Consider the following 57,671-nt stretch of genomic DNA (forward strand, 5'->3'; position numbering starts at 1 on the left):
TTGGAAAAAAAGAAGAATTTAAGAAAGTGCTAGCAATTTTAAGAAAGAAAAAGCCTGATAGGACAAGGATCCTATGAAATTTGTCGTGTACAGAGAAAACACTCTTAGATTAAGCATATGAATGTTGGTTATTATTGTTGATTATCAAAGTAAATTTAGTGACCAAAAATCAAAGTACCCTACCCCACCTTAAATTACGTCACACAAAATTAAAACTCTATATAACTGTTATATATAGAGTTTATTAACATACCAATTATGTAATTTAGTGTATTTTATGTCGGTGACTCTTGCCAAGGTTGGGGTCGCGAGTTCGAGTCTCGTTTCCCGCTCCAGATTCAAAAAAGCCCTAGTCAAATGATTAGGGCTTTTTTTATGGCTAAAATTTAAATCTGAATCATCCATCCATTTTCATTCAAGTAGCCCGCCAATTTTTTACAAAATTGATCTGATTCGCCAGCAATCTTCTAGAAAATTACCGATTCAAACGTTTACATCTAAATAGCCGTTTCGAGACCCTTAAAATCACTTTTGCATCACCTCAAAGCTCTGGGGTATAGCCACAATACGCACAAAAAAATAATCACCGTTAAAAATAGCCTAACATCTTGATCATAGAAGGTATTGGATGTCCAATTACAAGAATGCGAGTTCAAAGCTTAAATGGCATTTATGAATTTGATGTGTGCCCCAAAAGGTAAAGCCTCAACTGAGCATTAACGATCAATATTAAGCTGGATAGACAATCAATTGCCCCTCTACACAGCCATATAAAAATTACCCCACGCCTGAAAGTTCAGACATGGGGTAGTCATTTACATTAATGAATTATTGTCAACTTAGCGTACAGCAATTTTAGGATTAGAATTGCCCCACATCGTATATACATCTGCAAGCAGCGCACCATTGTATTCTTCTAAATCACTTTGCTTGACGCTTTCATTGCCTTGCTGACCAAACAACACCACTTCATCACTGGCACGAATGTCAGGAAAATCAGTGACATCGACCATGGTGGTATTCATTGACGTCCGCCCGACCACAGGAACTTTATGTCCACGAATCAACACATAGGCTTTATTACTAAAAGCGCGACGATAGCCATCTGAATAGCCCATCGGCAAGTTCGCCAATAAAGAATCACGTTTTAAAGTATAGGTTTGGTCATACCCGACAGTTGTACCTTTTAAATAAGCATTCACTGTTGTCACTTGGGTTTTAAACGTCATCAACTTTTTATATTCCACACGGTCAGGAATACTGTCACCATAAATCACACCACCAGCACGGACCATATCTAAATGTGACTCTGGCACGGTTAAAGTGGCAAATGAATTGGCGGTATGTAAGGTTAGCTCTTCACGTTTGAGTTTGGCTTTTTTAATGAGCCAGTTCGTTTGCTGGTTAAAGACCGCTAAACGTTCCCGTACATATTTTTCATCTTCTACCGCATAATGCGTCATGATGCCGACCAGTTTCAGATTGGGTAATTTGGTCATACGCAGGGCTTGCTGTTTACCTTGCTCGCTGTTTAGCTCTAAACCATTACGATCCATGCCGCCCGCATTTAAACCCAGATGGTAGGCAACTGTAATCCCTTGCTGTTTCGCCCAAGTAGAAATACGCTGCGCTTGCTCATAGTTTCCGAATAATTCTTCCATCTTGAGTGAAGCTGCATTTTGAATTTCCTGATCGGTGGCTGCACGCAATCTTAAAATACGACCTTGATAACCCGATTGGCGCACCATCGCGGCTTCGGCATTACTGGTAATGCCCACACAAGGTACATTTAACTTGATAATGCTCGGCATCAACAACTGAATTCCATGCCCATAAGCATCGGCTTTCATCACAGCACAAATTTGGCTCTTATCCTGCAATTGTTGCTGCAAGGTTTGAATATTTTGTTCAAAGGCTTGCACATTAATTTCAACCCACGCGTTGGCTTGAGGGGCCACAGCCTGTGTTGCTGAAATCTGTGATGTCAACATCGGTGCCGCCATCGCACTGCTCATATTCAGCAGCCCTGCCCCCAACATACACGCCCATAATGTTACTTTTTTCAAGACAAATCCCTCTTCGTCGTTATAAAAAAGAGAGGGTAAATACCCTCTCTCACTCTTCATTAATTATTTTCTGATAGTTCATCATGATCAATGCGACGACCATGCTCTAAAATCCAAGTGCGCTCGCTATCTTGACGTTGACGACGCTTATAAGCAATCCATAAGCCGATAAACCAAAGTGGTGAAACAAACAGTGAAATACGCGTATCATGATCGAGACATAGAATCGCAACCACAAACACCATAAAGGCGATCCCAAACCAGCTCATAAAAATACCCGCAGGCATTTTATAAATAGATTGCGCGTGCAAGTCAGGACGCTTTTTACGATAAGCCAAATACGATGCCAGAATCATACCAAAGGCAAATACAGTCAAAATTGAGGTCAATGCTGTCACAATATTAAATGCAGACATGACATTTGGTGTAACGAACAGAATCAACGTACCGATAAATACACAAATCATAGAACACAACAGTGCTTGTACAGGCACTTTACCTTTAGATAAGGTTTTAAAGCGCTGCGGCGCATCTTTCTCAACCGCCAAACCATACAACATACGGCTGGTGGCGAAGATACCACTGTTTGCAGAAGACATTGCCGAAGTCACGACCACGAAGTTCACCACAGCAGCAGCAGCTGTAAGTCCGACCAATTGGAACATGGCCACAAATGGACTTTTGCCTGGATCAACGTGCTGCCATGAGGTTACGGAAATGATGACCAACAAGGCACCCACATAAAACAATAGAATTCGCCAAGGAATTGAATTAATGGCTTTAGGTAATGATTTTTCTGGGTTTTTGGTTTCTGCAGCAGTTGTACCGACCAACTCAATACCCAAGAAAGCAAACACTGCCATTTGGAAACCCGCCAAGAAACCTGTCACACCATGCGGTAAAAATGCATCAGGATCGGTGATATGTGAGAACGATGCCTTGACTCCATTTGGCGACACGAAGCCCATAACCACCAAGCTCACACCCAAGATTAAAAAAGCAACAATTGCCACAATCTTGATCATGGCAAACCAAAACTCAGTTTCACCAAACATTTTCACCGTAAGTAAGTTTAGTACCGTCAAAACAGTGATCGTGGCCAAAGCAGGCAACCATACGGGTAAATCGGGATACCAGAACTGCATATAACCGCCAATCGCGATAATATCGGCAATCGCAGTAATGATCCAACTGAGCCAGTAGGTCCAGCCCAAAAAGTAGCCTGCCCAAGGACCTAAATAATCCGTAGCAAAATCTACAAATGACTTATAATTGGTGTTGGAAAGCAGTAACTCTCCCATGGCACGCATGACAAAAAACAGGACAAAGCCAACGATCATATAAGTCAAAATGACTGAGGTTCCAGAATTGGCAATGGTTTGCCCCGAACCCATAAATAGACCTGTTCCGATAGCTCCGCCAATCGCAATCATTTGAATATGGCGATTGCTGAGAGAACGATCGAGTTGTTCTTCTGCAGCTGAATCGTAATGATGTCCACCCAGTAAATCACCCTCTAGGGTTTCTTTCGACCTATTGAACTTATTTCCATTCATCATGTTTATTACTCCAATTTACACCTCAAAGAGGTGCAAATACGGGACAGATATAAAATTTTTCCTTATTTAATATCCATCCAAAATTAAGCTAAATATTATCTTTCAATAATATTAATTTTATTATTTAACCGAATTTATAAAATAAAAATAGCGACCAAATAATCACAACACAGATTGCAAAACCTATACCAATTTTATTAATTTAACATTAAAAAATAATAGCTTAATAAAAACATGACGCGAATTTATCCACTGATTATAAGCGAACTCATAATCACTGGACGTAAATATTGCATTAATATTTTTTACAATATCCATATATTCAATTCCATTGAAAATCAATTTAACGATTTAAATTCTATAAATCACCATCATCACATTTAATAAATCGAGACGAATAATCACGAGCGAAGCTCAGTTAATATCAAGCCTGCTCTTAACCCTTTTTTCACTTGAGTATTTGGAAATAAAATCCAGACCTGTTCTGGTGCAATCACATAAGGTTTACCCTGTTGCAGGGCAATCACTGCATCTGATTGGAACATTGAGAAATTGGGCGCAGAATCGGCAAGGTTGAGCTGAAAGTCATCTTCAGTTTTGATAATCGAATCGACAACACGAAAGTTTTTAATTGCTGACTTTTGGCGTGCAGGTAAAGCTTGTTCTGTCACCACCGAACGTAACACTTGATTAATCGCGCTAAATGCCGATAAATCATTTTGACCAAAAGGCTTGGCATGTCCAAGTTCAAGGGTTGAACTCGCTGCCTGAAATCTTGAACTGGTATAGTGCGTGAAGGTGCGACCTGCTGCATTATGGTATACCAAGGCATCCAGTTCTGCAGCACTTAAACACGCCAACATGACCGCATCATAGCCATGAGTTTGATAAGGAAACAAAGCAAAAGTCGGGAGCAAAGACAGACGGATCGCTGTGTGCAAATCATAGTGATAGCGTTTGACTTGTGCAGGGCAAGATTGAAAGAAATCTGCCACCAACTGCTCTAGCTCAGCCACTCGCTTTGCTTCAAAGGTTTCGGAAAATTGCTGATGTGCACCACAAAACATCCGATTCATATCATTTTCAACATAGCGTTGACCTGAACGAATCGCGACAGGGTTGCCCAAAATCAATATTAATTTGACCTTGAGCTGTAACACACCTGCAAAAATATCCTGACTGAGCTGCGCCAATAACTCGATTGGCGCAGTTTCATTGCCATGTACACCCGCAGAAAGCACGATGGCTTTTTCATAAGCCTGCTTTGGAGTAAAAGATAAAACCCCTTCAGCTAACCATTCCCAACGAAAATCATGCTGTTCGCCCTGCGATACAGTTGGGATACGTTGTGCTAAAACATCACCTAGAAAATCTATCATTTGCTTTCCCTGCACGATTACTTAACGTTGGAAGTGATATACCGAACCCAAGCCCAAAATTTGCGTCAATTCATCTAACGCAGTACGGCTTTCAATCAATAATTGTGGATCGGCCAAATCTTGCTGTGCCAACTGATCACGATAGTACTGATCTACCCACGTGTTTAAACGGGTAAACAAGGCATCATTCATAAACAGATTCGGATTAATCGCGTTAAGTTCTGCTTCATTCACGGCAACACGCAAACGTAAACATGCAGGACCGCCACCGTTACGCATACTTTCACGTAAATCGAAAACTTTGATGTCATCAATTGGGGTACCCATTTGAATCATGTCGTTCAAGTAGCTCCATACCGCTTGGTTTTGACGCGATTCTTCAGGCACTACAATGCTCATACCGCCATCGGCACGTGTGAGTAATTGACTATTGAATAAATAGGTATTCACTGCATCTTTCACTGAAACACGCTGATCAGGTACTTCAATGGACACAAACTCTTGACCCAAACGCGCCATTTTTTCACGAATTTCGGCCAAAGCTTCCGTTTGGTTCAAAAAGGCATGTTGATGATGAAACAAGACGTTTTGGTTACTCACCGCAATCACATCGTTGTGGAAGACCCCTTGGTCAATCACATCGGGATGCTGCTGCACAAAAACGGTTTGTTCAGCTTTCAATTGATGTAAACGTGCAACAGCTTCACTCGCCTCACGTGACTGACGCGCAGGATAATGTTTCGGACCAATACCACCGCCGAGGAACTGCTGACCATAAACGAACACTTGTACGCTGGCTTGATCATAAGCACCGCCTAAACGGTTATGGTTCGCCGCGCCTTCATCACCGAACAATGCCACGGGTGGTAGTGCTTCGTGATGCGCAAAGTGGCGCTCATCGTTAAACATGGCTGCCATAACACGCGAGGTCGTTTCATGTTCAATCGAGCGGTGGAATTTGTTGTTCAAGTTTGCCGCTGTAAAATGCACACGACCATCTGCACTGTCTGCCGACGGTGAAACCGTTGCCGCATTGGCTGTCCACATGCACGATGCAGAACTCAAAGCGGATAACAATGCAGGCGAAGTCCGCATCGCTTGTTCAATCACGCTATGGTCATCCCCACAGAAACCCAATTTGCGCAAAGTTGGCACATGTGGGCGTTCTTGCGGAGCAAATACACCTTGCTTTAAGCCCATGTCGGCCAAAGCTTTCATCTTTAACAGACCTTGCTTAGCAGCCAACTTCGGATTCGATAGATTATTACGGTTTTTGGTCGAAGCTTCGTTTCCAAAAGACAATCCTGCATAGTGATGCGTTGGACCGACTAAACCATCAAAATTAATTTCATAGCCTGACATTTCTAAACTCCCTTTTCTGTCGACTTACAGCACAATGCCTGGCGATAATTTTTCAGGTAGGCTTACCTGTTGACTTTCTAGTGATGCCATTGGCCATGCGCAATAATCTGCCGCATAGAAGGCACTGGCACGATGATTCCCTGATGCACCAACACCACCAAATGGCGCGGCACTTGAAGCGCCTGTTAATGGTTTATTCCAGTTCACAATGCCTGCACGCGCTTCAATCAATAAACGCTCGAACAGTTCACGATCTGGTGAAACTAAACCTACTGACAAGCCAAAGCGTGTTGCATTGGCAAGCGCTAAAGCTTCATCAAAATGGTCATAACGATAGATACAACTCAATGGACCAAAATATTCTTCATCTGGCACATTATTGACGTTTGTGACCTCTAAAAGACCTGGGCTTAACAAGCTACTATTTGGATCAGTTTGAGTCACAGGCAATAACACCTCAGCACCCAAATCCACCAAACGTTGTTGCGCTTGTAAAATTTGCTGTGCAGCATGCAATGAAATCACACCACCCATGAATGGTTGTGGCTGTGCATCCCACTGACCCACCACCAAGTTACGGCTCACTTCAACCAAACGTTGAATGAAAGCATCACCTACAGCACCATTTTTGATAATCAAACGGCGCGCACAGGTACAGCGCTGACCTGCGGAAATAAAGGCAGATTGAATGGTTAAATTCACCACTGCATCAATATCAGTAATTTCATCGATAATTAATGCGTTGTTCCCCCCCATTTCTAGAGCGAGAATTTTTTCTGGAGCACCCGCTAATTGTTTATGCAAGTGGTAACCCGTATTGGCACTGCCCGTGAACAGCAAGCCGTCAATCTCATGTGATTGCGCCAAGGCTTCACCAGTACTGCGACCACCTTGTACCAAGTTCAAGACACCCGCAGGTAAACCTGCTTCATGCCACAACTTCACAGTTTCTTCTGCTGTCCACGGCGTGAGTTCACTTGGTTTAAAAACAATGGTGTTGCCCGCGATTAAGGCTGGAACAATGTGACCATTCGGCAAATGACCTGGGAAATTATATGGGCCAAATACAGCCAATACCCCATGTGGACGGTGACGCAAAGAGGCTGCACCATCGGCCATTTCCGTTACGCTTTCGCCTGTACGTTCATGGTAAGCACGAATCGAAATGGCCACTTTAGCAATCATCGATTGAACTTCGGTTAAGGTTTCCCAAATCGGCTTGCTGGTTTCACGGCTAATAACTGTCGCTAACTGTTGTTTATTTTGTTCTAGCAAGCTTGCAAATCGATGAATCACCTCAATACGCTCTGCAAGTGGACGACGTGCCCAAGCAGCAAAGGCAGTACGTGCTGACTGACATGCTTGTTCCACTTGTTCAGCCGTAGCTTCTGCACCTTGCCAAATCACTTCTTGAGAAACTGGATCAAGTTTGTTCCATGCTGCACCCTGCGCTGGAGACCATGTCCCATTAATAAATAAATTCCCTTGTGACATTATTTTTACTCCATCTTGTCTAAAGGCAACATACGAATACTTTGCCCCGCTTGTACGCCAAGCGCATAGGCTTGTTCAGCCGTTAAACTTAAGTTGTCTGCATCCGCAGCATGTTGAATTAAAATTGCGCGATAATCGTGATAACGGTCATTCGCCACCAAATAACGACCTGTCGCTTCTGGCAAACTGCTCACGATTTTCACAGCACAGGTCTGGCTTTCCTTGACTGCACGTAAGTTTTTCACTTCAGCTTCGAGGGTTGGCCCTGCATCAAAAATATCGACATACCCTTGATAACGCAGACCTTCCGACTCTAAAACACGAGAAGCTGGAACGGTCTGAGGATGAACTTGCGCAATCACTTGCTGTGCTGCCAATGGCAATAAATCGGTATACACAGGGAAGCGTGGCATTAATTCCGCAATAAAGACTTTTTGCCCAATACCACTCAAGTAATCCGCCGTGGAGAAATCCATATTGAAAAAGTGATAGCCCAAGGCATCCCAAAATGGTGATCGACCATTTTCATCAGAATAACCACGCATTTCTGCAATCAGGGTATTTTGAAATGCCTGCTGAAATGCTGCGATAAATAGAAAACGGATTTTAGAAAGCAATTTACCATTTTGATCTTTACGGTATTCAGGATCTAAAAACAGCGTACACAGCTCACTACATCCTGTATGGTCATTGCTTAAAAATAGGGTGTTTAAGGCCTTATAAACATTCAGAGCTTGTGAAGCATGAACTTGTTTGCCCACATGAAAGTTATAAAATGGTTCCGTCAAACCCACTGCAACTTCAATCGCACTCACGCCAACCACGCGCTGCAACTGGGTATCTTCTAAAACAAATAAATAACCTTGCTCATTTGGCGCCGCCTGACCTTGTAAGGTCTTTTGTGTGCGGGCAATTCGAGCCAATAAGATGTCTTTATTTTGGGGTAAAGAAGTCAGACCTACGCCCGACTTCCCCGCCAGAATGAAGATATCATCTAAGTCTCGATGCTCTGCATGTCTAACAATCATCATCAGCGGTGACCTATCACGCGCCAACAAAACGTGCGAGCGCACGCTCAAAACGTTGTAAACCTGCTTCAATATCCGCTTCTGGAATAATTAAAGATGGCGTGAAACGCACGACATTTGGACCTGCAACCAAGGCCAAGAGGCCTTCTTCACCAGCAAGGGTGACGATATCTTTAGCTTTACCTGCATATTCTGCTTTGAGTACACAGCCAATCAATAAACCTTGACCGCGAACTTCTTCAAACAAACCAAAACGTTCATTCAAACGCTTCAAACCTTCAGCAAAGATTTGCGCACGAGTACGTACACCATTCAATACTTCAGGGGTGTTGATAAAGCCAAACACTGCATTTGCCACAGCAGATGCCAATGGATTACCGCCATACGTCGTGCCGTGATCTCCCACTGCATACATATTCGCGTATTTATCTGTGGTAATCATGGCACCAATTGGGAAACCACCACCGAGTGCTTTGGCTGTGGTTAAAATGTCTGGCGTCACTTCAGTGTTCATATAGGCATATAGCGCCCCTGTACGACCTACACCTGTTTGCACTTCATCAAAAATTAATACTGCACCGTGTTGATCACACAGCTCACGTAAACCTTTTAAAAATTCAGGATCAGCAGTAATGACCCCACCTTCACCTTGAATCGGTTCAACAATCACTGCGCAAGTGTCGGCATCAATCGCTGCACGGGCTGCGTCCAAATCATTAAATGGCAGATGCTGAATACCTTCTGGTAAAGGAGCAAAATCTTGCGAATATTTCGGTTGACCACCTGCCGAAACGGTAAATAAGGTACGACCGTGGAAGGCATTTTTAAATGCAATAATCTTGTTCTTGCGCGCAGAGCCTGAAAGTAGGCCCACTTTGCGTGCAAGTTTCAAAGCCGCTTCGTTGGCTTCTGCACCAGAGTTACAGAAGAACACTTTATCGGCGAAGGTACTTTCAACCAATTGTTTTGCTAGAGTAAGTACAGGTTCATTGGTATAACCATTACCGATATGCCATAACTTTTGACCTTGTTCGACTAAGGCTTTGACTGCAACTGGATGTGCATGTCCAAGCGCATTCACCGCAATGCCACCTGCAAAATCAATATATTCTTTACCTTGCTGATCCCACAAACGAGAACCTTCGCCACGCACAGGAATAAATTGAGCAGGTGCAAAAACAGGCACCATATACTGATTAAAATCTTGGCGATTCGGTTGGCTGTTCTGGTTCATGGTCTGTTCTTCCTTAATAAATCTGATGTTTTTCTTACTTGAATGTGCCCCGAAGGGCACGAAACTTCCCCTTAACCTGGGAAAATTCCTCGTTCTTTACGTGCTTTCAAAATACGCTCACAAGCCAAAATGTACGCTGCAGTACGCAAGCTACAATCTTTGTCATCTGCTGTATGCCAAACATCTTCAACCGCTTTAATCATGAGCTTATCTAAGCGCTCATTAATTTCTTCTTCGGTCCAGAAGTAACTTGCCATGTCTTGAACCCACTCAAAGTAACTCACGGTTACACCGCCAGCATTACAGAGCACATCTGGAACAATCATGATTTGACGTTGTAAAAGAATATCTTCTGCTTCTGGATAAGTTGGACCGTTCGCACCTTCCAAGACCAATTTCGCAGTCAATTTTTGCGCACGCTCAGGAGTAATCTGACCTTCTAAAGCAGCAGGGATTAAAATATCCATCTCTACTGTCCAGAACGCTTCATCTTCGATTAACGTTGCGTCAGGGAAGCCTGCGACACCTTTATGAATCGCAACGTAGTCTTGCAATTGCTTAACATCAAAACCATCTGCATTGAAAATTGTGCCTGTGTGGTCTTGCACACATACTACTTTTGCATTGGCTTTATGGAATAAATATGCAGCTTCGCTACCCACGTTACCAAAGCCCTGAACTGCAATACGACTGCCTTCAAGTGTTAAGTTAATTTTCTTGGCAACTTCTAAACCTGTCACGAACACACCGCGACCTGTTGCACGTACACGACCTAATGAACCACCCAAATGTACAGGTTTACCCGTCACTACACCTGTGACAGTATGACCCTTAATTGTGGAATAGGTATCCATCATCCAACCCATAATGTCTGCATTAGTACCCACATCTGGCGCTGGAATATCGATTTGTGGGCCAATGATTGGGCTAATTTCAGTGGTAAAACGACGCGTTAAGCGTTCAAGTTCACGTGGTGACAATTTACGCGGGTCTACTCGAATACCGCCTTTTGCACCACCATACGGTAAGTTCAATACCGCAGTTTTAATGGTCATCCATGCTGAGAGGGCCATGACCTCATTCAGTTCTACATCTGGATGGTAACGAATACCGCCCTTACCTGGTCCACGCGACAAATTGTGTTGTACACGGTAACCTTCGAAATGCTGAATAGAACCGTCGTCCATTACAATAGGCACATCAACAATGAGCGCACGCTTTGGACGCTTTAAAGTATTGATAAATGGGATTAAGTCTTCTTCAAGATAAGGGGCTACACGGTTAATCTGAGCAAGGTAGGTTTGCCATGCACCACTATTTTCCATTTCATATGACAAAGACATTATTTTATCCTCTGAGAATTTAATTGAGCTAATCCATTCAAAATAGGAAACACCCCATCTATTGGACACCGCCTCAGCTCGGTGTTGTTCCAACTGGAGTGTTACCTAATACGCATAGTATGAAAAATCAAAACGACTCTAAAAAGTTGTAATTTTGATAAAAATGCAATAAATTTTATCAAAATGATAATCATGGAAATCAAAATGAATGATACTGACAGCCAAATTCTAGGTTTGCTGCGTGACAACGCCCGTATGTCAATTACCGACATTTCCCAAAAAGTGCGCGTTTCCCGAAATACTGTGCAGAAACGAATCGAATATTTAGAATCGAGTGGCATCATTACGGGCTATACCGTTCGCTTAAAACCTGGCAGTGAGAAGAACACCATTCGTGCTTGGATGAATATTATGGTAGAAGGCACCAAAACCAGTGCGGTCGTAAAAGAATTAAGAATCGACCCTTCTGTACATACGCTGCATACCACCAATGGTAAATGGGATTTATTGGTTGAGCTGAAATCGGACAGTTTGGAAAGTTTTGATAAAAACTTAGAGCGTATTCGAACCATTTCGGGCATTTATAATACTGAAACCAGTATTTTGCTTTCGACTTATAAAGCATAAGCAATTCACTTATCGTGATTTTAAGTGAGAAACCCGCATACTCTTAGAAATCAAACCATCCTGATCAATACGGCCTGATTTGACTAAAATGCACAGTTCGACCCCGTTTTCTAGGAAATTTGAGCCGATTTTGACCCCATGAGTTTAATCGATTGCTCATTTTTAAAAGGGACAACTCTTTTAAAGTCTTGCGTGGCTGTGTATAACAATCGACGTACAGAAAAGTAAAAGCATAGGCAAACTATCTAAAAAAGCGTTAGACTATGCCACAATCAAAAATGCAAAGACTTTGGTCATTTGCAGACGAATAGAAAGGTGAAGATTGATGCCGCTCAATACCGTTGAAGAGCTCGTAGCAGATATCCGTGCAGGGAAAATGGTCATCCTGATGGATGATGAAGACCGTGAAAATGAAGGTGACTTGGTCATTGCCGCGACACACGTCCGCCCAGAAGACATTAACTTCATGATTACTCATGCGCGTGGTTTGGTGTGCTTAACTTTAAGCCGTGAGCGTTGCCAGCAATTGAATTTACCATTAATGGTCGATGCCAATGGTGCACAACATGCCACCAACTTCACCTTATCCATTGAAGCAGCCGAAGGGATTACCACAGGTATTTCCGCCGCTGAACGTGCTCATACCATTCAAACAGCGGTTGCGGCACATGCCAAGCCTAGCGATATCGTACAGCCTGGACATATCTTTCCATTGATGGCGCAACCTGGTGGTGTACTGCACCGTGCAGGACATACTGAAGCAGGCTGTGACCTTGCACGCATTGCTGGCCTAGAACCTGCTTCTGTAATTTGTGAAATTATCAAAGAAGACGGCACCATGGCCCGTCGCCCAGATTTAGAAATTTTCGCTGAAAAGCATGGCCTAAAAATGGGAACCATTGCTGACCTCATCCATTACCGCATGACCAATGAACAAACAGTCGAGCGTTTAGGTCAAGAAAGCATCGATACTGAATACGGTACATTTGAACTGTTCCGTTACCGTGAAATTGGCAATCCAGATATTCATTTGGCTTTGGTCAAAGGTGAGCCAAAAGATGGCATCACTACGGTTCGCGTACATGGTTTTAATCCGACACGTGACTTGCTCAAATTGAACAAGCAAGATGGCGAACCGGCGTGGAACTTAGACCGTGCCTTAAAAGAAATTGCACAAAGTGATCGTGGTGTACTGGTTTGGATTGGTCAACGTCATCTACAAGATCTAGGCCCTGCCCTCGACAGCCTAACTGCACCAAAGAAAACCAAATCTAGTGCAGCTTTGTCTCAGCAATATCAAACGATTGGTGTAGGCGCACAAATTTTACGTGATTTAGGCATTGAAAAAATGAAGCTGCTTAGTTCGCCGCTACGTTTCAACGCATTATCAGGTTTTAATCTTGAAGTGGTGGAATATGTCACCGCTCAACAAACATTAACGAAATAATCGAGGTTGCTATGGCGATTCGCCGAATTGAAGGTTTATTACATCTCGCGAGCGAAGGCCGTTACGCGATTTTAGTTGGTCGTTTCAATAGCTTTGTGGTTGAACACTTGCTAGAAGGTGCAATTGATACATTGAAACGTCATGGTGTATCAGAGGATAATATCACTGTTGTTCATGCACCAGGCGCTTGGGAACTTCCAGTGGTTGCAAAAAAACTGGCTGCTTCTGATCGCTTTGATGCCATCATCGCGCTTGGCGCTGTGATTCGTGGTAGTACGCCTCACTTTGACTTTGTTGCAGGTGAATGTGCCAAAGGTTTAGGCGTAGTTGGCTTAGACACGGGTTTACCAGTGATTAACGGTGTATTGACTACGGACAGCATTGAACAAGCGATTGAACGCTCTGGAACAAAAGCAGGTAATAAAGGTAGCGAAGCTGCTCTTACTGCAATTGAAATGGTTAACTTGTTAAAGGCTATTTAAAGCATGTCGCAAACACTTCAAGCCGCTTATGCTGCAAAACGTAAAGCACGTCGTTTTGCTGTACAAGGCATTTATGAATGGCAAATGAGCCGCAACCCAGTGCATGAAATTGAAGCACGTACGCGTGTTGAAAATGCCATGCATAAAGTGGACCTAAGCTATTATCATGAATTGCTGACTCAAGTGGTTGCCAATCATGAAGCTTTGGATGCGCTTCTTATTCCTGTGCTAGATCGCCAAATCGAAGCTCTAGACGGTGTTGAACTTGCAACATTACGTTTAGGCGCTTACGAATTGAAAGAACATCTTGAAATCCCGTATCGCGTGGTTTTAGATGAAGCGATTGAACTTGCCAAACACTTTGGTGGTGCTGACAGTCATAAATACATCAATGGTGTATTAGACCGTTTAGCTAACAGCCTTCGTGCAGCAGAAAAGCAACAAGCACAATAAGACGTGTAGTAAGTAATATGGCTGAGTTTTCTATCATTGAAACCTATTTTAATCGACAGAAGCATACTTCAGTCGACTTAGGGGTCGGAGATGACTCAGCCGTACTTACCCCGCCTCCGCAGCAACAATTGGTGATCTGCACAGACACCTTGATTGCAGGACGACATTTTCCTCTCGATACTCCTCCCCATGCCATTGGCTGGAAATCTGTTGCCGTGAATCTTTCCGATATTGCAGCAATGGGCGCCAAACCGCAGAGTATCTTATTGGCATTGAGCCTACCCCAAATTGATCATGACTGGCTGAAAGACTTTAGTCAGGGACTTTACGATTGTTGCGATCAATTTGGCGTGAGTTTAATTGGTGGTGATACGACCCAAAGCCCTCACCTCACCATTTCCGTCACCGCCCTCGGTTGGGTAGATATGGGGCAAGCGGTAAAACGCTCAGGTGCTCAAGTCGGTGATTACGTTTGTGTCAGCGGTCAGGTCGGTGATGCGGCCTTTGGCCTTCAACATCCAAATCACACCTTAAAGCACCGTTTAGATTATCCAACACCACGTTGCCAACTTGGACAGCAGTTAAAAGGCTTAGCTTCTGCCATGATTGATGTGTCGGATGGGCTGGCACAGGATCTTGGACATATTCTTAAAGCATCACAGGTCGGTGCTCGACTACAATTGGAACAACTCCCGATCAATGTCAGTCTGCAACATTTAACACAAGTACAACAATGGCAATACGCACTCGCAGGTGGTGATGACTACGAGTTATGTTTTACAATAAGCCCGCAAAATTACCAACAACTTTTGCAACAACAATTAGATGTAAAAATTACGGTGATTGGAACTATTACAACATCTACTGGGCTTACATTTGAAAAAGATGGCAAAGATCATCCGCTTCAATTTCAAGGGTATCAACACTTTGCATAAACCTCCAATTCAGTTTAACCAGATGTCTTGGTCGAACCGCTGTATTGTATTTTGCGGTGTCGGTTTTGGCTCTGGTTTATTACCCAAAGCACCAGGCACATTTGGTTCAGCTTTTGCCCTGCTTTTTATTCCATTGTGGTTGAATTTAGGCTTTATCAACTCCATATACGCCATCATCTTCATGTCGCTGATCGGCATCTATATTTGCGGTCAAACCGCCAAAGTGATGGGTGTACATGACGATGGACGCATTGTCTGGGATGAGTTTGCAGGCCAATCCATTACCTTGTTACCGTTGATTTATTTCGGACAAATGAGTGTCTTCTCTGCATTGATTGGTTTTTTGCTGTTTCGCCTGTTTGATGTATGGAAGCCATGGCCCATTCGCGTCATTGACCGCCAAGTCCACGGCGGATTTGGCATTATGCTCGATGACATTATTGCGGGGCTTTGGGCAGCGCTCTGTATTTTTATATACCTCAATATTTCTCTGGCTTAGCGCCAGCTTGTAAGGTGTGTTATGACAACTTCTGTGATTATTCTTGCTGCAGGTAAGGGAACCCGAATGCGTTCCCAGCTCCCCAAAGTGTTACAACCCTTAGCAGGACGCCCCTTACTTGGACATGTGATTGACACAGCAAAGCAACTCCATGCTGAGCACATCATCACCATTTATGGACATGGTGGCGAACAAGTGCAACAGCACTTTAACCATGAACAAATACAATGGGTCGAACAAGCAGAACAACTGGGTACTGGTCATGCTGTTCAAATGACTTTACCTGTACTACCTCAAGATGGCATCTCACTGATTTTGTCTGGTGATGTACCCTGTATTACCCCCGCAACATTACAAAAACTACTTGATGCTTCACGTGGAACAGGGATTGGTCTCGTGACCTTAACCCTTGAGGATGCCACAGGCTATGGTCGCATTGTACGTGAAAATGGGAAAATTCAAGCGATCGTTGAGCATAAAGATGCCAACGAACAGCAACGTCAGATTCGTGAAATCAATACAGGCATCTATTGCGTGAGTAATGCCAAGTTACATCAATGGCTACCACAGCTCACCAACAACAATGCTCAGGGTGAATATTACCTTACCGACATCGTGGCGATGGCACTGGCCGATGGTCTTGAGGTCGCTTCAGTTGAACCTGAGATGAGCTTTGAAGTTGAAGGTGTGAATGACCGTATTCAACTTGCAGCATTAGAACGCCAATTTCAAAACTTCCAAGCTAAACAATTGATGCAACAAGGTGTGCATTTGATTGACCCGAGTCGTTTCGATTTACGTGGCAAGCTTAAAGTTGGCCAAGATGTACGTATTGATATTAACGTGATTATTGAAGGTGATTGCGAACTGGGTGATAGGGTTGAAATTGGTGCAGGTTGTGTGATTAAAAACACCAAAATCGCTGCTGGCACCAAAGTGCAACCGTATAGCATTTTCGATCAAGCCATTGTCGGTGAAGACACCCAAATTGGACCTTTTGCACGTTTACGTCCAGGTGCAAAACTCGCCAATGAAGTCCATATTGGGAATTTTGTTGAAGTGAAAAACTCAAGCATCGGTCTGGGTTCTAAAGCCAATCATTTTACTTATTTAGGCGATGCCGAAATTGGTGAAAATTCAAATATTGGTGCAGGAACCATTACCTGTAATTATGACGGTGCCAACAAATTCAAAACCATTATTGGTGACGCGGCCTTTATTGGCTCGAACAGTTCACTGGTCGCCCCTGTACGCATTGGCCATGGTGCCACTGTCGGGGCAGGTTCGGTAATTACCCGTGATGTTGAAGATCACAACTTAGCCTTTGAACGTTCAAAGCAGATAGTCAAAGAAAACTATCAACGTCCACAAAAATTGAAGAAATAAGAGGATATTCCTATGTGTGGTATTGTCGGTGGCGTTGCAGAACGTAGTATTACCAATATTTTAATTGAAGGTTTAAAGCGACTGGAATATCGTGGCTATGATTCGGCAGGCTTAGCGCTGGTGAGTCAAGATGCTATTTTACGTGAACGTCGTGTCGGTAAAGTTGCCAATCTTGAACAAGCCGTGAATGAATCACTGGTCACAGGTTCACTTGGGATTGCACATACTCGTTGGGCAACCCATGGTAAACCAACCGAAAATAATGCTCATCCACATGTCTCGGGTCATGTTGCCGTCGTACATAACGGGATTATCGAGAACTATCAAGAGCTGAAAGATGATCTTGAAGCCCTGGGTTATGTATTTACCTCGCAAACCGATACTGAGGTTGTCGCGCATCTGGTACATGACGCCTTAAAATCAACCTCTAGCCTGTTAGAAGCTGTACAAAGTGTAGTACCACAGCTTAAAGGTGCATATGCACTGGGAATTATTCACACAGATTATCCTGATGAACTGATTACGGTGCGTGAAGGCTCACCACTTGTGATTGGCGTGGGTATTGGTGAAAACTTTATTAGCTCGGATCAATTGGCTTTATTGCCGATTACCAACCGCTTTATTTACCTTGAAGAAGGTGACATTGCTCGTTTAACGCGTGACAAGATTGAAGTATTTGTAAATGGGCAATTGGTCAATCGTCCAGTGAAAGAACTGGATGCAACGGTCAGCAATGCATCAAAAGGTGAATTCAAGCATTACATGCTGAAAGAAATTTACGAACAACCTGAAGCGTTGCAACAAACCATTTCTCAAGCTTTAGATGGTAATGCTTTGCGTGCTGATTTCTTAAAGCAAGCAGAAGCGGATTTTGCGAACATCCAACAAGTACAAATTCTAGCTTGTGGGACCAGCTACCACGCCGGCATGATTGCCAAATACTGGTTTGAACAACTGATTGATGTACCATGTCAGGTTGAAATTGCCAGCGAATTCCGCTATCGCACTCCTGTCATTGTGAATAACACGCTTTACTTATGTATTTCGCAATCGGGTGAAACTGCGGATACCTTAGCTGCACTGCGTGATACCCAAAAGCGTGCTGTATCAAAGAATATCAATATTGTGACTATGGCAATTTGTAATGTGGCCACTTCATCGATGATTCGTGAAACCAACCACAGTTTATTGACCTTGGCAGGCCCTGAAATTGGCGTAGCATCAACCAAAGCCTTTACCACGCAATTGGCCGCATTGATGTTACTGATTTTAAAAATTGGTCAAATCAAACAAACCATTTCAGAACATCAAATTCAAAGCATTGCAGCAGAGTTATGGCACTTACCTAAGGTTATTTTAGATACTTTGCAAAATAACGCAGCTATTTTGCGACTTTCAGAATTGTTTGTGGAAAAACAACACTGCTTATTCCTTGGTCGTGGCACACATTTCCCGATTGCCTTGGAAGGTGCATTGAAACTGAAGGAAATTTCCTATATTCATGCTGAAGGTTATGCTGCGGGCGAACTCAAACATGGGCCGTTGGCTTTGGTCGATAATGATATGCCTGTGGTTATTCTTGCTCCACAAGATGACATGTTGGATAAACTCAAATCTAACATGGAAGAAGTTCAAGCACGTGGGGGCGAATTGTTTGTCTTTGCGGATGAACATAGTGGCATTCACAATAAAGATCGCCAACACGTAGTGAGTGTACCAAGTATTAGTGCGACTTTAGCACCAATCGTGTATAGCGTCCCTGTACAGCTACTGTCTTATCATGTCGCAGTATTGCGTGGTACTGATGTAGACCAGCCTCGAAACTTGGCCAAGAGTGTTACTGTCGAATAAAAATAAAGGCTCGAATTTCGAGCCTGTATTTAGGTAATAAAGTATCATCCTAGGTAATATAGTTTCATCTTTAGAAATAAAGTATCATCCTATATTGATTAAATAATAATCGCCCGCTATTCTAAATAAATGAAGAATAGCGGGCGATTTGTTATGGTTACAGAGCATCAGCAGAAACGCTGGATCAAAGAAGGACGAGGCCAAGGCTATTTAAAAGATTATAAGCCATGGATCACTGTACGAGATGTTAGTTCAAAAGGTCGTTCTCACCGAGTATTTGGCCATACAACAAAACGCACCCATCATTTATTATCTGATTTAGAACTTGCAATTTTTCTACTTTTAGACTGGAATCCGTTAATTACTGATATCAGAGAGCAATTTCCCTTGCCTCTCAACACTACTCTCGAAATTTCAGAAGAAGCTCAGATCTCTCACCCTAAAGTTAAAGACGCTCTACAAACTATAACTTCAAGTTTTTATGTAAATAGTCAAAGTACAAACCAACCAAGTTTTGTCATCCGAACTAAATACACAAATAGCTTACAGGATGAAAGAATCGTTGAAAAACTAGAACTTGAGCGTAGATATTGGAAAAGTACAGATACACCTTGGTATATCCTTACAGAAAAAGAAATTCCTTCAGTTGTTTTGAATAACATCAAATGGCTTTATCCAGCCATGAGACAATCTAATACTGAAATGTACGACCGCTTAAACGATTATATCCATATATTTACACAATATCCTGAACTTGACTTAATAACTTTAAGTAAAAAAATGGATCAAGCATATAATTTAACGATTGGTACGTCTTTAGCTGAGCTCCGAGAACTGCTTGCACAACGTTATTTCATTTTCGATATAACCAAGGACTATAAAAAGATTAAAGCCTCTGAGATCAAGTTAGGCAATTTTGAAATATGGGAGGAAATTCGCCATGTTTCGAATCAATAGTGTATATAAGTTTCAAGGTAAAGATTACCGACTTCTTAAAATTATTCCTTCTTATATTATCTGGATTGATTTAAATCACCCCAATGCCAATCCCTCTATAATTAAAAAAGAAGAATTGATTACAGCTATAGAAGCCGGCGAAGCAGAAATAATTAAAGATCCTTTCGCTGATATTTCCTTAATTAATGTGACAGAAGGTTCTGTACAGCAAAAAAAACGTGATATGGGAATGAACATTATAGATTTACTCATATCTAATGAACATTTCTATGATCCATCTGTTCGTTTTAGCCTTGTTAAAAGAATTATTGAGCAGCATAAAACAACTCATCAAACTATTTATAGATTAGCACGTCGATACTGGCAACGAGGTCAAACACCAAATGCACTTATTCCTAGTTATAACAATTCTGGTGCTAAAGGTGTTAAACGTATTGCAAAAAATAAAAAACTGGGTAGACCAAGAAAATATAGCGAAGGTGTTGGTGCATTAGTTGATCAGAATATCGAGCGACTCTTCAGAATTAATATCAATAAATATATGTTAACGAAGGATAAACATTCTTTGAGTTATGCCTATCGTAAATTTTCTACGATGTATCATTCATTATTTCCAGATACACCTGATAGCGAAATTCCGACCATCTGGCAGTTTAAATATTTTTATGAACGTGAGTTCCCAAAAGTAGCTCAACTTACTGCTCGAACCAATCCAATTATCTATGCAAAAGACATCAGAGGGCTCCATTCAACTGTCAACACCCAAGTCCTAGGGCCGGGTTCTCGCTATGAAATTGATGCAACCATTGCTGATGTTTATCTTGTCTCAGATTCCGATCGTGCCTGTATTGTTGGACGGCCAACTATTTATCTAGTTGCTGATGTATTTAGTAGAATGGTGGTTGGTTTCTATATTGGCTTTGAAAATGCTTCCTATGTAACCGCAATGCAAGCTTTACAAGTTGCCATGACGGATAAAGTTGAGTTATGCAAACAATATGGTTATGAAATTACACATGATGACTGGCCATGTATTGGATTACCTGATGCTATTTTGGCAGATCGGGGGGAATTATTAGGACATCAGATTGAAGCTTTAGAATATAACTTTTCTATTCGTATCGAAAATACAGCACCTTACCGCGGAGATTTAAAACCAATTGTTGAACGTTATTTCAGAACTGTTCAGGCAAAATTTAAGCCTTTTGCTTCGGGTGTAGTACAACAGGTTAAAGAAAAAAAACGTGGGGGCGCTGACTACCGATTAGATGCAACACTTAACATAACTGAATTTAAGCAGATCATTATTGGTTCAATCCTCACACATAATTTGTCACATCAATTGACAACTTATGATCGTGATATAGATATGCCTAGCGATTTGCCGTTGGTTCCTATTCATTTATGGAATTGGGGAATACAACATCGTGTAGGTCGGTTAAAACAGGTTTCAGAAAAAGCATTACGTATTGCTTTATTACCTAAAGTTAAAGCAACCTTGTCTGATCTTGGGTTGAAAATTTTTGGAGTGTTTTATCACTGTACTGAAATAAATGAACAAGGTTGGATGCATCGCAAAAAAACTATTTCTCGTCCACAATTTTTTCAAGTAGCTTATGACCCAAGTAATGCAGAAATGATTTATGTGTTTTATGAGGAGCATAGTTTAAATTATTGGGAAGCTACACTTTCTCCAAGATCGAGAGAGTTTTTAGGGTGTAGTTTTTGGGAAGTCTGGCAGGTTCAACACGAACAAAAGAAAATAAAAGCGGCTCAAGATCTAAAAACCAATAAATCTCAAGCATATCTTGAAGAACATATTGAATCAATTATTGCTCGGGCAGATGCCAAAAAACCTTCCACATCTAGCAAAAAACAACGTTTGACTGATCTTCGTAAAAATAAACAAGCTGAAAAAGATAGTGAACGATTGAAACAGAGAAACAACAGCCAAAAATCGTCAAAAGGTGCATTGACGGTTTTAGAACAATCTTCAGAAACTCAAAGTAATATTATTCAGATGCCTAAGTCTAGGCAATTTATAGATTTAGAAAATGATGAAGATTACAGACTACGTTTTGGTATTTATCAAGATTTGCTAGATGATCTTGATGATCCTAACGATGAAAGTTGATAGTCACGATATTTAGATAAGATAGGATAAAATTATGACTAATAAAAATTACCAAGCAGTGTATAAAGCAAGCCCTGTTTCTGATTATCAGGGAAATCCTTTTATCGAGGCATTACCCGAAATTTTTGAGGCAAATGATACTATACAAGCCATTAAAGGTACTGTCGAATTCAGATTATCGGATCGGCAACTTCCTAACAATACTCGTGCTCATATTATATCGCAGTTATTAAATAATTTTTTTCACCCTATTAAACGACATTTAACATTAGAACAAAAAATTTCTATTATGCTGAGAAAAGGGTATGTAGGGCGAAATATTACCACAGGGGATTTAAATCGGCATTTACAGAATAGTTTTGAACATATTAGAAGCAATGATTTTAATGCTTCTCGCCATACAGATTTAATATCAACAGCACAAAGTCTGGTTTTTATTGGGTTCTCTGGTAGTGGCAAAACAACCACATTAAATCGTATTCTTAAAAATTACAAACAAAAAATTTACCATCCTGAACATAATTTCACACAACTGGTCTATCTAAAAATTGACTGTCCATATAATGGATCACTCAAATCACTATATTTAAATTTCTTTAGTGCCGTTGATCGTGCTTTAGGAACTAACTATGAACAGCAATACACCCAAAAGCGACATAATGAACAAAAGCTATTGCAACTTATGGGACACATTGCTCATCTTCATGCAATCGGTCTTTTGGTGATTGATGAAATTCAACATCTCATAGCAAACAGATCGAAAAATTCTGATGAAATGTTAAATTTCTTTGTAACTTTAGTGAATGTTTATAGCTTGCCAATTATTATGGTAGGAACGCCAAAAGCCAGTAACATATTTGAACGTGATTTGCGTTCATCACGTAGAGCTGTAGGTTTTGGTTCAATTCATTGGGAACCTATAAAAAATGAACCTGCAATAAAAACCCCGGATGGAAAAGTACGAAAATCAGAGTGGATGACTTTTACAGATGCTCTTTGGAAATATCAATGGTTAAGGAAAAGTGATTCTCTATTGTCCGATGAGTTACGGCAATGTTGGTTTGATCTAACTCAAGGTATTTTAGATATAACTGTTAAGCTTTTTGTCCTTGCACAAATACGGGCAATTGAGTCTGGTTTAGAACGAATCACTGTTAAATTGCTCAAAACTACATATCAAGAAGATTTTAAACCCATTCATCACATTATAGATGCTTTACGTTCAGGTGATGCTCGACGGATTGCACAATATCCTGATTTAATTACACCTGAAATTGACAGACAATTGTTAAAACTTTTTTCTAAAATCGAAGAAAGTGCTGTTGATCAAGGAGATGAGCTTGCTGAATATCAGGGGCATGCAGAATCCATCCGTTTGCATAATCTGTTGCTTGAATTAGGTTATGACACCAATCTTTTAGTACCACTGGTCAAAAAAGTATTTGTTAAGCATCCCGATAAACACTTGACTGAGCTACTACCCATTATTATGGATTGGTTAAATCAGGATGTAGATTCAACAAAAAATTCCTCATTATCCAAACCAAAATTATCAAAAACCAAACTGCTTAAATATGATCAATGGCAAACATTGGATTCGGTTGACTTACGTTTTCAATTTTCACAAAAAGAGAATGATCAAAGCTTTTATGATCATTTAAAAACTCAAACTGATTTGATCTTTGATATATCTAATTGGATAAAACAGGTGAGTTAGTTATGCTAAATTTTCCTATGCCTTATGAACAAGAGTTGATTTACAGTACAGTGGCTCGAGCTGGAGTTCGTTTAGCATTTGAAAGTCCAAAGCAGTTACTTGACGCAGTGTTTCAAAATAGAAAGGTTATTGCTACGGTTGATTTACCCTGTCATCTGAATTCGATTGTTAATCAGTATACTGAGGGACAATTAAGTCTAGAAAATATAATATATAAACACACATTATTTCCTATATATGCACCTTTTGTACCTGAAGCAAGGCGACAACAATGTTTCAAATGGATGGCCAATATTTCACAAGGCTCGGTACATCTTTCTTTGGGAATTAATGCTTCACGAGTCCCTATTATTGATAGACTACGTTACTGCCCACAATGTTTGAAAGAGCAAGCACTTCAAAAAGGCGAATTCTACTGGGTACGATTATGGCAAATACAGGGAGCTTGCTGCCCGCAACACGGTAAGCTTGTAGAATCAACCCTAGATTTAAGATCATTACACAGACATGACTTCATGGTACCTTCAGATATTTTTTGTATTGAATGGAATCAGATACCAGCAACAAGTGATGAACTTTTCATTAGTTCTAAATTAATAGAATTGTTATCTATACCACCTTTTGTATCACCAAGTTATGAACAGTGGACGATGTTCTATAATGAATTAGCCAAGAGGAATAACTGTACTCGCGGGCAAAACCAAATTGCTTTTGATCAAATTTTAGAAAAAATATCGTTACGGTGGTCACAAAAATTTCTTAGTCAATATCATTTGGATGACTTAGCTTCTGAAAGCAGCTGGCTACATAATATTTTCAGAAAGCATCGCAAAAGCTTTAGTTATCTTGAGCATATTCTTGTAATCGAAGCGTTTCTAAATGCTGACTGGTCTTTTGCAGAGATATTCAATCAAGTTAAGTCTTTCAAGAAAGTAATTACTCAACAGAATAGTCGAATAAAATACCAGGATACTAATTTTGAAATAACTAGAGCTGAAAATCGTAAAAAATGGTTAGATTTAGTACAAGACCATGGGGTTAAACCGGCTCGTCACCTGCAGGCAGCTCTTTATGCATGGTTATATCGAAACGATAAAACCTGGCTATTGCAGACGAACCAAAATTTCCATCAGAAGTTTATTCCTCAAGGGACTAAAATTGATTGGCAAAAACGCGATCTTTTTTATGTCCGGCAACTTATCCAGCTCAATAATGCTTTAATTTGGGATTTAGAGGGATCAAGACGCTCCGCAAAATGGTGGTTAAAACAGACTTTAATGTCAAATACATTAGAGAAAAATTTACATAAATTACCTCTGATTCAACTTTTTCTAGAACGATATAGTGAAGATATCAGCTGTTATCAAATCAGGCGCCTAACAAAAGTGTTTATAGATATTAAAATCAATAAACAACCAATTCCTCAGTGGCGTATTCTACGAAAAGCTGGATTAAGTGAAGAACGAATGACATCTGAAACGAAAAAATTTCTAGAATACATCGTTCATGAGTTCTCTAACATTATGCAAAATTAATTTTATTAAATCGCTGGCTTTATAAAATTAAGTTTTGAGATTTCAATAAAATAAGCTTTAATATATGTAGTCATTTTTTGTCAATTCACCAAAGTTTAAAATGGTAAAATCCTGATGATAAAAATTAAAAATTTTCCTGAAAATGCGAGAATTACTTTTTTAGGTTCTATTTTCAAAGATATAAAGAATGAAGAATGGAATATCACTATTGGATTAGAAAATGATGAATATTCAACTAAAGATCAGAGATATTTGCTTAACCATGCTCGTTTTTCTAATATGCCATTATTAGCAAGAAATCGGAGATTCAATCAGAATAAAAAATTCACTCCTTTTAATGAGTCTATTATCACTATTAAAATAGATGACTTGCAAAAATGGGATGTTATAATTAATCAATCAAAGCAGTACCAATTTAGTCATATTGTTAGCGATATTCATGCAACACTAACAGACATCGAAATTGTTTTACCTCAAATAGAACTCGCTAGAGTATTATTCTTGCATACTGCCTATCTATCTCGTGCTGCATTGGATCAAAGGCGTTTTTTTCGGGAATTTGATATCATAAAAGAAGAGAATCAAACTCTGATCAATATTCTTGACTTCTGTAACTTCCCACCATCCCAATATGATAATATTGGGATGCGCCGCTTGCTCGCATGGATATTACTCGATACAGAGGCACGAGCATCCTTTGAAAGCATCTCCAAAAATTTTTTGAGTGAGAAAGTGCAGACAAAATTCCGAGAATTCTGGAACTTTAATTTTATCCCACCATCATTAAAAGGCGCTGAGCTCACATTAAAAGTATATTTTAGTCCAAAGACAAACAAATATTATGTAAATGAAATTCTGGCAATATCAAACTTACCCAGTGAAATTAATCATACTGTCATTTTTTGTAGTCCAAATTTTACTGTAAAAAATACTCAGGTAAGCTCTGAGCGCTCTTCTAGAGGTAGTAAGCACACACGAAATGAAGATCCTATAATTGATGATAAAAAAGAAGCCAATAGTGATAAACAAATAACAATCATTGATTCACCCAAAATTACACTATCACTCTCATCTCCTTTTGAAACGAAAAAAGCAGCAATTAAACATTCTGGTAAAAAGGGTAAATTTAATAACGATGATGTAACTATATTACCGGAACCTAACGTAGGTACAGGTGAATCCACTATTTTTGGAGAAATTGGTCGAGGGGAGTTTGAAAATTGTCAAGATGAAAGTGATGACCTTGAGCTATTCATGAAACGATTTGAAGCATTTAAAGCCATGATTGAGCAATTTACATTACAGCATAATATTCTATCAAAAATTAAATTTACCATTTCCAAGCTTCCCGCTGTCAATCGATCCAAGCTACATAAGACCGATGATGGCAACTTTCGGAGTATTGCGGAAGTCCAGCTAGAATTTCAAGATAAAAAATTTTCCATTGTAGAAATTGATACAAGTGACAATCACAAACCACTTTCAACATTAATTGTTAAGGTCGAAAGTTTTGAAGCGTGGGATCAAAATTTTCCTAGTTTTAAAGAACAAATTATTAGACGTTCTTTGCGTTGGCCTACTGCAGAACTATTAAAAAATATTGGTATTCCCAAAGGCGTTAACCATCCAAAAAACAAATTTGAGATAACTACGTCTGATAAAGAGTTTAAAGATTGGGTAAAGCGATTTACAGAAGTTTTAAAATCTATTTAATGGATTTTTCTGTAGCATGAGCTATTGAGGAAAATATGTTCTGTTATTTGGATATTTCTTAATTTTATGGTAATTAGTCTTTTAACTGTACCTCAATGACATCCGTGTTTTGGCTTTCGAATTGCATTTAGGATGATACTTTATTACTAATTTTTCTATAGGATTAAGAGTATACTATGGTTTAAGATGATACTTTATTTTTAATAAGGCAAATCATGAACCATGAAAATCAATTAGTTAGAAGAAATTTAAGATGAAACTTTATTACCATCTTACAGAGCCTTTTTTATCAAATAATATGAGTTAAAAATATGACCAGCCTTACCTGTTTTAAAGCTTATGATATTCGTGGCAAACTCGGCTCAGAATTGAATGAAGAGATTGCCTATAAAATTGGGCGTGCCTATGGGCAAATCTATCAACCTAAAACCGTGGTGATTGGTTGCGATATCCGTCTGAGCAGCGAAGGCCTAAAACAAGCCACCATCCAAGGGCTCATCGATGCTGGTGTCAATGTTCTTGATTTGGGTATGACAGGAACTGAAGAAGTGTATTTCGGTGCCTTCCATCTTGACGTACAAGGGGGTATCGAAATCACGGCCAGTCACAATCCAATGGATTATAACGGCATGAAACTGGTGCGTGAAAATGCACGCCCAATCAGTGCTGACACCGGTTTAAAAGATATTCAAGCACTGGCGGAATCAGGCGCATTTACCACAGTTGAGCGTAGAGGTACAGTTGAAAGTTACAATATTCTGCCTGAATTCATCGATCACCTCCTCACCTACATTCGCCCTGAAAAAATTCGCCCACTCAAACTGGTGGTCAATGCGGGCAATGGTTCAGCAGGACATGTGATTGATGCACTGGAGCAAAAGTTCAAGCAACTGCAAGTTCCAGTCGAGTTTATCAAAATTCATCATGAAGCCGATGGCACATTCCCGAATGGTATTCCAAATCCGATTTTAGTTGAAAATCGTGATAGTACCCGTCATGCAGTACTAGAACATCAGGCGGATATGGGCATTGCTTGGGATGGCGATTTTGACCGCTGTTTCCTCTTTGATGAAAAAGGGCAATTTATTGAAGGTTATTACATTGTCGGCTTATTGGCTCAAGCCTTCTTGTTAAAACAAAGCAATGAAAAAATTGTACATGACCCACGGTTGGTCTGGAACACCTTAGATATTGTCGATCAATATCAAGGGATTACTGTACAGTCTAAATCTGGTCACGCCTTTATTAAAGATGTCATGCGTGAGCATAATGCAGTCTATGGTGGAGAAATGAGTGCACACCACTATTTCCGTGATTTTGCTTATTGCGATAGTGGCATGATTCCATGGTTACTGGCGATTAGCGTTTTATCTGAAACACAGCAATCTTTATCTAGCTTGGTTGAAGATATGATTACCAAGTTTCCATGTAGTGGTGAAATCAACTTTAAGGTTGCAGATACGCAAGCTACAATTCAAAAACTGTTTGACCATTTTGCAGATCAAAATCCTGAGATTGATCGTACCGATGGGGTAAGCTTAGATTTCGGCACTTGGCGTTTTAACGTACGTGCATCCAATACAGAACCTTTGCTTCGCTTGAATATTGAAAGCCGTTTGGATCAAAATCCAAAGCCGATGCAAGCTTATGTAAATGAATTAACACAATTGATTCAAAGTTAAAAAAGGGAGCACTTTGCTCCCTTTTTAAAGTCTATTTTAAGCATATCCTTGCGGGTTCTGTTTTTGCCAATTCCAACTGTCGGCCAACATATCTTCCAAACCATATTGCGGCTGCCAGTTCAATTCTGTCACTGCACGAGTATTATCTGCGAATGAGGTGGCAACATCCCCCTCACGTCGTGGTGCAAATTCAAATGCAATCGCGATCCCATTGACTTGCTCAAAGGTATTTTTAATTTGCAAAACTGAGGCACCTTGCCCCGTACCGATATTCCATGCACGACAGCCTGTAGCCGCTAAACGATTATTCAATGCACATAAATGCGCATTAGCTAAATCCACTACATGGATATAATCACGAACGCCTGTACCATCTATTGTATCGTAATCTTGACCAAAAATAGCCAGTTTTTCACGACGACCCACAGCGACTTGCGTTACATAAGGCATCAAATTATTTGGAATTCCTTGGGGATCTTCACCAATTCGACCACTTTTATGCGCGCCTACAGGGTTAAAGTAACGCAACAAAGCAATCGACCAACGCTTATCTGCAACACTGAGCTTTTGTAGCATTTGTTCAACAATCAGCTTGGTATAGCCATAATTGTTAGATGGCATACCCGTCGGCATTTCTTCATTCAATGGCGAAGTATTTGCCTCATCATAAACAGTCGCAGAAGAACTAAACACCAACTTAAATACGCCAGCCCGCTCCATAGCTTTGACCAAATTCAGACTGCCCGTAATATTATTATCAAAATAAGTCAAAGGAATCTGCTGGCTTTCACCTACTGCTTTTAAGCCTGCGAAATGAATCACCGCATCAATTGTATACTGTGCAAAAAGTTGATCTAGTGTTTCACCATCTCGAATATCCCCCTCGACAAAATCGAGAGATTTTCCAGACAATTGTTGTACCCGCATTAAGGATTCAACCGAACTATTTGAGAGATTATCTAAAACCACAACGTCATGACCTGCGGTTAATAACTCAACACAGGTATGTGAGCCAATATAACCGGCTCCACCTGTGACTAAAATCTTAGCCATGCTTATTTCCTAACAAAACCTTCAGTAAACCCTGAGTCGAAGCATCAAACTGTGCAATATCCGTTTGCTGACCATTCAGTACGGGCAATAATTGATTGGCTATTTCTTTGCCTTTTTCCACGCCCCATTGATCAAAAGGATTAATATTCCAAATCACCGATTGCACAAACACTTTATGTTCATAGAGGGCAATGAGCATACCTAAAGTTTTTGGATTCAACTCATTCACCAATATTGTCGTGCTTGGCTGATTTCCCACATATTTTTTATATTCAGGCAGATTTTCTACCTCATTCTCGCACAATGCTTGATTGCCAAAGGCCAATAATCTAGATTGCGCTAAACAGTTGGAAAGTGCCAAATGATGTTGCTCAATTAAGGCTTCTGCATTTTCAACATAAGTAAATTGCTTGGCATTATAGCGCTGTACGGGTGCGATAAAATCACAACTGACCGCATGTGTACCTTGATGTAACAACTGATAAAATGCATGTTGTGCGTTTGGACCTACCTCTCCCCACACAATCGGACAAGTCGAAGATTCAACTTTTTGATGATCACGTTGTAAAGACTTACCGTTAGATTCCATCTCAAGCTGTTGTAAATACGCAGCAAAATATTTTAATCGACCATCATAAGGAAGAACGGCATGGGTTTGCATGTTCAGATAGTTGGTATTCCATACCCCCAATAACCCCATCAGCACAGGAATATTTTGCTCAAATGGTGCATTTTGAAAATGCTGATCGATCAAATGCGCACCTGACAACAATGCTTTAAAGCCTTCAACCCCAATTTGCAAAGCAATCGGTAGCCCAATACAAGACCAAAGCGAATAACGCCCCCCGACCCAGTCCCATAATAAAAACTGGTGATCTGGATGAATTCCCCAAGCCGTCATTTTGTCAGGTTTAGTCGATACACCAATAAAATGACTTTTTAGAACACAATCACGTTGCCCTAAAGTTTTCTCTAACCATAGGCGAACTGTTTCAGCATTCGATAAGGTATCAACAGTGCCGAAAGATTTGGAAGAGATAATAAATAAGGTGGTTTCAGGTCTTAGCTGATGCAAGAGCTCTGAAAGCTGACTGCCATCCATCGTCGAAACAAAATGTACATTTAAGGGTTTCGCTGTTTGGACTTTAAAATCCGATAAGGCATGAGAAACCATCAAAGGACCCAAATCTGAGCCACCTACCCCAATGTTTACCACATCTTGAATGACTTCACCTGTCACGCCACGATATTGCCCCGCATGAATTTTTTCGACCAAATTAAACATCCGATCTAATTGTTCATGCACTTGCTGAGATAATTCTGGGAAAACTTCGGAATCTTGAGGCAAGCGCAAAGCCCAATGCATGGCTGCACGTTGCTCTGTGTAATTAATAGCCTCAACGGAGAATAACCGACTGATCCAAGCTTTTAATTGTTTTGCTTCTGCTAATAAGAGCAATGCCTTTATCACAGGCAAATTGACACGGTGCTTACTAAAATCGAAAAGTAAATCTTCACAATACAGACTGAAGTTTTCAAAGCGTTGTGCTTGTTCTGCAAAAAGCTGGTTCAAATGAATCGACTGCATTTCTTCCGCTAACTGATGTAGTTTTTGTTCAGTAGAAGGAAATGCTTGCTTAGGAAAATTTTCGATATTTTCTCTCATATTCGACCAACTCCCTCATATGCAAAACCCTGCGCTTTGACATATAGAGGATCATAAATATTACGTCCATCTAGAATAAGTGGATGACGCATCAATTGCTGTAGTTTTTTATAATCAGGACTAAAGTATTCTTTCCATGCGGTGATCACACATAAGGCATCCGCATCCTGAACTGCATCATAAACATCTGTACACAAAATTAAATCTTCACGATGACCATACTGTTGATATATTTCTTTCAGCGCTTGTGGATCATGCAGTTTCACCTTGGCACCTTGCGCCCATAGTGCATTCAGCATGGCATGAATTGGGGAATTATGAATACTCGAGGTATTTTCTTTGAATGATGCTCCCCAAATTGCAACAATTTTATTTTTTAAATCCGAATGGTAATAATTCCAGAGTTTACGAAATAAAATTTCTTTTTGCTGCTCATTGATATCCAAAACTTGCTGCAACAGACGGCTTTTTGCACCACTTTTCGAAACTTCACTGGATAATGTCAAAATATCGTGAGAAAAATTTTCGCCACCAAAACCGGCTCCAGGTGCTAAATAAGCCGAGCCTATTCGCGTATCTGCCCCCATCCCCTGTTTAACATTGGCAATATCAATACCTAATTTTTCAGCCACCATCGCCAAATCATTGATATAACTTATCCGAGTCGCCAACATGCCTGAAATACTCAGTTTAGTAAATTCTGCATCTAGAATCGGCATGAACAAATATTGATTAGTTGTACTAAACATTGGTCGTAATAATTCTTCAACCAAAGTTTTAGCCTGTTCTTCTTCCACCCCCACAATAATCTGCTTCAGATAAAGTACACTATTGATGGCATTACCTTCCTGAATCACATCTGGTAAGTAGACCCAGTAATCTTGAGGTGAAATCTCGCTAAGCTTGTTTGTACCATTTAATCCAAAAGTTGCAGCATTAATCATCAATCTTGGATGAATAATCGGTTTCATAGCCAATGCTTTAAGGGCCTGAACCGCTAATCCAATCTCAGTTGGGCTATAACAAAAGAAATAAACATCGACGTCTAAAGGAAGTTCAACGACAGAACAATAAAGAAGATGCCCAAGTTTATGCTGTCGGTTAAGACGAAAATTGACTTCTTCGTCTAAATACTGAACCCTTTTCTGATGGGAATGCTCATTATTTTTATGACTGCACCAATACACTTGATTGCCATATTCGGATAACAATACTGCCATGACACCAGCATTCAGTGTCGCACCTAATATCGCAACTTTCATGATTCACCTACAAAGCTTATTTTTATTCGACATTCAATTCGGCAATCAACTGCTTAAACTCATGTCCTAATTTTGGATGAGCAATACCATAATGTAAAACAGCCTTTAAGTAGCCAAGTTTACTGCCACAGTCAAACGTTTCACCTTTCATGCGATAGGCTTCAACAACATCAGTGGTCTGCAACATTGCAATGGCATCTGTTAACTGGATTTCATTGCCTGCCCCTTTGGGAGTCTGCTCTAAGAGCTGCATAATTTTTGCAGGCAGAATATAACGTCCCACCACTGATAAATTCGATGGCGCAGTTCCAACCGCAGGTTTTTCTACAATGCCCTGCATGGCAATACTTTCACCTTCTGCAGGAGATTTAGCTACATCCACAATACCATATTGATCTACCATATGCTCAGGAACTGCTTCAACCATGATTTGTGCTGCTTGCACAGCTTCATATCGCTGAATCATGCAGGCAAGATCATTTTGATCCGATTTTTCTTTGACCAAAACGTCTGGCAATAAAACTGCAAAATCATCACTACCAATAATACTTTTGGCACAAAGCACAGCATGACCTAAACCTAATGGTTGTGGCTGACGTACACTCACAACACTCACATGCGCAGGTAAAATTTCAGTAATTTCTTTTAGAAGATCGGTTTTATTTTTCTGTGCCAATGTCGTTTCAAGTTCAAAATTTCGATCAAAATAGTTTTCGATAGATGCTTTGGATGAATGTGTGACTAAAATAATTTGTTCAATTCCAGCCTGAACCGCTTCACGCACAACGTATTCAATTGCTGGACGGTCAACCACCGTGACCATTTCTTTAGGAATTGACTTACTTGCAGGTAAAAAACGCGTACCTAAACCAGCAACAGGTAAGATTGCTTTTTTAATCATGAAATTGAACTCGAATCATTACTAAATTTAAGACTTAACTTGATCTTCAGATTTTTTTGGTGCGTTACCTTGAAATAAAGATGGGCCCACATGACCAGGGGCATTAATCCCTTCACGCTTTGCCATCACTGCAACCGTTCTAAACATAATTTTAAAATCGACTAAGGTATTGTGATTGTCTACATACCAGACATCACACTTAAATCGTTCTTCATAATCTAACTCATTACGACCACTGACTTGTGCAAGGCCAGTCATGCCTGGTCGAACTTCTAAGCGACGTGCTTGTTCTGGTGAATAAAGCTCTACAAAGTCTTTCAACATTGGTCGTGGACCAACAACGCTCATGTCACCCTTTAATACATTAATGAGTTGTGGCATTTCATCTAAAGACGTTGAACGTAATTTTTGCCCAAATGGTGTAATACGTTTTTCATCAGGTAAAGGATTGCCATGCTGATCAAAAGCATCCTTCATAGAGCGAAATTTAATCATTTTGAAAAGTTTGCCATTTTTACCAGGACGTTCTTGGCAAAAAAAGATTGGCGACCCCAAATTTTTTCGTACTTTATAACAAACAATGAGGAAAATTGGAGACAATAATGTTAGTGCAATTAATGATATAACGATATCAACCAGTCTTTTCATTGCTATCTTACTCTGTTTTTTCAACTTTCTTACGTAAAAACGTATTATAAATTTTACCTAGCAGATTCGCTGGCATAAGTCTAAATGTAGACCGTACAATGAAGTAGATAGTAGCATAAAACGGAGACTGAATTTTGAGTTGTTTTTTTAAATCTAGTAACTGTTTTTCACTTTTAATATATTTGAAACCTTTACGTCGTCCATGCATACCATTATCTATTCGTGCATAAACAAGTACATCTGGCAAATTACTAATTTGGTAGCCTTTTGCAATAATTCTTAAGAACAAGTTGTAATCTTCCATCCATAAATGATGTTGATAACCTCCTACACCCAGAATTTTAGATTTACGATAAGCAATCGTCATATTATTAAATGGACTTTGTCTTTGAGCATAATTTATTAAATCATCATTGCTTAAAGGCACTTCACGTTTCCCTGAAGGGTTCGAAATGTCTTCTGCAAACTCTAAAATTTGGCCACCGACAATGACTACATCTTGATACTGTTCTAGGAAGTTAACTTGTTTTTCGAATCGATTTGATACATAAATATCATCTGTATCAACAATACAGACCACTTCATAATTACATGCTTGTAAACCGATGTTTTTTGCCTTACCTGTACCAACATTTTCAGGCAATTTAATGATATGTAACACATCACCTAATTTAGCTTTCCACATTGCAATAATGCTGTCTAAATCTGATGTCAAAGGGCCATCTTCTACTAAAATGATTTCAGTCGGTTTAAGTGTTTGCTTGTCCCAGATACTTTGCATACATGCGTCAAAATGAGCAGGATTTTCTTTATGATAAATAGAACTTAGGGCTGAAAACATAAACTTATCCTTTAAATACCTTATCAATCCACATTTGCAATATTTGCTCAGGTTGGTAGTTTGCGGCATTTAATAAAGAATTTTGCGAAAATTTCTGTAATAAATCTGGGGATGATGCCAATTTCAAGATTGCATCAGCAAGCTTTTGGACATTTTGATCTTCAACCAAAAGCCCATTTTCATTTGATGAAATGACATCACTTGGTCCATAGGGGCAATTATACGAAACTATTGGTAATCCAAAGCTCTGTGCTTCAATTAAGACCATCGGCAGTCCCTCATACTTAGAGGACATCACAAAAAATGCAGACTGCTCATAAACTTTTTGTATGTTTGAAGTAACACCCTTTAGCAAAACATTTTGAAGTGAGTTTTGTTTAATATAATCAGTTAAAAGCTGTAAGTGTTCACCTTCACCATAAATGATCAATTTCCAATCTGGAATTAAGTTATAAATTTCTTTCCAAGCTTTTAACAAATGAATATAGTTTTTTTGATCAGTTAAACGTCCAATCGTTACGATTTCTTTACTATCATTATTTCTAGTTTTAGCTACTGGAAATGGTGAAAAGTTTGGTATGACCATCACATTAGAATGAAACTTATCAAATTGAACTTTATCATTTCTAGTTAAAGTAACAACTTGATCAATTCTCTTATAGAAAATTTTACTTAAAAGTTGAATATTTTTAGGTCTGCTTACAAAAGATACGTGTTCTAATATTACCAAGTTTTTTAACTTTGGCAAAAAAGCACATAATAGTGATAATTTACCCATATTATGCACAACAACATGGTCGTAATTATTCACAGCGATATGTTTTTTAAGTTTATTATAAAAATCGAATAAATTTCCATTTAGAGAAATAATATTAACATTATTTGAAATTGGATATGCAGCATCGTTCCTATTAGTATCACGACTTAATAATGTAACTTTAAAATTATCTAATGTACCAAGTTTATTTGCCAATTCAATAGCGACACGCTCAGATCCAGATTTGTTTTTCAAAGAGTTTATTATAAAAAGTAAATTCATATTAAGTGAGCCTCAAAAAGAAAATACAAATCAGCATAAAAGCTAAGGTTCCAATTGAAAATACATCAGGAATTGATCCCACCAGTAAAATAGCTTGAATTTTGTATAAAAATTTGAAAGAAATGAAGCTAAATAATATATTTCTACACTGTATTCCCAATAGCAAGAAATAACATAAAAGTCCAAAAAATAAGCCCCATAAAAAATTTATTAATGCACCTAAAAAATATCCAAAAAAATATACATTATTAAAAAAACCTGACATCGTAAATTTACTTTTGGTTTCATATCTTGCATCTACTAATGACTTACTCGTTACTTGATCCATCAAGTAATAAGTACCCGAAACCCTGTCACTCACAAAGAAACCATAATATCTATCAAAAATTGTTCCTAAATCTCTTGGATAAGCTCCAGATTGCTCATCTAAAGCCCACCACATTTGTGGTTGTAATGCTGCACGCATAACTACATTCTCAACAGGGTTTGTATTTTGATCAATTGCTGAGAAACTTTTCAACACTGTAATCCCAAGTATAAATAATGCACATATTAAAAAAACTGTTTTTTTAAATGCACTAATTTTGATATTGATTTTTGTATTATTTACTAATATTGGTATAAAGAAAAAGAAGAAGGAGTAAAGAATCCCTGTAAATCGCTCTCCCATAAGAATAATTGTTAAAATCACAGTTCCATATAAAAACACATCAATTTTCGATTTTATTTTAGAATAATTTAAACCCAAAATAAAATTAAACTGAATCAAGAAGTATACTAAAGCGGCCCCCCATGATGGAGCAACAAATGTCCAGTAATCATTTCTATGAAGACCATGACTTATTGGTGTGCCATATTTAATCGCTATTAAATACAGTATAGAAATAATAATAATAACAAGGGATCTACATGACCATATTATTATTTGATTCAATGATTCATTTAAATTTATTACTCTTAATGAGCTCCTACTCAAGAAACTAAATAATAGAAATGCTCCCAATAAAAATGATGATAATTGAATCGTAGCTTTTACTGGTAAATCAATAGAATAAGATACTTGACCTATTTCAATCAAAAAAACTCCATTTTCAAGCAAGATACTAATAAACAATGTTGAAACCATTGCTAGTAAAGCATAAGCACTCACATATATAAAGTTTGGATTGTGTTTATATAAACACCATATTAATAAAATAAATGACAAAAAACTAATTACATATACCGCATTACTTAGTTGAAAAAAATACGACACTCCAATAAATATGAAATTAACAATGAAAGTTAAAATAAATACAAAAAAAACCTTATTCATTAATTTCACCAATATTTACAAAATCTATATAAGATTTAAAATCAAAAACATGATACACGCTCTTATATTTTTTCATTAAATAATCATTAAATAAAACATAAGACTTCAAGTTTTCATCCATCATTCCAATATTTATAATTGCTGTGCTAAAAAATGTATAAAAATGCACTTCATAATTTCTAGAAATTTCCACATAATAATCTTCTAAAATTAAATTTGATTCTATGTAATTAAAATTACCATTTAAGCTCTCTCGAGGATGTGGAAAATAATAATCCACACCAATTTCACTCAACACTTTTATTAAAAATTCCTGTGTAAAGCAATCATCAACCTCATACAATGGTTGACCTATATAAATTTTTAAAACTTCTTTTTTACCCTTATAATCCAATATATTCGATGAGGTTTGTAAATTTATATAAGTTACCTCATTAATAATGTTATCCTTATCTTTATAGATAGAATAATGCATTTGGCTACTACTTTTAATTAATTTCAAAGACCAACTAACACCCAATATTCTTTTAATAAATTTCTGGATCTTTACTTCTTTATCAATATAATAGCCACTATCTTTATATAAATTTGCCAATCCATCATCAAATGTAAAGATCCGATAAAAACTCAATTCCTGCAATGCAGTATGTATTAATGCATTATTAATACTGGACACATATATATCTTCAAATTTTCTATTCTTAATTTTATTTATAAATTTTTTAATCTTAAATAATTCAAGCAGTCTCCCTGCTTTAGTTTTTGATTTTATTTCATAGAAATCATAATCAAAACCTTTCTTTTTCAATAAATTAATATAGTATTTATATTTAGTATTATCATTATAATAAAAAATTAGAAAACTACAATTTTCAATTTTTTTATCAGAAATAATACTTTTTGCTATCAGTATTTGAAGTGGTGTCATACATATAAATAATGCCTTACCCTTTAACATACTTTACACTCCACCACAAACCAAAAATTAGTACTAAATTACTTAAAATCAATGCAAAAGGGATATAAGAAATATTTATTGAGCATAAAATCCAAAGCAATATTAAATAAATACAAGATGATATTGCACTTAATGTTGATATGAGCTTATTCCTTGCATAGTAGAAATAATAATTAACTATCGTAAGGTAAGTTATGTTCATGCCAAATCCAAGCAAATACATTACTACATAGTACTTTGCTCCAATATAATTCCCACCCAAAAACCAAAGATAGAAATTTTCAGGAAATAGCCATGCTATACCAGCAGGTAATAAACCTATTGGCATCGAGAGCAATGCATATTCTTTAATTTTTTCAATCGTTAATCTATTATCTTTTAGTCCTTGATAATAGTAAGGGACAATAGCCTTATTTAATGCCATCAGTACAATAGGTAAGACTGCCGCAACTTGTATACCTGCAGAATACACACCTAGTTCTGTTTTTGAATACTGTTGATAAATAAGAATTCTATCTAGCTGACCTTTAACAAAAAAACTAGACTGATGCAGAATGAGTGGCAAACCAAATGAAAAAATATAAAATAAACCTAATTTTAGTCTCTGCCATGTGAAACGTTGGTTATCTCTAAACAAATTACCTAGCACTAAACTTGCTATCAAGAAAGTAATTAAGTTTGCAGCAACAATTGCTAATATTCGATAAGCTACTAACTCCTGACTAAAGTATTCAAGAGCAGCAATAGTAAAGAATACATTGGTTAAGGACAATATAATTTGGATTGTAATATATTTGAATGGTTGCTTCTGGCACTGCCGTAAAGCAAGCTGGACATTAACAAAAGACTGAAACATGGTTGCTAACACAACGTATGCCATAATCTCTGCTTTAAACCACCAACAACCAAGCAGAAATACAATAGAAGTAGCAATATTAAATAAATACCCTGCTTTTACAACTGTATTTAAAGCTTTTTTCCCGTAAAAATAAAAGTAACGTGTAACTGCACCCTCTTGGCTTAAACCCACAAAAATACCAAATAGTGCTAGCATGGTTAAATAATATGAGAGTTCGCCAAAACCATCAGGTCCTAATTTTCTTGTTAGATAAGGTAACATGAGAAAAGGGAGACTTTTCGCAAAAAGCTCCCCAATCAAATAAATAAAGCTATCTTTTAATACACGCATAGTTAGCTGATAAATTCCAACTTTACTGGCATATTTACGCTTACATCAACAGTTACTTTTTTCCCTAAAATTTCATCATAAAATTTAGGCGGTATGCCATAACCTGGACGTACACTGCGAATACAAGACTCATCAATCACATCACCTGTTTTCAAGTCTTTTACAAAGTAAAGCGAACGTCTAAATTTGGCATTTCCTTGTTCACTTGACTTTCTTCCATAGTCTACTTGTCCAAGTGCCTGCCATGCAGTTTTAGCAGATTGACACAAATGTTTTAACTCTTTAGGTTCAAGTGAAAAACTATCATCAGGGCCCCCTCCACTTCGATCTAATGTGAAATGTTTTTCAATGATACATGCACCCAATGCCACAGCAGTTATTGCAGTAGTATTATCCAATGTATGATCTGACAAGCCCACTGGCACATTAAATGATTTTGCCATATCAACCATAGTAAGCAGATTGTAATCTTCTGCTGGAGCAGGGTAACCACTCACACAATGCAAAACAACCAACTCTTTACAACCACCATCATAAGCAGCTTGAATGGCTTCTCCAATTTCTTCTTTGTCAGCCATACCCGTCGAAATAATCATTGGTTTACCAGTTGCAGCCACATATTTAATCAATGGCAAATCAACCGCTTCAAAAGATGCAATCTTATATGCTGGAGCATTAAGGTCTTCAAGTAAATCAACTGCGGTACGGTCAAACGGTGAACTAAAAATTGTAATGTCTAAAGCGCGAGCATGGTCAAAAAGTGGTTTATGCCATTCCCACGGCATTTGTGCTTTTTGGTAAAGCTCATATAAAGACTGACCATCCCATAAACCGCCACGAATCATAAACTCTTCATTTTGGCTATTAAGCGTAATTGTGTCAGCACTATATGTTTGCAATTTGATGGCATCTGCACCACAACGTTTAGCCTCTTCAATTATTTTGAGTGCTGTTTCCAAACTCCCATTATGATTTGCAGAAAGCTCAGCAATCACATAAGGTGGGTATTGGATACCAATATTTCTCTGATTTATTTGCATTTACTTTACCTACTTATGTATGTTAGCTTAACAAAAACTCGGACTCACCTTGAGCAACAAGCCTATCTTCTTGGTAAACACCATACTCTATAGCAACATAACGCCCTATTTGTGTTTTTAATTTTGCCTTTCCTGTAAGCTCTACATTTGGATAAACGGGCGCTTTAAACTCTAAGTTTTGTCCCAAATAAATTGCATTTTTACTTGGATAGTCCATAGCCGCAACTTTTGATATCTCTGCGGCAAGTAAAGCACCATGTGCAATCCTATTTTCAAAGCCTAATGAAATCGCAACATTCTTATCTAAATGAACTGGATTTTTATCACCAGATAAAGTGGCAAATTGATCAATTTTCTCTTCTGAAATAGAAAAATTCCACACATAGCTTTTTTCTATCGGACTATAAGCTTGTGCCTTTATTTTTTGATAATCTTTTTTGAACAGGGCTAACTGATAGATATCATAGAATTTACCATCTCTATAGTAATCCTGTTTCTTAACGCCTTCCATTTTAAAACCAAATTTACGATGGAAATTAACAACAGTAAAATTAAACTCTAAAACTTCACAACATAATTTATTTAAGTTTAATTCATTAAAAGCGTAATCTAACGCTAATTGCTCCATCTCAGATCCAATACCTCTTACAGCGGTATCCCCAGAGTAAAAAGCCCAAGATGCTTTCTGATTTTTTAAATCTATATCATTAAAAGAAAGTACGCCGAGTGGCGTATTATTTTGTTCGTAAATAAAATACCGGCAAGAATCATTGACTAAAATAGAATTAAACCATTTCAGATGAGCATCCAACTCAATAACATCATGGTTATACATATTCATACGGACAGAATCTTGATTACGCCACGTTAAAATCATTTCTGCATCTGTCAATTGAACAGGTCTTATTATTCCTTTAAACATTACTTAACTCCAAGATTTTTTCACATGTTCTCACAGCACCAAGACCATCAACATGTTCCATTATTTTGATTCTTCTTTGGTGGTAATAAGTACTAGTGATGTCTAATTTATTTAAAAAATTGAATAATTGATCTTCAGATAAGTCATTCCAATCACCTAAATTATCAATCAAATCTTCCTCAGCCAAATATCCTAATAAGACACGTTGGTTATCTGCGACTTGTACCAGAGCGGCATTTAGCCCTAAACAAAAACGCTCCCAAACCGTTGAACCGCAAGCACCTATCGCAAAACTTGCACTGTTCATTAATTCAGCCATCTTTGATGACGACTGCATAATTCTGATATTCGCCTTATTGGCAACCAAACTTTCCAAATACTGAAATCGATCTTTCTCTAACATTCCCGTAATTAAAATATAATCATACTTATCTACATGTGTGATAACAGTGATAACTTTTTGTAAAAGTACAAAGTTTCCTACACCACCAAAATTAATCAAAATCCTATTACTATTAATTTTTTCTTTATTTTTCGACGATCTAAAGTAACTAAATTCTTTTTTAAGAAGACAGTACTCCGGCCCCAACAGTTTGATAGTTGTTGAAGGGGTAATAAAGTCATAGCGTTGTTTATAGTTCGGAAAAAAATTCTGGTCCAATAAGATGTCACATTCATGTTCACGAGCTAAATCGTCTATAACGACTAACTTCGAAACATGCTTACGAATAATCCGCTCCCAGTAAATATCCAATGCATAATGATCAACAATACAGATATTTATTGTTTTCTCATTTAGTTTTTCTATAAATTCTTGACTGTCTTGTTCTATAGTTACACCCAACCAGTCTTTTTCAGATTTTGGCAAACTGCCAATTTTTGTTTGACCCAAAATTTCTAGTTGGAAACCTGCATCCAATACTAAGTAATAAAAACCTTGTCCATAATCTCTACAATAGAAAATACATTCATGCCCTTTAGCCTTTAAGTAATAAGCCAAAGTTAAACACCGATGCAAGTGACCAGTTCCAATATGTTTAGCAGCATCAACCCTAAAACCTATCCGCATTACCATAATTTCAAGGCACCAAATAACAGCTCTGCCAATTGCCAATCTTCTAAAGTATCAATATCCTGCACATGTGTTCTAGGAAGCTCTACAATTCGGGACTTGCTTGAGAAAACTGGACATTTATCCAACCAAGCCTGAGTAATTCCCCAATAAAATTGTCCAGCATCATGCCAAGCTTCTTCCAAATCTTGAGAGCGAACGTTGAAATTTTCAGGACTAAACATTTCAACTGTCCCTTCTTTATTCAACTTTATTGCTCTTTGAATTGGAAACGGAAATGTTGTAGCACTAAATGCATAATCAATCGAATCATTCTTAAGTAACTGCAATCCCTTTTTTAAATCATTAACTTGAACAAAAGGAGCTGTGGCGTAAAGACAGCAAACATGTTCTGGACGCCGACCTGTTAAATGCTCAAATTCCTGAGTTGCATGCTGCATCACATCTGCGGTAGTTGCATAATCATCAGACAAATGTGCGGGACGCATAAATGGTACTTTCGCCCCATACTCTACTGCAATATCTGCGATTTCTTTATCGTCGGTCGAAACCCACACCTCATCAAAACAATTACTCTTAAGCGCTGCCTCAATTGACCACGCAATCATGGGCTTACCATAAAAGTGTTTAATGTTTTTCCGAGGAATTCTTTTACTTCCACCCCGCGCAGGAATAACCGCCAGTTGCATTGTTATACCAACACCTCTTTTAAAGTTTGGTAAACATACTGGATTTGCTCATCAGTCAAATCAGGAAACATTGGTAAGCTAATAGCCGCTTCGTAATAAGCCTCAGCTTCAGGGAAGTCCCCTTGCTTAAAACCAAGCTGCTCATAATAAGGTTGAGTATGTACTGGAATGTAATGTACGTTGACACCAATCCCTTTCTCTCGCAACGTTTCAAAGATTTCTTTACGCCCTTTGCTCAATTCATTTAGCTTCAAACGAATGACATAAAGATGTAATCCAGAGTATGTTTCTGGCAATTGATATGGTGTGATTAAAGGTAAATCTTTTAATAACTCATTATATTTATTAGCAATCTCATGTCGCTTAGCAACAAAAGCTTCTAGACGAGTCAATTGTGTAACACCCAGAGCTGCTTGTAACTCAGTCATACGGTAATTATAACCCAACTCTACCTGCTGGTAATACCATGGGCCTTCTGAAGGTTTAGTCATAAACTCAGGGTTACGAGTTACACCATGACTACGTAATAAATCGATTTTCTTTGCAAGCTCTTCATTATTGGTAAGCGCCATTCCACCTTCAGCAGTCGTAATAATTTTGACTGGATGAAAACTAAAAATTGTAATATCAGAATACTGATTGGAGCCGATATAATGGTCTTTATACTTCCCACCAATTGCATGAGATGCGTCTTCAATAATGCTAAAACCATATTCTTGAGAAAGCGCATAGATTTTTTCCATATCACAGGACTGACCACACAAGTGCACTGGCACCACAATTTTGGGTAATTTATTATTTTGTTTTGCAAATTCTAGTTTAGCTTTTAAAGCATTGACTGAAAGGTTGTAAGTATCTGGATCAATATCAACAAAATCAACATCCGCTTCACAGTACAATGCACAGTTTGCTGATGCTACAAAAGTGATAGGAGATGTCCAAAGGACATCTCCTTTCTTTAATCCCAATGCCAAACAAGCTACATGCAAAGCTGAAGTCGCACTATTCATGGCAAAGGCATACTCCGCACCTACCAATTCTGCGACCGATTTTTCAAACAGAGGAACTTGTGGTCCTTGTGTCAAAAAATCAGATTGAAGAACCTGAACAACCGCATCAACATCAGCCTGATTTATATTTTGTCTACCATAAGGAATAAACATATTAAATATTACCTACTTTCTCTGCATTTTTTACTAACCAAGCTTGTAAGTCTTCAGCGCTCATCCACTCAGCATTGTTATCACTTGAATAATGGAAGCCTTCTGGCACTTTTGTACCATCTTTAATACGTTCTTGAGTTTCCGCCCAATCATTGATTACAGGTAAAATTTTATAATGTTCTGGATACTCGTAAGTATAGTAAGCATCTTCAACACTAATCATTTGCTCATGCAACTTTTCACCTGGACGAATACCTACTACTTCTTGTTTAGCTTCTGGTGCTACAACTGTTGCTAAATCGGTAACTTTCATTGAAGGGATTTTTTTCACATAAATCTCTCCACCGACCATATCTTCAAATGCGTGCCAAACCAATTCCACACCTTGTTCCAAAGAAATCATGAAACGGGTCATACGATCATCTGTAATTGGTAAAATACCTTTATCTTTAATTGACATGAAGAAAGGAATAACTGAACCACGAGAACCCATTACGTTACCGTAGCGAACAACGGAGAATTTCGTACCGTGCTCGCCAGAATAGGCATTACCAGCAACAAATAATTTGTCAGATGCAAGTTTTGTTGCACCATATAAATTAATTGGGCTACTAGCCTTGTCTGTTGATAGTGCAACTACACCTTTTACTTTTTTATCAATACATGCATCAATTAAATTCATTGCACCATTGATGTTTGTTTTAATGCATTCAAAAGGATTATATTCAGCAGTCGGTACAATTTTTGTTGCAGCCGCGTGAACAACGTAATCCACACCATCTAAAGCACGATATAGACGCTCTTTGTCTCTTACATCACCAATAAAGAAACGTACACGTTTATCATCTTTAAATTTTTTCGCCATTTCCCATTGTTTCATTTCATCACGAGAAAAAATGATTATTTTTTTAGGATTATATTTTTCTAGCGTCATTGGAATAAATGTATTCCCAAAAGAACCTGTACCGCCTGTTACTAATATTGTAGAGCCTTGTAGCATTATTTCCTCGAACTTTTTTAAGCTAGATATAAAATTTCGTTAATTATAACCGAATATTAGATTCTTCTTTATCTAATATATATTTCAAGTCATATAAGACGTGATTCTGTTTACCTAATGCATGCATTTCTTGTGAAGTCATCGCCTTAAATTGATCATGTGCAACTGCGAGAATAATGGCGTCATATTGCCCTGATTCCAAATTTTTAACAGGCGCCAAACCATATTCGTGTTTCACTTCTTCAGGATCCACCCATGGGTCATAAATATCCAAATCGAGATCATAATCTTTTAGGGCATTGACCATATCAATGATTTTACTGTTTCGAATATCTGGGCAGTTTTCCTTAAAACTTAAGCCCATCACCAATATTTTTGAGCCGACAACCTGAATGCGTTTCTTCACCATTTCCTTAATCAGTTGTGTCGCCACATATTCACCCATGCGATCATTTAGTCGACGTGCAGCTAAAATAATTTCGGGATGTAACCCAATCGATTGAGCTTTATGCGTTAAATAATACGGATCTACGCCAATACAATGGCCTCCCACCAAACCTGGACGGAATGGTAAAAAGTTCCATTTGGTACCCGCAGCTTTGAGCACATCTTCAGTGTCAATTCCTAATTTATTAAAAATCAGCGCCAACTCATTAATTAACGCAATATTGACATCACGTTGGGTATTTTCAATCACCTTGGCTGCTTCAGCCACTTTAATGCTTGGTGCTTTATGTGTACCTGCCTCAACAATTAAATTATAAACCTGATCCACATAGTCAGCAGTTTCAGGCGTAGAGCCTGAAGTAATTTTTAAAATGTTGGTTACACGGTGCTGTTTATCACCAGGATTAATACGCTCTGGGCTATAACCTGCAAAGAAATCCTGATTAAATTGGAGTCCAGAAACTCTTTCTAATACAGGAATACAAACTTCTTCTGTTGCACCTGGATAAACAGTTGATTCGTAGACAACGACGTCACCTTTTTTTAATACTTTTCCAATGCTTTCAGATGCTTTAATTAATGGTGTTAAATCTGGTTGCTTAAAATCATCAATTGGGGTCGGAACAGTCACAATAAAAAAATTGCAGTCCTGTAAATCCAGTAATTCTGAGGAATAGCTTAATTGCGTTGCAGCCAACAGCTCATCAGGCGTGACTTCTAACGTATGGTCTTGCATACTTTTTAATTCATCAATCCGTTTTTGATGAATATCGAATCCCACAACAGGAACACTTTTCCCAAACTCTACCGCCAACGGCAACCCCACATACCCCAGACCAATAATGGCTATTTTTAACTCTGAATTCTGCAACATGTGTTTGCCTTGATGCCCGTGCTCATTGACTTTGGAATAAATTAAATGCCATTTTATCGGCTATTCGCTAATATAACAGAAATACATTTTGTCTTAACGTAAATGCGTATAAATAAATTATACAATTTGTTATAGTTAGCTAAATTTTGAATAGATACACTCAATCGCATCAAAAGATTGAAATATTTTTATAATAGGGTTCAGAGTGAAATTTCTACAATATATTGGCCTTTTAGGGTTCACACTTAGCACTGTCGGTTGTGCTTTAGCGCCCGGCCTACAAACATATGATTTACCTGAACAAGGAGTCTATCAAACCGAGCTTGGAAGCTCTGTGAATGTTATCCAGTTAAATCAAAACACCCTACGCCATTTACAGCAAAATCAAAATACTGATATACAAGATATTTCTAGCTTATTTCGTCACTCGCAACTGAACTATAAACTTAGCCCTGGCGATATTTTATCTATCTATTTATGGGCTTATCCTGAAATTACTCCGCCTATTAATACAGCAGTCAGTAATGATCAATCCATTCAAGCCAATGGCTTCCAAATTGATCAAGCAGGCTATATTCAATTCCCAATTATTGGACGCTACAAAGCAGCGGGGAAATCACTTAACCAAGTCAATCAGGAACTACGTAATCAACTTTCACGCTATTTAAAAACCCCTGACGTAATTGCCCGTGTCCTGTCTTATCAAGGACAGCGTTACTCTGTCCAAGGCAACGTGATGAAAGGTGGACAATTCTTCCTGAGTGACCAACCTGTAAGTGTTTATACTGCACTTGGTTTAGCTGGCGGGGTAAACACCCAGTATGGGGATAATACCTCCATCACATTAGTGCGTCAGGGGCGTACTTATCAGTTAAATAGCATTGATTTAGAAAAAGCAGGTTATTCGCTGCATAATCTTTTAATTCAACCCAATGATACGCTTTATGTAAATTCAAAAGAAAATCAAAAAATTTACGTAATGGGTGAGTCTGGCAAGAACCAATCCTTATTAATGCGTGATCAGGGTATGAGCTTAAGTGATGTCTTAGGTGAAAGTCTTGGTTTAAACCCCAATACTGCCAGTGCAAGTCGTATTTATGTGTTGCGTAGTGATCCGCAAACGCAGCAAACCGAACTTTATCATATGAATTTGTTAAGTTTAGGGGATTTTGGTTTAGCTAATCAGTTTAAAATGCGCCGCAATGATATTGTTTATGTTGACTCCACTGGCTTAGCGCGTTGGCAACGTATTGTGACCCAAATTCTACCTTTCTCTAATGCTTTATATAATATTGATCGCTTGGGGAACTAATGCACATTCAAAATATTCTCGTGGTCTGTATTGGAAATATTTGTCGTAGTCCGATGGCTGAATATTTTTTAAAACAGGAATTCCCTCAACTTCATGTTGAATCGGCTGGAATCTCTGGTTTAATTGGTCATAATGCCGATGATAAAGCCATCTTATGTATGCAAAGACATGGTATTGATATGCAGGCACATGTCGCCAAAAAACTAAATGCAGAATTAATAAAAAAATCCGACTTAATTTTAGTCATGAGTCAAAATCAGCAAAAACATATTGAGCAGACATGGCCATTTTCCAAAGGAAAAACCTTTCGACTTGGCCATTGGCAAGGTAAAAATGTTCCTGACCCTTACCAGCATGAGCAAGCCGTTTTTGATGATACCTGTCAGCTTATACAAAACTGTATAAGTGACTGGAAGAAACATATTTAACCCATTGATAGCAAAATTATGAGCCAAAATACCAATACAGAAGACACAATTGATTTAAAAGAGCTGTTCTTTTCGTTAATTGCTCAATGGAAACTGATTGCATTATGTACCATCTTAAGTTTGGTGTGTGCATTACTTTATTTAAGAACAACTCAAGATATTTATGCGGTTGATGCACTGATACAAGTTGAAGATAGCAAAGGGGCAGGCACTGCAGCATTACTGGGTGATTTATCGTCAATGGTCGATCAGAAGTCCCCTGCTCAAGCTGAAATAGAAATTCTAAGATCGCGTTTGGTTTTAGGACAAGTTATCCAACAATTGCATTTAGATTTTAGTATATCATCAACCGATGACACTGTTTTCCATCGTTTGTTGAATCAAGATACCTTTCAAACTGAATATCAGCCACAGGCTGTCACTTTTTACAATAACGAACAGTCATTTCAGGTTCGAAAATTTGATGTCCCTGCTGAATATCTCGACAAACCACTACTTTTGAGTTTTGAGAATAAGCAATTTACCCTTACAGATCAAAAAACAGATGAAGTCGTTTTTAAAGGGACATTGAATCAGATCAACCAAAGTCGTTCATCTATTGGAACTTGGAATATTGGCATTTTTAGTCGTGATCCATTGAGTTCAAGTTACAATGTTCAGAAAATGTCTTTACCAGCCGCTGTGGATACGGTTCTGCAGAATTATTCTGTGGCAGAAAAAGGAAAACTTACGGGCGTACTTGGGCTTAATTATCAGGGAGCTGATAAAGAGCACATTACCAAAGTTCTGAATTCTATTTTGGTTGCTTATAGCAAACAAAACATCGAACGTCGTTCTGCTGAAACAGCACAAACTTTAAAGTTCCTCGATGAACAACTACCAGAGTTAAAACAGCAACTTGATATTGCTGAACGTGAGTTTAACAAGTTCCGTGAACAGTACAACACCGTTGATGTCACGAAGGAATCTGAACTTTATCTCACTCAAAGCATTAGCCTTGAAACTCAAAAAATTGAACTGGAACAGAAGCAGGCTGAACTTTCAGAAAAATACACTGCTGAACACCCAGCAATGCAACAAATCGGTGCTCAACTTGCTGCAATTAACAGTAAAATTAAAGAGCTGAATGCAACGCTGAAACAATTACCCGACCTACAACGTCGTTATTTACAGTTATATCGTGAAGTTGAAGTTAAACAGCAACTCTACACTACATTGTTAAACTCTTATCAACAGTTACGTATTGCCAAAGCCGGTGAAATTGGTAATGTGCGTATTGTTGATACCGCAGTCTTGCCAATTGAGCCAATTAAACCTAAAAAATTGTTAGTACTCTTGCTATCGATTTTTGTCGGTGGGTTTATCGGTGTATTAGTCGCATTAATGCGAAATATGCTGCGCACAGGAATTAAAGATTCTGGTCAAATTGAGACTGAACTTGATCTGCCTGTCTATGCGACTGTGCCACGCTCACCTGTGCAAGAAAGTCGTATTAATATTATCAAGAAGAAGAAAAGTATCCCGATTCTTGCTGTCAAAAATAGTGATGATATTGCGATTGAAAGTTTACGTAGTATGCGTACTGCAATTCATTTCGCCCTCAATAATGCGCGTAATAACATTATTATGATTTCAGGTCCTGCACCAGAACTTGGTAAATCATTTGTCTCAACCAACCTCGCGGTTATTTTGGCGCAAAGCAACAAACGTGTACTATTAATTGATGCAGACTTACGCCGTGGTTATTTACATAAGTACTTCCATGAAGATAACCAAGCAGGACTCGCTGAATACCTCAATGGTCAACATCCGTTAGAGAAGATTCTCAAGACAACAGAAGTTGAAAATTTATCGGTGATTACTCGTGGCAAGAGTCCAGCAAATCCATCTGAGTTGCTCAGCACTGAACGCTTTAAAAGTTTATTGGAAAACTTGTCTACTCAATTTGACCATATCATTATCGACACACCACCTATTTTGGCGGTTACCGATGGTATTATCATTTCTCAATATGCTGGTGTTAATCTTGTTATTGCGCGTTATGGTAAGACACAAATTAAAGAGCTTGAATTGGTCGTTAACCGCTTTGAACAGGCCAGCGTTAAAGTGACAGGTATTATCTTGAATGATATTCAACGTACAGCTGGCACAAGTTATGGCTATAACTACGCTTATGCCTATAAAAATGCGAAAGATGATTAATACTTAACAATCATTTTTTTATTTAAAAGGATCAGCATCATGTTGGTCCTTTTTTATTTGTATAAAAAATGTTTTAGGTAATCAGTCTGTTATAGCTTCTTGACCTATACAGGCATATAGTAATATCCGAATATAGAATCGGTTGAAATACCATCTAAGCATTAAAAAGTTTGCTAAAATAGCGGCAAATTTTTGATTACTACAATGAATTTTGGAAAACCCTATGAGTAAAGCCTTACCCATCGCTGTTGCTGTAATTTTAGGCGGTGCTGCACTTGTTCCAGTTTATTATGCAACCAAACACCCTGAAGCCATCACATCAAAAGCCTCTAAAAATGCTTCTGCTGTTGAAAAAATTAGTTATGCTTTAGGTTATGAAGTCGCACATCAAACACCTCCTGAACTTGATATCAACAGCTTTGTAACAGGCGTACGTGAAGGTCATGCTCGTACACAACCTGCATACACTGAACAAGAATTGCAGCAAGCTTATCAGCAATTCCAACAAGAAATGCAGAAAAAACAAGCAGATCAAGCTAAAAATACACAGAGTGCTAGTGATAGCTTCCTGACAGAGAATGCCAAAAAGCCAGGAGTAAAAACGACTGCTTCTGGATTACAATATATTATTACTCAAGAAGGTACGGGCAAGCAGCCATCGGCTGACTCTGTCGTGACAGTTCACTACACTGGTAAATTGGTTGATGGCAAAGTATTTGATAGCTCAATTCAACGTGGAGAGCCAATTGAGTTCCCACTTAATCAGGTAATTCCAGGTTGGACTGAAGGCTTACAATTGATGAAGGAAGGTGGTAAAGCCACTTTATTTATTCCTGCTAAATTGGGCTACGGCGAACAAGGTGTGCCAGGCACGATTCCAGCCAATAGCACACTAATTTTTGATGTTGAATTAATTAAAGTAAAGTAAGAAATTAAGGAGAGCTGAGCTCTCCTTCTTTGACTTTAGAGATTAAATTTTGCATAAAACGTGGGCATTAAATCGAATAGATTCGATCTACTCCATATGATTTTTAATCCCCACCCCATTCAAATTTAACGCAGAAAAAATAAAAAGTACTGTCGTCAATATTCCTTGGAGTTTTGAATATTCCGACACGAAAAAGACTTTAGGACGATTGAATGAAAATACACATACTTTTGGCATCTACACTGTTATTCAGTGCAGCAGCTTTTGCGAAACCTATTACCACTAGCAGTCCAAGCACAGAACAAATTGGGTATAGCTTTGGCTATTTAATGGGTCGCACCAATGCCGAATCGTTGAAAGATTTAAATCTTGAAGCCTTCATTCAAGGGCTCAGAGAAGCCGCTCAAGGCAAAGAAGCTTCATTGACCGATGAAGAAATGGCACGTGTCTTAACCCAATATAAAAAACAGGCAGAAGCCCAACAGTTAATTGAATTAAGAAAGAAAGCTGAAGAAAATAATAGAATCGGCTCAGCCTTTCTTGCAGAAAATGCCAAAAAATCAGGCGTACAAACCACTGCGTCAGGATTACAATATCAAGTCATTCAAGCCGGTACTGGAAAAACACCTAAAGTCAGCTCAAAAGTTAAAGTCGATTATGAAGGTCGCCTGATTGATGGTACTGTTTTCGATAGTTCGATTGCACGTCAACACCCTGTCGAATTCCAAGTCAATCAAGTGATTCAAGGCTGGACCGAAGGCTTACAATTAATGAAGGAAGGGGCAAAATATCGCTTCTTTATTCCTGCTCATCTCGCTTATGGTCAGATCGGTTCAGGCGATATTATCGAGCCAAACAGTACCTTAATTTTTGATGTCGAATTATTACAAGTACTGCCTTGAAAAAAAGGGACTGAGATCAGTCCCTTTTTTTACTATAGATAACCTTTAAAAACAGCGAATGCTTTGATTTCAGTCTCGATCAAAAATGATCTTTATGGACGTAAATCGCGCGGACGAAAACCCATTACAATTAATCCGATCAGGTAAGCTATAACGCCCACTACACATAGGCCAATCACTTCTGCAACACGCATCCATTGTGACATAGTGCCATCATACCAAGTTAAACCATATGCCAAGGCAGCAATCATGACAATGTTGGCCACAGCATATTGTAAAAACAGCTTTTTCCAATGTGGGCCAAAACGGAAAATATGGCGTTTATGCAAGTAGAAGTACAACATCCCCGCATTGACTAAGGCTGAGCCAGATGAGGCCATTGCCAACGCCATGTGTTCAGCATGCCAATCAATCAATTTAAAGAAACCAATAAATACCACGTTTAAAATGGCATTTGCTGCTACCGCCATTAAACCCACGCGTACTGGGGTTTTGGTATCTTGCTGAGCATAAAAACCGGGTGCAAAAACCTTAATCAGCATAAAAGCAATAACACCTGCACTCATACACTGTAAAGCCAGCGCTGTCATTTGTGTATCTTCTACAGTGAACTCACCCCGCTGGAACAAGGCTTGAATAATTGGTGTCGAAAGCATAAACAAAGCAATACTGGCAGGAAGCCCAACCAACACAATAACCTTGGCAGCCCAATCCATCATGCCACGGAATTTATGTTGATCTTGCTCCGCATGTCGTGCTGACAACGATGGTAAAATAACCGTCCCAATCGCCACACCAATCAGCCCCAACGGTAATTCTGTCATACGTTCCGCACTATACAGCCATGACACCGAACCATCCTGCATAAAGGATGCCCAAATGGTATTCAGCAATAAATTAATCTGAGTGACTGAAACACCAAACAACGCTGGTAGCATCAACTTCATGATGCGGTCGACACCTTCGTGCTTAAAATCAACCTTCGGTGGAATTAATAAATTTTTGCGCCAAAGTTCTGGAATCTGAATCGCAAGCTGTAATACCCCCGCCACGACAACTGACCACCCCAAGGCCATAATCGGTTCAGCCATATACGGTGTAAGCCACCATGCTCCTGCAATCATTGCCACATTAAGCAGGACTGGCGAAAATGCTGGCGAAGCGAATGAACCATAACTGTTCAAAATGCTACTGGCAAAGGCGGTCAGAGACATGAACATTAAATATGGAATCGTCAGGCGGAACATGCTGACCGCAAGATCAAACTTCTCTGGATCGGCATGGAAACCAGGTGCATAGATATACAAAATTGCTGGTGCAGCCACCATCGCAATAAAGGTCAGCAAGGTCATGATCGTCAGCAAGCCGCCAAACACACGGCTAATCAGAATCTGGACTTCAGCATGTGCCTTACTGGTTTTATATTCAGTTAGTACAGGAATAAAGGCTTGTGAAAATGCCCCTTCTGCAAATAAGCGCCGAAAGAAATTGGGGATACGGAACGCAACCACAAATGTATCGAAATCCTTCCCTGCACCAAAGACATTGAGCAAGACGATATCGCGGACCAATCCGAGTACGCGAGACAACATGGTCATTGCACTGACAATAAAGGTCGACCGCCAAAGCGCCATCGTATCCACCCAATAAAAAAATTAGTCGCTATTGTAATGAAACTTGTGAAAAAAATTCGTTGTTAAATGATTAAACTCAACGGAAATGTCTTTTTATTTTGCATTCTTAATCTGATGTACCAAGCTTCTGAACTTCACCCAATCAAAGTAAGGACCTGGGTCCGTTTTACGCCCTGGTGCAATATCAGAGTGACCAGCCACATGCTGTTTTATCGTTGGATAAGCCTGTTGCAGACTCACCACGACTTGCGCCAAAACCTGATATTGCAGACTTTCAAAAGCACAGTCATCACTGCCTTCAAGTTCAATTCCGATAGAATAATCGTTACATTCCTGTTGCCCCAAATAGGATGAACGTCCAGCATGCCAAGCGCGTTGTGCTAAATTCACAAATTGCAGCACCTCGCCTGTACGCAGAATCAGCAGATGTGCTGAGACCTTCAGCTCTTGAATGGTTTCAAAATAAGGGTGTAGTGTTGCATCCAACTGGTTCTGGAAAAATTGCTGGATATACCCCCCTCCAAATTGCGATGGTGGTAGGCTAATGTTGTGAATCACCACCAATTCAATTTTGGCCTCTGCTGGTCGCTGATTAAAATTCGGCGATGGAATTTGCTTCGCACCGATGAGTTGACCATCGACAACCTGAAAAGAGGGGAGCTGCTGCATAATCCATTCCTAACTATATTGAAGCTTTATTTATAACTCCATCATGCTAAAACTTTCATCATAAAATCTCAAATCTACGGCATAAACTATAAAGAACAATGTTAAGATAACGCGCAATTTTCATGGGTTAAAAAGACACGGAAAGACTATGAGCATTTCTCCAACGCTGCTTGAACAATCAATTCAAATCAATATTCAACAAGCACTCCAAGAAGACATTGGTGATGGGGATATTACGGCCTTATTAACCCCTGAAGATGAGCAAGCGACTGCGACCATCATTAGTCGTGAAGACATGATTCTCGCTGGTCAACCATGGGTAAATGCATTGATTCAGGCATTTGATGCTTCAGTTCAGGTGACTTGGTTAAAACAAGACGGCGATAAAGTTGCAGCCAATGAAGCGTTTTTAAAACTCGCAGGTTCTGCACGCAGCTTACTTACGGTTGAGCGTCCTGCGCTGAACTTTGTTCAAACTTTATCGGCTGTCGCGACCAAAACTGCTGAATATGTCAAACAGCTTGATGGTTTAAACACCAAATTGCTCGATACTCGCAAAACCTTACCTGGTTTACGTATTGCGCAGAAATATGCCGTTGCAGTAGGCGGTGGGCAAAATCATCGCTTAGGCTTATTTGATGCATTCTTAATTAAAGAAAATCATATTATGGCAGCAGGTGGTATTGCCGAAGCAATTGCCAAAGCCCATCAGATTGCACCAGGCAAACCTGTTGAAGTTGAAGTTGAAACTTGGGATGAACTCAATCAAGCGCTTGAAGCCAAGGCGGACATTGTGATGCTGGATAATTTTAGTCAGCAACAAATGATTGATGCTGTTCAACATGTCGCAGGCCGTTGCAAATTAGAAGCCTCGGGTAACATCACCATTGATAATTTACGCCAAGTTGCCACGACTGGCGTTGACTATATTTCAATGGGTGTATTGACCAAAGATGTCAAAGCAATTGATTTATCGATGCGATTTAATGGCTAATGATTGATCCGATTTTGGTGATCACTGTTCAGGCTGATCACCAATTTTGAATCTATATAAAGTGCATTGAAAATAATCTTGAAAGTTCTATAATTCCGAACTGCCTTTCTCCTCCCTCAACATATGTTATGAATATCTGGAAACAGCAACTTTTATTTTTGCTGATTGCCCTCGTGTCTGTGGCTTTTTTCTGCCTTTATCCAGCCCTTCCTCGTATCCTGAATAATCCTGAGCAATATTTTCAGCTGAATGGCGCAAAAATCGTCATCTCGGTGCTGATTAATTATGCCCTGATTTCCTTTATTTACTTGTTGTTCAGAAAAACCTTTATTACCATTTTTTTTAGTCAGTTTATTTTTTTATTGATTAAAGAAACCTTTGTTGTTGCACCTTGGTTACTTAAATTTTCAGTACTCTCAGGGGTTGCTGTATGTATCACCCTCATAGTCTTTCTCTACCGTAAAGAACAACTTGAGAAAAAGCGGTTGTTTTTATCAAATGCATTATTATCCCTTTGTAGTTTGGGCGTTTTAATTAGCGCAAATTTCAGCAATAACTTTAGCCAGTTATGTCAACAAAACCAACTCGGCTGGCTATGTGAATACCGACAAGCCTTTCCTAATACCAAAGGTGATTGGATTGGTGATCATCTCACCATTCAAAAAATTGGTTTTATTCCCTTCTTTTTTTCAAAGTCGATGGATAGCCTAAATACTCGATTGTTTAATACCGAAAATATTCCCGAAGCGACCATCAAAGCCCTATATACACCTTATAGCACGACCATGCCTGTGCTTAAGCCTGAGCAACAGCCCAATATTGTGATGATCATGAGCGAGGCACATTGGGATGCACGTCAATTGGGTAAAAATATTCCCCAAAACATCACCCCAACACTCGATCGCTATCAAACTTCGAGTTTACTTTCACCAAGTTTTGGTGGCGGTACTGCCAATGTGGAGTTTGAAGTCCTGACCAGTTTGAATATCTACTTAAATCATAATGAATTGATGTATGTGTCCAAACTGAAACGCCCCACCTATTCTCTAGCCACTTATTTGAATAGTTTGGGTTACGACACCACGGCCATGCACAATAGTGGTAAGTTTTTTTACAACCGCAACTCGGTTTATCAAAACTTAGGTTTCAATCGCTTTACTTCGCTGGAAAATATGACCAGTGCACAAGATCGTGCCAAATATATCAATCAGGCGGGTTGGGCAAACGATGATTTACTCTATCAATCTATTCGCAACCAACTGAAACACACTGAACAACCGCAGTTTATCTATGCCATTACCGTCGAAAATCACTTTAACTACAATGATGATCGCTATGGTATGGATCATTTCAACATTAATCAGCCAGAATTGAGTGAAAGTTCCAAACGTCAACTGAATACCTATCTGACTGGCTTACAACGTGCGGATCAACATGTTGAAAAGTTGCTGCAAGATTTAAAACAGCAGAAACGCCCAACCATTGTGATTTTCTTTGGTGATCATTTGCCGAATTTAGGTCAGGTTTATGATGACTTCCATTTCTTCGCTTCCGCGCAAGAAAAAGCAGAAAAGAAAGATGTGAAGTTTTTCAGTACACCTCTCGCTGTCTGGAGTAACTACCCAATTGATCGCAGTCTT

The 57,671-nt window shown here is 38.8% G+C and carries 48 protein-coding genes (1 of these 48 running past the window's edge); 21 read left to right on the forward strand and 27 right to left on the reverse strand.

Annotated features, from left to right (window positions below):
* Positions 1–839: 839 nt before the first annotated feature.
* The 8 genes from alr to I593_RS00580 all read right to left on the reverse strand — a co-directional run bounded on the left by alr (position 840) and on the right by I593_RS00580 (position 11,468).
* Entirely contained in the window at positions 840–2,066 is a 1,227-nt protein-coding gene (gene alr, locus I593_RS00545) for an alanine racemase (protein ID WP_026441144.1), read from the reverse strand.
* A gap of 59 nt (positions 2,067–2,125) precedes the next feature.
* Positions 2,126–3,625: an amino acid permease gene (locus I593_RS00550; RefSeq protein ID WP_016165644.1), complete on the reverse strand. Its 1,500-nt coding sequence runs from the start codon at positions 3,623–3,625 to the stop codon at positions 2,126–2,128.
* A gap of 401 nt (positions 3,626–4,026) precedes the next feature.
* The gene (gene astE, locus I593_RS00555; RefSeq protein WP_016165645.1) at positions 4,027–5,004 is read right to left on the reverse strand and encodes a succinylglutamate desuccinylase; all 978 of its coding nucleotides are present in this window, start codon (positions 5,002–5,004) and stop codon (positions 4,027–4,029) included.
* Positions 5,005–5,025: 21 nt separating this feature from the next.
* Entirely contained in the window at positions 5,026–6,366 is a 1,341-nt protein-coding gene (astB, locus tag I593_RS00560) for an N-succinylarginine dihydrolase (protein ID WP_016165646.1), read from the reverse strand.
* Positions 6,367–6,390: 24 nt separating this feature from the next.
* Positions 6,391–7,860 (reverse strand): succinylglutamate-semialdehyde dehydrogenase, encoded by a 1,470-nt coding sequence (gene astD / locus I593_RS00565; protein ID WP_016165647.1) that lies wholly within the window; start codon positions 7,858–7,860, stop codon positions 6,391–6,393.
* Positions 7,861–7,865: 5 nt separating this feature from the next.
* Positions 7,866–8,891: an arginine N-succinyltransferase gene (astA, locus tag I593_RS00570; RefSeq protein ID WP_016165648.1), complete on the reverse strand. Its 1,026-nt coding sequence runs from the start codon at positions 8,889–8,891 to the stop codon at positions 7,866–7,868.
* A 13-nt stretch (positions 8,892–8,904) separates the two neighbouring features.
* A complete protein-coding gene (locus I593_RS00575; protein WP_016165649.1) occupies positions 8,905–10,122 on the reverse strand; it encodes a bifunctional succinylornithine transaminase/acetylornithine transaminase in 1,218 nt (405 codons plus the stop codon).
* Positions 10,123–10,193: 71 nt separating this feature from the next.
* Positions 10,194–11,468, reverse strand: a complete 1,275-nt coding sequence (locus tag I593_RS00580; RefSeq protein ID WP_171069563.1) for a Glu/Leu/Phe/Val family dehydrogenase — start codon at positions 11,466–11,468, stop codon at positions 10,194–10,196.
* A 201-nt stretch (positions 11,469–11,669) separates the two neighbouring features.
* Between I593_RS00580 and I593_RS00585 the strand changes: the two genes are divergently transcribed.
* The 14 genes from I593_RS00585 (at position 11,670) to I593_RS00650 (ending at position 28,883) form a co-directional block, all read left to right on the forward strand.
* On the forward strand, positions 11,670–12,092 hold the full coding sequence (locus tag I593_RS00585; RefSeq protein ID WP_016165651.1) for an Lrp/AsnC family transcriptional regulator: 423 nt from the start codon (positions 11,670–11,672) through the stop codon (positions 12,090–12,092).
* A 325-nt stretch (positions 12,093–12,417) separates the two neighbouring features.
* Positions 12,418–13,539 (forward strand): bifunctional 3,4-dihydroxy-2-butanone-4-phosphate synthase/GTP cyclohydrolase II, encoded by a 1,122-nt coding sequence (gene ribBA, locus I593_RS00590; RefSeq protein WP_016165652.1) that lies wholly within the window; start codon positions 12,418–12,420, stop codon positions 13,537–13,539.
* An 11-nt stretch (positions 13,540–13,550) separates the two neighbouring features.
* A complete protein-coding gene (gene ribH / locus I593_RS00595; RefSeq protein WP_016165653.1) occupies positions 13,551–14,021 on the forward strand; it encodes a 6,7-dimethyl-8-ribityllumazine synthase in 471 nt (156 codons plus the stop codon).
* Between the two features lie 3 nt (positions 14,022–14,024).
* On the forward strand, positions 14,025–14,474 hold the full coding sequence (nusB, locus tag I593_RS00600) for a transcription antitermination factor NusB (RefSeq protein ID WP_016165654.1): 450 nt from the start codon (positions 14,025–14,027) through the stop codon (positions 14,472–14,474).
* A 17-nt stretch (positions 14,475–14,491) separates the two neighbouring features.
* Positions 14,492–15,409: a thiamine-phosphate kinase gene (thiL, locus tag I593_RS00605; protein WP_016165655.1), complete on the forward strand. Its 918-nt coding sequence runs from the start codon at positions 14,492–14,494 to the stop codon at positions 15,407–15,409.
* Positions 15,360–15,908 (forward strand): phosphatidylglycerophosphatase A family protein, encoded by a 549-nt coding sequence (locus I593_RS00610; RefSeq protein WP_042069148.1) that lies wholly within the window; start codon positions 15,360–15,362, stop codon positions 15,906–15,908. The genes thiL and I593_RS00610 overlap by 50 nt, the downstream gene beginning before the upstream one ends.
* 21 nt (positions 15,909–15,929) lie before the next feature.
* Positions 15,930–17,294, forward strand: coding sequence for a bifunctional UDP-N-acetylglucosamine diphosphorylase/glucosamine-1-phosphate N-acetyltransferase GlmU (gene glmU / locus I593_RS00615; RefSeq protein ID WP_016165657.1), 1,365 nt, complete (start codon positions 15,930–15,932; stop codon positions 17,292–17,294).
* A 12-nt stretch (positions 17,295–17,306) separates the two neighbouring features.
* Positions 17,307–19,145, forward strand: a complete 1,839-nt coding sequence (gene glmS, locus I593_RS00620) for a glutamine--fructose-6-phosphate transaminase (isomerizing) (protein WP_016165658.1) — start codon at positions 17,307–17,309, stop codon at positions 19,143–19,145.
* A 153-nt stretch (positions 19,146–19,298) separates the two neighbouring features.
* Positions 19,299–20,102 (forward strand): heteromeric transposase endonuclease subunit TnsA, encoded by an 804-nt coding sequence (locus I593_RS00625; RefSeq protein WP_016165659.1) that lies wholly within the window; start codon positions 19,299–19,301, stop codon positions 20,100–20,102.
* Complete coding sequence (locus I593_RS00630; RefSeq protein WP_016165660.1) at positions 20,086–22,236, forward strand: DDE-type integrase/transposase/recombinase; 2,151 nt, start codon at positions 20,086–20,088, stop codon at positions 22,234–22,236. Before I593_RS00625 ends, I593_RS00630 begins: the two co-directional genes overlap by 17 nt.
* Positions 22,237–22,270: 34 nt before the next feature.
* Positions 22,271–23,953 (forward strand): AAA family ATPase, encoded by a 1,683-nt coding sequence (locus tag I593_RS00635; protein WP_016165661.1) that lies wholly within the window; start codon positions 22,271–22,273, stop codon positions 23,951–23,953.
* A 2-nt stretch (positions 23,954–23,955) separates the two neighbouring features.
* Positions 23,956–25,488, forward strand: coding sequence for a TnsD family Tn7-like transposition protein (locus tag I593_RS00640; RefSeq protein ID WP_016165662.1), 1,533 nt, complete (start codon positions 23,956–23,958; stop codon positions 25,486–25,488).
* A 114-nt stretch (positions 25,489–25,602) separates the two neighbouring features.
* Positions 25,603–27,201, forward strand: a complete 1,599-nt coding sequence (locus tag I593_RS00645; RefSeq protein WP_016165663.1) for a Tn7-like element transposition protein TnsE — start codon at positions 25,603–25,605, stop codon at positions 27,199–27,201.
* 311 nt (positions 27,202–27,512) lie between these two features.
* On the forward strand, positions 27,513–28,883 hold the full coding sequence (locus tag I593_RS00650) for a phosphohexomutase domain-containing protein (protein WP_016165664.1): 1,371 nt from the start codon (positions 27,513–27,515) through the stop codon (positions 28,881–28,883).
* Between the two features lie 36 nt (positions 28,884–28,919).
* Here I593_RS00650 and galE read toward each other — a convergent pair whose 3' ends face one another.
* From galE to tviB, 17 genes are read right to left on the reverse strand one after another with little or no spacing between them, the layout of a single operon-like run.
* Positions 28,920–29,936 carry a UDP-glucose 4-epimerase GalE gene (gene galE / locus I593_RS00655; RefSeq protein WP_016165665.1) on the reverse strand — a complete coding sequence of 339 codons (1,017 nt, stop codon included), beginning with the start codon at positions 29,934–29,936 and terminating at the stop codon, positions 28,920–28,922.
* Positions 29,929–31,602: a glucose-6-phosphate isomerase gene (gene pgi / locus I593_RS00660; protein ID WP_016165666.1), complete on the reverse strand. Its 1,674-nt coding sequence runs from the start codon at positions 31,600–31,602 to the stop codon at positions 29,929–29,931. Before pgi ends, galE begins: the two co-directional genes overlap by 8 nt.
* The gene (locus tag I593_RS00665; protein WP_016165667.1) at positions 31,599–32,864 is read right to left on the reverse strand and encodes a nucleotide sugar dehydrogenase; all 1,266 of its coding nucleotides are present in this window, start codon (positions 32,862–32,864) and stop codon (positions 31,599–31,601) included. The genes pgi and I593_RS00665 overlap by 4 nt, the downstream gene beginning before the upstream one ends.
* 22 nt (positions 32,865–32,886) lie before the next feature.
* Positions 32,887–33,765: a UTP--glucose-1-phosphate uridylyltransferase GalU gene (gene galU, locus I593_RS00670; protein ID WP_016165668.1), complete on the reverse strand. Its 879-nt coding sequence runs from the start codon at positions 33,763–33,765 to the stop codon at positions 32,887–32,889.
* A gap of 27 nt (positions 33,766–33,792) precedes the next feature.
* Positions 33,793–34,413 (reverse strand): sugar transferase, encoded by a 621-nt coding sequence (locus I593_RS00675; RefSeq protein ID WP_016165669.1) that lies wholly within the window; start codon positions 34,411–34,413, stop codon positions 33,793–33,795.
* A gap of 7 nt (positions 34,414–34,420) precedes the next feature.
* Positions 34,421–35,254 carry a glycosyltransferase gene (locus tag I593_RS00680; RefSeq protein WP_016165670.1) on the reverse strand — a complete coding sequence of 278 codons (834 nt, stop codon included), beginning with the start codon at positions 35,252–35,254 and terminating at the stop codon, positions 34,421–34,423.
* Between the two features lie 4 nt (positions 35,255–35,258).
* Complete coding sequence (locus I593_RS00685) at positions 35,259–36,293, reverse strand: glycosyltransferase family 4 protein (RefSeq protein ID WP_016165671.1); 1,035 nt, start codon at positions 36,291–36,293, stop codon at positions 35,259–35,261.
* A 1-nt stretch (position 36,294) separates the two neighbouring features.
* Complete coding sequence (locus tag I593_RS00690) at positions 36,295–37,608, reverse strand: DUF6418 domain-containing protein (protein ID WP_016165672.1); 1,314 nt, start codon at positions 37,606–37,608, stop codon at positions 36,295–36,297.
* A complete protein-coding gene (locus I593_RS00695) occupies positions 37,601–38,566 on the reverse strand; it encodes a glycosyltransferase family 52 (protein ID WP_016165673.1) in 966 nt (321 codons plus the stop codon). Before I593_RS00695 ends, I593_RS00690 begins: the two co-directional genes overlap by 8 nt.
* Positions 38,553–39,755 carry an oligosaccharide flippase family protein gene (locus I593_RS00700; RefSeq protein WP_016165674.1) on the reverse strand — a complete coding sequence of 401 codons (1,203 nt, stop codon included), beginning with the start codon at positions 39,753–39,755 and terminating at the stop codon, positions 38,553–38,555. The genes I593_RS00695 and I593_RS00700 overlap by 14 nt, the downstream gene beginning before the upstream one ends.
* A 2-nt stretch (positions 39,756–39,757) precedes the next feature.
* Positions 39,758–40,795, reverse strand: a complete 1,038-nt coding sequence (gene pseI / locus I593_RS00705) for a pseudaminic acid synthase (protein WP_016165675.1) — start codon at positions 40,793–40,795, stop codon at positions 39,758–39,760.
* Between the two features lie 22 nt (positions 40,796–40,817).
* Entirely contained in the window at positions 40,818–41,717 is a 900-nt protein-coding gene (gene pseH, locus I593_RS00710) for a UDP-4-amino-4,6-dideoxy-N-acetyl-beta-L-altrosamine N-acetyltransferase (protein ID WP_016165676.1), read from the reverse strand.
* The gene (gene pseG, locus I593_RS00715; protein ID WP_026441148.1) at positions 41,710–42,792 is read right to left on the reverse strand and encodes a UDP-2,4-diacetamido-2,4,6-trideoxy-beta-L-altropyranose hydrolase; all 1,083 of its coding nucleotides are present in this window, start codon (positions 42,790–42,792) and stop codon (positions 41,710–41,712) included. The genes pseH and pseG overlap by 8 nt, the downstream gene beginning before the upstream one ends.
* Positions 42,786–43,478, reverse strand: coding sequence for a pseudaminic acid cytidylyltransferase (gene pseF / locus I593_RS00720; protein ID WP_016165678.1), 693 nt, complete (start codon positions 43,476–43,478; stop codon positions 42,786–42,788). The genes pseG and pseF overlap by 7 nt, the downstream gene beginning before the upstream one ends.
* Positions 43,479–43,480: 2 nt before the next feature.
* Complete coding sequence (gene pseC / locus I593_RS00725; protein WP_016165679.1) at positions 43,481–44,641, reverse strand: UDP-4-amino-4,6-dideoxy-N-acetyl-beta-L-altrosamine transaminase; 1,161 nt, start codon at positions 44,639–44,641, stop codon at positions 43,481–43,483.
* 1 nt (position 44,642) lies between these two features.
* Positions 44,643–45,641, reverse strand: coding sequence for a UDP-N-acetylglucosamine 4,6-dehydratase (inverting) (gene pseB / locus I593_RS00730; RefSeq protein WP_016165680.1), 999 nt, complete (start codon positions 45,639–45,641; stop codon positions 44,643–44,645).
* Positions 45,642–45,684: 43 nt separating this feature from the next.
* Positions 45,685–46,962 (reverse strand): Vi polysaccharide biosynthesis UDP-N-acetylglucosamine C-6 dehydrogenase TviB, encoded by a 1,278-nt coding sequence (gene tviB / locus I593_RS00735; protein ID WP_016165681.1) that lies wholly within the window; start codon positions 46,960–46,962, stop codon positions 45,685–45,687.
* A gap of 205 nt (positions 46,963–47,167) precedes the next feature.
* Here tviB and I593_RS00740 point away from each other — a divergent pair, with 205 nt between their 5' ends.
* From I593_RS00740 to I593_RS00760, 5 genes are all read left to right on the forward strand, one after another.
* Complete coding sequence (locus tag I593_RS00740; RefSeq protein WP_016165682.1) at positions 47,168–48,274, forward strand: polysaccharide biosynthesis/export family protein; 1,107 nt, start codon at positions 47,168–47,170, stop codon at positions 48,272–48,274.
* Positions 48,274–48,702 (forward strand): low molecular weight protein-tyrosine-phosphatase, encoded by a 429-nt coding sequence (locus tag I593_RS00745; protein WP_016165683.1) that lies wholly within the window; start codon positions 48,274–48,276, stop codon positions 48,700–48,702. The genes I593_RS00740 and I593_RS00745 overlap by 1 nt, the downstream gene beginning before the upstream one ends.
* A gap of 18 nt (positions 48,703–48,720) precedes the next feature.
* Positions 48,721–50,904: a polysaccharide biosynthesis tyrosine autokinase gene (locus I593_RS00750; RefSeq protein ID WP_016165684.1), complete on the forward strand. Its 2,184-nt coding sequence runs from the start codon at positions 48,721–48,723 to the stop codon at positions 50,902–50,904.
* Between the two features lie 223 nt (positions 50,905–51,127).
* On the forward strand, positions 51,128–51,832 hold the full coding sequence (locus tag I593_RS00755) for a BamJ family beta-barrel-assembly machinery protein (protein WP_016165685.1): 705 nt from the start codon (positions 51,128–51,130) through the stop codon (positions 51,830–51,832).
* Positions 51,833–52,044: 212 nt separating this feature from the next.
* A complete protein-coding gene (locus I593_RS00760; protein WP_016165686.1) occupies positions 52,045–52,734 on the forward strand; it encodes a BamJ family beta-barrel-assembly machinery protein in 690 nt (229 codons plus the stop codon).
* A 92-nt stretch (positions 52,735–52,826) separates the two neighbouring features.
* Here the strand turns inward: I593_RS00760 and murJ are convergent, their stop codons facing one another.
* Positions 52,827–54,377, reverse strand: a complete 1,551-nt coding sequence (murJ, locus tag I593_RS00765; RefSeq protein WP_171069562.1) for a murein biosynthesis integral membrane protein MurJ — start codon at positions 54,375–54,377, stop codon at positions 52,827–52,829.
* A gap of 84 nt (positions 54,378–54,461) precedes the next feature.
* Complete coding sequence (gene ampD, locus I593_RS00770; protein WP_016165688.1) at positions 54,462–55,037, reverse strand: 1,6-anhydro-N-acetylmuramyl-L-alanine amidase AmpD; 576 nt, start codon at positions 55,035–55,037, stop codon at positions 54,462–54,464.
* 148 nt (positions 55,038–55,185) lie between these two features.
* Here ampD and nadC point away from each other — a divergent pair, with 148 nt between their 5' ends.
* Both nadC and I593_RS00780 read left to right on the forward strand, forming a co-directional pair.
* Complete coding sequence (gene nadC, locus I593_RS00775; RefSeq protein WP_016165689.1) at positions 55,186–56,031, forward strand: carboxylating nicotinate-nucleotide diphosphorylase; 846 nt, start codon at positions 55,186–55,188, stop codon at positions 56,029–56,031.
* Positions 56,032–56,159: 128 nt separating this feature from the next.
* Positions 56,160–57,671, forward strand: the 5' portion of a protein-coding gene (locus I593_RS00780; RefSeq protein WP_016165690.1) for an LTA synthase family protein. 258 nt of this gene lie beyond the right edge of the window; only the first 1,512 of its 1,770 coding nucleotides appear in the window; it begins with the start codon at positions 56,160–56,162; the stop codon falls past the right edge of the window.

It is taken from the genome of Acinetobacter tandoii DSM 14970 = CIP 107469, from assembly GCF_000400735.1.
Lineage (GTDB): Bacteria > Pseudomonadota > Gammaproteobacteria > Pseudomonadales > Moraxellaceae > Acinetobacter > Acinetobacter tandoii.

What these genes read in the sequence shown, in the direction of transcription:
- I593_RS00550 (WP_016165644.1), bottom strand. Translation starts at nt 3,625, where the DNA reads ATGATGAATGGAAATAAGTTCAATAGGTCGAAAGAAACCCTAGAGGGT.
- astE (WP_016165645.1), bottom strand. Translation starts at nt 5,004, where the DNA reads ATGATAGATTTTCTAGGTGATGTTTTAGCACAACGTATCCCAACTGTA.
- astB (WP_016165646.1), bottom strand. Translation starts at nt 6,366, where the DNA reads ATGTCAGGCTATGAAATTAATTTTGATGGTTTAGTCGGTCCAACGCAT.
- astD (WP_016165647.1), bottom strand. Translation starts at nt 7,860, where the DNA reads ATGTCACAAGGGAATTTATTTATTAATGGGACATGGTCTCCAGCGCAG.
- astA (WP_016165648.1), bottom strand. Translation starts at nt 8,891, where the DNA reads ATGATGATTGTTAGACATGCAGAGCATCGAGACTTAGATGATATCTTC.
- I593_RS00575 (WP_016165649.1), bottom strand. Translation starts at nt 10,122, where the DNA reads ATGAACCAGAACAGCCAACCGAATCGCCAAGATTTTAATCAGTATATG.
- I593_RS00585 (WP_016165651.1), top strand. Translation starts at nt 11,670, where the DNA reads ATGAATGATACTGACAGCCAAATTCTAGGTTTGCTGCGTGACAACGCC.
- ribBA (WP_016165652.1), top strand. Translation starts at nt 12,418, where the DNA reads ATGCCGCTCAATACCGTTGAAGAGCTCGTAGCAGATATCCGTGCAGGG.
- ribH (WP_016165653.1), top strand. Translation starts at nt 13,551, where the DNA reads ATGGCGATTCGCCGAATTGAAGGTTTATTACATCTCGCGAGCGAAGGC.
- nusB (WP_016165654.1), top strand. Translation starts at nt 14,025, where the DNA reads ATGTCGCAAACACTTCAAGCCGCTTATGCTGCAAAACGTAAAGCACGT.
- thiL (WP_016165655.1), top strand. Translation starts at nt 14,492, where the DNA reads ATGGCTGAGTTTTCTATCATTGAAACCTATTTTAATCGACAGAAGCAT.
- I593_RS00610 (WP_042069148.1), top strand. Translation starts at nt 15,360, where the DNA reads ATGGCAAAGATCATCCGCTTCAATTTCAAGGGTATCAACACTTTGCAT.
- glmU (WP_016165657.1), top strand. Translation starts at nt 15,930, where the DNA reads ATGACAACTTCTGTGATTATTCTTGCTGCAGGTAAGGGAACCCGAATG.
- glmS (WP_016165658.1), top strand. Translation starts at nt 17,307, where the DNA reads ATGTGTGGTATTGTCGGTGGCGTTGCAGAACGTAGTATTACCAATATT.
- I593_RS00625 (WP_016165659.1), top strand. Translation starts at nt 19,299, where the DNA reads ATGGTTACAGAGCATCAGCAGAAACGCTGGATCAAAGAAGGACGAGGC.
- I593_RS00630 (WP_016165660.1), top strand. Translation starts at nt 20,086, where the DNA reads ATGTTTCGAATCAATAGTGTATATAAGTTTCAAGGTAAAGATTACCGA.
- I593_RS00635 (WP_016165661.1), top strand. Translation starts at nt 22,271, where the DNA reads ATGACTAATAAAAATTACCAAGCAGTGTATAAAGCAAGCCCTGTTTCT.
- I593_RS00640 (WP_016165662.1), top strand. Translation starts at nt 23,956, where the DNA reads ATGCTAAATTTTCCTATGCCTTATGAACAAGAGTTGATTTACAGTACA.
- I593_RS00645 (WP_016165663.1), top strand. Translation starts at nt 25,603, where the DNA reads ATGATAAAAATTAAAAATTTTCCTGAAAATGCGAGAATTACTTTTTTA.
- I593_RS00650 (WP_016165664.1), top strand. Translation starts at nt 27,513, where the DNA reads ATGACCAGCCTTACCTGTTTTAAAGCTTATGATATTCGTGGCAAACTC.
- galE (WP_016165665.1), bottom strand. Translation starts at nt 29,936, where the DNA reads ATGGCTAAGATTTTAGTCACAGGTGGAGCCGGTTATATTGGCTCACAT.
- pgi (WP_016165666.1), bottom strand. Translation starts at nt 31,602, where the DNA reads ATGAGAGAAAATATCGAAAATTTTCCTAAGCAAGCATTTCCTTCTACT.
- I593_RS00665 (WP_016165667.1), bottom strand. Translation starts at nt 32,864, where the DNA reads ATGAAAGTTGCGATATTAGGTGCGACACTGAATGCTGGTGTCATGGCA.
- galU (WP_016165668.1), bottom strand. Translation starts at nt 33,765, where the DNA reads ATGATTAAAAAAGCAATCTTACCTGTTGCTGGTTTAGGTACGCGTTTT.
- I593_RS00675 (WP_016165669.1), bottom strand. Translation starts at nt 34,413, where the DNA reads ATGAAAAGACTGGTTGATATCGTTATATCATTAATTGCACTAACATTA.
- I593_RS00680 (WP_016165670.1), bottom strand. Translation starts at nt 35,254, where the DNA reads ATGTTTTCAGCCCTAAGTTCTATTTATCATAAAGAAAATCCTGCTCAT.
- I593_RS00685 (WP_016165671.1), bottom strand. Translation starts at nt 36,293, where the DNA reads ATGAATTTACTTTTTATAATAAACTCTTTGAAAAACAAATCTGGATCT.
- I593_RS00690 (WP_016165672.1), bottom strand. Translation starts at nt 37,608, where the DNA reads ATGAATAAGGTTTTTTTTGTATTTATTTTAACTTTCATTGTTAATTTC.
- I593_RS00695 (WP_016165673.1), bottom strand. Translation starts at nt 38,566, where the DNA reads ATGTTAAAGGGTAAGGCATTATTTATATGTATGACACCACTTCAAATA.
- I593_RS00700 (WP_016165674.1), bottom strand. Translation starts at nt 39,755, where the DNA reads ATGCGTGTATTAAAAGATAGCTTTATTTATTTGATTGGGGAGCTTTTT.
- pseI (WP_016165675.1), bottom strand. Translation starts at nt 40,795, where the DNA reads ATGCAAATAAATCAGAGAAATATTGGTATCCAATACCCACCTTATGTG.
- pseH (WP_016165676.1), bottom strand. Translation starts at nt 41,717, where the DNA reads ATGTTTAAAGGAATAATAAGACCTGTTCAATTGACAGATGCAGAAATG.
- pseG (WP_026441148.1), bottom strand. Translation starts at nt 42,792, where the DNA reads ATGGTAATGCGGATAGGTTTTAGGGTTGATGCTGCTAAACATATTGGA.
- pseF (WP_016165678.1), bottom strand. Translation starts at nt 43,478, where the DNA reads ATGCAACTGGCGGTTATTCCTGCGCGGGGTGGAAGTAAAAGAATTCCT.
- pseC (WP_016165679.1), bottom strand. Translation starts at nt 44,641, where the DNA reads ATGTTTATTCCTTATGGTAGACAAAATATAAATCAGGCTGATGTTGAT.
- pseB (WP_016165680.1), bottom strand. Translation starts at nt 45,641, where the DNA reads ATGCTACAAGGCTCTACAATATTAGTAACAGGCGGTACAGGTTCTTTT.
- tviB (WP_016165681.1), bottom strand. Translation starts at nt 46,962, where the DNA reads ATGTTGCAGAATTCAGAGTTAAAAATAGCCATTATTGGTCTGGGGTAT.
- I593_RS00745 (WP_016165683.1), top strand. Translation starts at nt 48,274, where the DNA reads ATGCACATTCAAAATATTCTCGTGGTCTGTATTGGAAATATTTGTCGT.
- I593_RS00750 (WP_016165684.1), top strand. Translation starts at nt 48,721, where the DNA reads ATGAGCCAAAATACCAATACAGAAGACACAATTGATTTAAAAGAGCTG.
- I593_RS00755 (WP_016165685.1), top strand. Translation starts at nt 51,128, where the DNA reads ATGAGTAAAGCCTTACCCATCGCTGTTGCTGTAATTTTAGGCGGTGCT.
- I593_RS00760 (WP_016165686.1), top strand. Translation starts at nt 52,045, where the DNA reads ATGAAAATACACATACTTTTGGCATCTACACTGTTATTCAGTGCAGCA.
- ampD (WP_016165688.1), bottom strand. Translation starts at nt 55,037, where the DNA reads ATGCAGCAGCTCCCCTCTTTTCAGGTTGTCGATGGTCAACTCATCGGT.
- nadC (WP_016165689.1), top strand. Translation starts at nt 55,186, where the DNA reads ATGAGCATTTCTCCAACGCTGCTTGAACAATCAATTCAAATCAATATT.